This window comes from Pseudomonas sp. TE12508 (genome assembly GCF_056279485.1).
In genome coordinates this window covers 53036-109130 of the sequence record NZ_JBWCCN010000008.1, presented here as the reverse complement: position 1 = coordinate 109130, position 56095 = coordinate 53036, and the positions used below count along the sequence as shown (strand labels likewise).

Below are 56095 nucleotides of genomic sequence, written 5' to 3'. Positions count from 1 at the left end.
GTGCGATGGTGTTCGAACCGGACGAAACCAAGCACTTCCAGTACATCGTCTCGCAACAGCAGGACGCGTGTGTGGCCGTCGCCGGGTACAGCCGGACGGAAGGTGATAAAGGCCCATGGCAGCAGAACTTCGCCTGCACCCTGAACCCGCAGACGAACCAGCAACCCGTCGGCGAGCAAACGATAGACCCGCAACACCTGAGCCAGGCACTGCACCAGCAGTTGGACGGCCCGACGTTCTATCGCGAAATGTCCCAGGCCGGTTATGAGCTCAATGGCGGCTTCCGTTGGGTAGAGCACGTGTGGCGGCGCCCGGGAGAAGCGCTTTCGCGCTTGCGTAAGCCCGAGACCGGTGAAAGCGATTACATCGTCGCACCCGGTTTGATGGACGCGTTCTTCCAGACCACTGCGGCGGCTTCCTACGAAGCGCAATTCAGCCTGTCCGGACGCGACACGATTTACATCCCGTTTGCCGTCGACGCAATGCGCGTACTCAAACAGGTCAAGGGCCCACTGTGGTGTCATGTCGAATGCTTGTCTCCGGCACCGATCGACGCCAGCGCTGCCGAACTTGAAGCGTACAGCCATCGGATCTCGGTCTACGACGAACACGGCGAGCGCGTGGTGACGGTCGAAGCGTTGCGCAGCAAGCGTGCGCCCAAATCCGTGCTGATCGACTCGCTCAAGCGCAAACAGGCGCTGACCTATCAGATCGACTGGATACCCTGCTCTACACCCACCGACCATCGGCGCTTGACGGCCCTTGACGCCGACCAACTCTGGGTCATCCTGGCTGACAGAAGTGGCCATGCCGCACGCCTGCAACAACGTTTGCACAGCATTGGCATTCGTTGCCTGTGCCTGGGCACTGATCTCGACAGCGACCTCGCTTCGTATGCTCGCTACGACATCGCGCATTTGCCGGACGGCCTCGCTGCGCTGATCGATCCATTGACCGAGGAACACTCGATTCAGCAGGTGATCGACCTCCAGGGCCTCGATACGCCGGCGGCTGACGATCACGATCTGGAGACGCAGCAACGCGATCTTTTACTGCCGGTGCTCGCCCTTCAACAGTACTGCCTCGTCAAAGGCGTCGAACCGGACTGGACCTTTGCCATGCCGGACGATTACGCATCAAGGAATGAGGCTCCTGTCTGGGCAATGCTGCGCGGACTGGCCAAAGTCATGGGTGAAGAACATCCCCAGTCGCGCATCAAGCAAGTCGCCGTTGCCGCGAATGATCCGTCAGCCTGCGTCGACACCCTGTTTGCCGAGCTCGAATTGGATGACGATGAAGGCGACATCCGCTACGTCAACGGTTCACGCCAGATCGCCCGGTTGGCGCCGATGGACTGCGATCCGGTCGACAAGACGCCCCCAGTGTTTCGTCAGGACCGGAGCTACCTGATCACCGGCGGGTTGGGCGCGATCGGGCTGAGTCTGGCGGATTTGCTTATAGAACGAGGCGCTCGACACCTGGTACTCGTAGCCCGAACCGTCAATACGGAAAAGCTCGACCCCTACCTTGCACGCTGGAACGCCGTGGGCGCATCAGTACTGATCAAGCCCTGCGATATCACGGTACGTGCGCAGCTGACTGACCTGCTCAATGAAATCGACCTCACGCAGCCAACGCTCGATGGCGTTTTTCATTGCGCGGGGATCTTGCGGGACGGCTTGCTCGGTTCCCAGTCCTGGCAAGACTTCCAGGCCCCGCTCGCGGCGAAAGCCAATGGCGCCTGGTGGCTGCACCAAGCCACCCGGGAGCGCCAACTGAGCTGGTTTGTGCTGTTCTCCTCGGCGGCGACCGTGTTCGGTTCACCGGGTCAGGGCAACTATGCCGCCGCCAACGCTTTCCTTGATGAACTGGCCGTTTCCCGGCGCGCCATGGGCTTATCCGGGCTGAGCGTCAACTGGGGCCCTTGGGACGGACAAGGCATGGCCAACACCACCGGACGCGCGGCGAACTTCCAACGCGCACCGGGAGTGGATTTGCTGCCGCCTCAAACGGCCCTTGAGCTGTTATTGAGCCTGGCCCGCACCGAGCAACCTAACCCTACCGTGATCAATATCGACTGGACCCGGATTCACGGTTCGGTCAGCGAGCGTGCGCAACGCTCGTTACTGTCCAATCTCATCAGAAAAACCGCCGCGAGCGCCGAATACCTGACGGACCTGGGCACGTTGCGCAGTGACTGCGATCAACTCGCCCCGATGGAGCGCCAGACCTACATCGAGCAGTTCGTGCTCAGGGTGGCCAGAGACATCATGGCACTCAACGAACGCCAGTTGCTGGACGTCAGCGAGCCGCTGCAATCTGAAGGCCTGGACTCGCTGATGGCGCTGGAGTTGCGCAACAAACTGGCCAGCATCGTCGGCCGCAAGTTACCCGCCACGCTGCTGTTCGACTACCCGACCGTTCGCGCTATGAGCACCTTCATTATCGATCAACTGTATCCGTCGACTGCGGCAAACGCAGAAGACTTCGCACACCTGTCGCCCCCCTCGGCACCCGCCGAAGCACCCGACAACTTCAGCAATTTGAGCGACGACGAACTCTCTGCCCTCCTGGCGGATGAAGCACTTTGAGCCGACACAACCGCACGCGAAAGGGAATGCAAGCATGACGCAACAAAACGATAGCCGCGCGCTCATGGAAAACGCGCTAAGAAAAATCCAGCGGCTCAACAGTGACATCAAAGAACTTGAGAACCGCCAGCACGAGCCCATTGCCATTGTTGGGATCGGGTGCCGATACCCTGGCGCCGACGACGGTGTCGAGCAGTTCTGGAGCAACCTGTGCGCGGGCGTGAACAGTGTCTCGCCACTGACAGACCAGCGCTGGAACCAGGCGCGCTATTTCGACCCGCAAAGCCCGGTGCCCGGGAAAACCTATTCGCCCAATGCCGGCCTGCTCGATGACGTCCTGCGCTTCGACGCCGAGCTGTTCGGCATTACACCCCGCGAAGCCGAATGCATGGACCCGCAGCAACGACTGCTGTTGGAGGTGACATGGCAGGCGCTGGAAAACGCCAGCATGGCCCCGGATAAAGTGCGCGGTTCAAATGCCGGCGTTTTTACAGGAATAATGAACAAGGACCATTCCGACCTGCTGGTCCGCCACCTGAACCTGGATGAAATCGCGGCGCACATGAACGCCGGTAATCATGAAAGCGTCCATTCGGGAAGAGTGTCGTATACCTTCGATTTCAAGGGCCCTTGCGTCACGCTCAATACGGCCTGTTCGTCGTCGCTGGTCACCGTGCACCTGGCCTGCCAGAGCCTGCGCCAGAACGAGTGCGACTTTGCCCTGGCCGGCGGTTGCAACGTCATGCTCGCACCGACCACCTCGATCGCCCAATCCCAGGCCATGATGCATTCGCCCGAGGGGCTGTGTAAGGCCTTCGATGCATCGGCCAATGGCTACGTCCGCGCCGAAGGCTGTGGTGTGCTGGTGCTTAAACGCCTGTCCCGGGCGGTGGCCGACGGTGACCATATTTATGCGCTGATCCGCGGCTCGGCGGTCAACCAGGATGGTCTGAGCCAAGGCATCATGGCGCCGAACGGCCCTTCGCAGGTCAGGGTCATTCGCAGCGCCCTGGACAATGCCCGCGTCAACGCCAAAGACGTCAGTTATGTCGAAGCCCACGGTACCGGGACCAAGCTCGGTGACCCGATTGAGCTGCAAACGCTGGGCGCGGTCTACGGACGGGCAACAGGCCGTGCCGCGCCGTTGCTGGTGGGCTCCGTCAAAACCAACATCGGCCATTGTGAATCCGCGGCGGGTGTTGCCGGCATCATCAAGGTCGCCAAAGCGCTGCAGCACGGCAAGATCCCTGCTCAGTTGCACTTCGACACCCCCAATCCGTTTGTCGATCTCAACGTCGAGAACATCGAAATATGCACGGACCCAAGAGCCTGGCCGGCCTTCAGCACGCCGGCGCCAGCAGCCGGCGTACCAGCGTCGCGTCTGGCGGCGGTCAGCTCGTTCGGTTTCAGTGGCACCAACGCCCACATCATCCTGGAGTCCTACACCCCTGCGACTCACCGTGAGCCCGGCGTTGAACACCCGCAGCAACTGTTGTTCATCAGTGCCCGCGAACAGTCGGCGCTTAAAGCGTACATCCCCAGGCTGATTGATTTTCTCGAAAGCAGCGACGAGCAGGCATTGGCCGATATTTGCTTCTCGCAAAACACTGGCCGCCGTCAGTTCGAGCAACGAATCGCCGTCAGTGGCAAAAGCCGCCGTGACCTGATTCAAGCGCTGCATCAATCGCTGACCGCTGAACGTCTCGTGACCCGGCATGACCCTCGAGGCCCGCAAATCGGTTTCGTCATGGGCAAGCTCGATCCCCAGAGCAGAGCCCGGTTGCGCCCGCTACTGGAAGCCAGCCTGCTGTTTCAAAAAGCATCGACCGAGTACCTGGACACTGCCACACAAACCCTTGGCCGCGACGTTTCCGCAGCCTTGTGGAACGCGGCAGCGAATGAACAGGACCAGGACCTGATCGACGGCGCGCTGCTCTATGGGTTCGCCATGATGTGGCGCGCACTGGGCGTCTTGCCCCGCTGGATTATCGCGTACGGTCCTGCGCACCCGGTGGCCGCCGCCCTAGTCGGCGCGCTCTCGCTGGAGCAGACGATCCTGGCGATTGCCGGCCTGGGCGCTCAGGACAAAGCCCTCGCCTACCTCTACCGGAACAAGTCCGATCGCCATCAACCGCTGCAGCTGAATATGGATCCGGAGGGGCTAGACCAGGCGCTACAGGCGGATGCCGTCAACGTCATCATTGCCATGGGGGACGCCAGCTTCATCGACGGATACCTGACACGTCACGTCAATATCACATCGGTGCAGATACCCGCGAAGTCCGGGGCCGATGTCTGGGCCGATATCGGCGCGACCCTTGTCACCTTGTATGAAGCTGGAACGCCGCTCATTGCCGCGGCGTGGGACAACCGCCCGCAACGCAAAAAAATGCCACTGCCCACCTATGCCTTCCAGGGCCGTCGTTATTGGCTCGAACGGCTGAACGCGTTGAATGACGAGCAGTCCAACGCCAACGTCCAACCTGTAGCGAACCTGGTGCTTGCCGACCCTTCCAGCATGAGCGCTCGGGAGTACGTGAAGTACCTGATTCGACAACTGGCCAAGCTGGAAGACTACAGCCTCTCTGACGAAAGCTTGTTGATCGACGACGTGGGTTTCGACTCATTGATGCTGGCGGAACTGCGTACCCGCGTCGAGAAGGCCTACCCCACCCTCGGCAAGATCCCGCTCGACCTGCTTCATACCGGCCAGCTTGGCGAACTGCTGGACTTCGTCCACACCGCCGTCGGCAAAACCCAGCCGAGCCTGGCAACGCCAGACGCCCTGAGCGGCCGGGATTTCGCCATGGCCTGGCTGACGCAGTGGAACGCCTCCGGGAACGTGGACAACGTTGGTCGAATGAACAAAAGGCATGTCCACAAGTCCAGCGAACGCAATGTGTTGCTGGGCGCTATCGCCGCCATTGAAGACACGGGCTGGTACGCCGCAGAACTGTTTCACGACCAGACCCACCCGTTCTTCTATGAGCACGCACAGGACCATATTCCCGGCTTGTACCTGATTGAAGCCGTGCGTCAATTCGGGATTGCCTGCACACACTTGTTCCAGGGCGTGCCTCACGACTTCCCGTTCGTCCTGGACGACATGCACATTCAGTTCGACTCCTTTGCCGAGCACGACAGCCCAGTGTTTCTGATCGCCGAATACATCGACCTGATGTTCAAGGATGGCCACCTGCATCGCAGCCACAGCCGCTGCCACATCGTGCAGAACGGCAGGGCCCTGGGCACCGTTGAAGGTCGCGGGCTCATTCTCCAGCCCGCGGACTATCAAACGGCCCGTTCCCTGGAAGCCACCATTTAACGCGTCAATCCATGACAGCAAGGATCACCTGTGCCTACTCAACCTAACGATAAACCGGTCATCGCCGTCTTTGACTTTGACCGCACGCTCACCGACCGCCATACCTTCTGGCGCTTTTTGCGACGGCTGATCGGCCGTCCGCGTTTCACCCTCGTCGCCATCAGCCTGATTCCCACGGCGATCCTGTTGGCGCTAAAGGTCATTCCATTGATGGCTGCTCGTGAAGTCATGATCCGTCGCTGCATGACCGGTATCAGTGTCGAAAAATACCGCACCCTGGGCGTGCTGTTCGCCCAGCAGGACATTCCCGACTGGCTGAAGCCCGAAGCTCTTGCACGGCTCAAGTGGCACCAAGCTCAAGGGCACCGTTGCCTGCTGATCAGCAACTCGGCCGATGTCTACCTGGAACCCTGGGGCAAAGCCGCGGGTTTCGACGCCGTCAGCGGTTCGCGCTTCAAGGAACGCAATGGTCGGCTGACCGGCGAACTGGATGGGCCGCACTGTCAGGCGGAAGAGAAAGTCATCCGGGTCCAGCAAATCATCGGAAACCCGCGCGACTACGTGATTCACGCCTATGGCGATAGCGAGGGCGACCGCAATCTGCTGGATATCGCCGAGTACCCCTACTACCGGTCTTTTGAACACTGCACTCAGTGACCAGGGAGGTCTGAAATGAGCCACCAAGCGAAAGGCACTACCCCCGTTCTTATTGTCGGTGCCGGCCCGGTCGGATTGCTGCTGGGTCTACAACTGCAACGCTTCGGCATCCCCCACAGGCTGATCGACAAGCGCCCGCAACGCCAGACCTTTTCCAAGGCATTCGCCATTCATTCTCGCTCAATGGAAGTGCTTGAGGACTTGGGTTTGCTGGAGCAACTGCTCGCCCGAGCTGTTCGGGTCGAGCAAATGAACATCTACAGCAATCGCAAGCGGCTGATCACCTACAACCTCGGGCAACTGGATGTGCCCTACCCGTTCACGGCCAGCATTCCACAAAACTGCGTCGAAGAAATACTGGAAACCCGCTATCTGGAGTCAGGCGGCCGCATCGAACGCGGGATCGAATTGCACAGCCTCATCCAGAACGAACACGCGGCCCACGCGACCCTTAATGACGAGCGCGGCAACCGGCAATCTCTGGAATGCACCTTGGTGGCTGGCTGCGATGGCGGGTTTAGTCACGTGCGCAAAGCATCGGGGATTGCCTTCGACGGCGCACCCTACAAGCGGCCCTACATCATTGCCGACGGCACGTTGTCGTGGAAAGGCGAGAACAGCAGCGGTCATGTGTTCACTTCAGGTGATGGTTACATGATGTTGTTCCCGCTCCCTGGCGGCAAACACAGAGTCGTCATCGATTGCGAAGACAGCACGTTGACGACCGCGGACCTGAACATCGAGCGGGTCAACGCCCGGCTGCATGAGCGAGGCTTCGAAGACATCACTCTCAGTGATCCGGTGTGGCTGTCGGTCACGACTTTTCAACATCGCCTGGCGGAGCAGTATCGGGTTGGCCGGTTTTTTCTGGCCGGGGACGCCTGTCATGTCCACAGCCCCATTGGTGGCCAGGGGCTCAACACCGGATTGCAGGACGCCTATAACCTGTCCTGGAAAATCGCCCATGTGCTCAATCACGACGCCAGCCAGACGCTGCTTGACAGCTATCAGGCAGAAAGAAGGCCCGTGGCGCAAACCGTGCTGAAAAACACCCAACAACAAATGCACATGCTGAACATGAAACATCCGTTGCTGCGTTTGTTGCGCGATGCCCTGGTGCCGACGCTCGCGACGACCCGTCGCTTCCAGAACAGGATCATGAAACAGGTCACGGGTTTTCAAATCGATTACGCGACAACGTTACTCGCGCCCCAGGCCCGGCAAACAGTCGAACAGGGGCCGCTCACCGGCCAGCGGATGCCCGACGGCACGGTGCTCGAACAAAACGGTGATGCCCGGCGTCTCTTCGAACTGCTCAAAGGCATCCACTATTCGTTGTTTGTCTTCGAGGACAACACACCGGACAGCGAAGCTCACTGTCAACAAATCGCCCACGCCCTGAGCGCTGCTCGTTGGCCGGCCAACTTCTTGCGGGCCTACCTGATACGCATCCCTGCCTCGACAGACTCAACGATCAGCGCTGGTTTCGAGGCTCGATATGACATGACGGATGTATTGCGCGAGCAACTGGGTGTCAAGAACGGAGGTCTGTTCCTGGTCAGGCCGGACGGGTATCTGGCGCTACGGTGTGACCTTGAGCAAGGTGCACAACTGAACAGTTACTTCGAGCGTTTCTACCCGGCGTTCACCGCAGCGAAACGCTTATACAGCGTGCCGACGGCATTGCCGGTCACCGGCTGATCCGCGCCCTATTCACCTGAAAAATTTTTATCAAAAACAAGGAACAGTTCAGTGACGTCCTTTTCTCAGCGCTACGCCAGTTTCATATTGAGGCACAAGAAGGCCACCCTTGGGGTCCTGGCCCTGACAACGATATTTTTCTGCTTGCAGTTGTTATCGCTGCAAGTCAACCCGTCACTGTTTCTGCTCGGCAAGGACTTCAAGGGTCGTGTGCTGATGGCCGAAGCGCGCCAGCATTTCAGCGGCTCCGGCGAGCAAATTCTGGTCGGCGTCGTTACCCAGGAAGATTCCATCTTCAATCCCGCGTCGCTGGCATCGATCAAAACGCTGACACAACAGTTCGCCAAACTGACGCTGATTGACGAAGACGATAACGAGCGACTCCAGTCGGCGGCGCTCGATGCCCAAAGCAAGGGCATGGTTGAGCAAATACTGGCCGGAGGTATCGACGCACTCGACAAAAACACGCTGAAGGCCTTGTCGTCTTACCTGGCAACGCTCGCTGATTGCCCGCAGAACGTTAAAGACTACGTCGCGGACCTCACCGTACGTGCAGCGCCTGTCGTTAAAGTCAGAAGCCTGGCCGATGTGGAAAACATCGAACTCGATGGCGACGCACTCGACGTTCACGACCTGATGACCGACGTACCGTCAGACACCCAGGCGCTGAACAACCTGTCGGAGGAAGTCTTTGGCAACGAGATGTTCAGCAACTCCTTGATCTCCCCCCAAGGCAAGGCCTCGATGATTCAGATCGAGCTAGCCGTGGATGAGGAAGACTCCCGGAACCTGCAGCGCGCTTACACCGAGGTGTTAAGACAGGTCAATGAAATCCCTTCCGAAGACTCATTCCACATTGGCGGCACGGCCACCTACTACGCGGCCATCACCGACATCGTCGAGAAGGACAACAACAAGTTCCTGCCCTTCGTCGTGCTGGTTATTTCATTGTTGCTGTACATCAGTTTCCGCCGCTGGCAGGGCGTATGGATTCCGTTGCTGATCGCCATCCTGTCGTTGATCTGGACCATGGGCCTGGTGAGCCTGACTGGGTTCAAACTGAACATCATCACCAACATGATTCCGGTTTTCATCATCTCAATCGCGGTCGCCGATTCCATCCACTTCATCAGCGCCTATTACGAACGCGTGGTCGAAAGCGATGCCGAGACGGCCATAAGAAACACGGCGCATTACCTGCTTGGCCCAATGCTCATCTGGTCGTTCACCACATTTGTCGGCTTTATTGCGATGGCGTTCACCAACCTGACGTTCATCCGCGAGTTCGGCATTTTCGTCGCCATCGGTGTTGCATTCGCCTTTGTGATTACCATTACCTTGCTGCCCGCCCTTCTCCCTTACCTGAAGTTGCCAAAACAGCAAATCCAGCAAAGCAACGACAATGGATTCATGCTGTTCGTCGACCGCTTCAGTCACGCGGCGAATCGTCTGTCACGCAACAATCCCTGGCGGTTGCTGAGCGTGAGCCTGCTTATTTTGGTGGGGGCCACGTACCTGAGTCTTCAGGTCAGGGTCGACAACGAAAACATATCGTCATTTTCAAAGTCCACCGCTGTGCGACAAGACAACGACGTGCTTAACAAATACTTCGGCGGAACCGTACCGGTCTCCATCTGGCTCAAGTCAGACACCCAGGACCGGGTCAAACAACCCGACTTTATCAATGCGCTGCGCCTGATCGAGCAACGGCTCAAGCGTCATGAGCAAATTGGCTACACCATTTCGCCTGTTGACTACTTGAATCGCATCAATGAGCTGATGTCCGACGATTCAAACTTCCGTCTACCGGCCGATGCCTCGCAAGAGCTGATCTCTCAATACTTCCTGCTTTATGAGTTTGGCAACGGCAGCGAGATAAAAGATGTGGTCGACTACACCTACAGCAGTGCCCGCATTATCGGCATGGCTTACACCGACCGAGGGACAACGTGGGAAGCCATCATTGATGACATACGCAGTTATGCCGCCACGGTGGTGCCTGAAGGCGTGACCGTCGAGGTATTCGGTACGGGGGAGCTGCAAGCAAGCAACATTCCGGAGATCGTTAAAAGCCAGGTTTATAGCTTCGTTTTCTCTTTCATCCTGATTGCCTCGATGATGATCGCGATATTCCGCTCGCTGAAATTCGGCATGGTCAGCATGGTGCCGCTCATCTTTACGCTGGCCTTTATCGGCGCACTCATGCAGGTCCTGGATATCTCGTTGGATATCGGCACCGCCATGATCTGTGGCATCTGCTTTGGCGTGGGGGTCGATTACACCATCCACTTCCTGAGCGTTTACAAGACCTACTCGAAAGTACCGGGCACGAACCATAACGAAGTGTTGGGCAAAACGGTCAACTCGGTTGCCCGGCCGATCATCATCAACTCGCTTTCATTGGCGTGCGGCTTTGCCATTCTCTGCCTTTCGAACTACGCGGCCATTGTGAATCTGGGTTTGCTGACCGCCGCATCGATGGTCGCCTGCGCGATTTTTACACTCATTCTGATACCGGCAACGCTGCGAGTCGCCGTCACTTTCGTCCCCGTAGAACAAGCGACCGGGACGCTGGAACCGATCGCCCATTAGTCACTGCGCGATGCCTGCAGCGTCACTTATTTCAAGGACTGTTTCAATGAGCCGGACATTCGTACCTTTCACCGAGCATCGCCAGGGCGCCCCCGTGCTCTTGTGTTTTGGACCCGCCGGGTGCGGCCCTAGCTTCTATCGTCGTTGGGCGAAGCTGCTCGACTCACCCACTCAATTGTTGGCAGTCCAGTTGCCTGGTCGCGAAGGGCGTCATCGGGAAGCGCGTGTTACTGACTTTTCGACGTTGACGGCTCAACTGGCAGACGAGATCAACAACCACATAAAAGGTGAGTTTTCGATCTTCGGTCATAGCCTGGGCGGTGCATTGGGGTTCGCGGTGGCTCAGGCGCTGGAGCAACGCCATGACCGTTGCGCAAAAACGGTCGTGATCTCCGCGCGCACGGTGCCGGACGAAACCCGTCTCACCGACATTGATCCGGAATCGTCGAACCGGGAACTGATCGACTTCCTGATCTCCCTGGGTTGCTTGCCTCCCCAACTGGCGGCCGACAGTGAAGCGATGGAGATGTATTTACCGATTATCCGGGACGACCTGCGCCTGAACGTTGATGCACAAAGGCACGCCTTCACCCGCGTCAACTCCCGGCTGGTGGCGCTTGCGGGCGACAAGGATGCCCTCGCGACACCTGCGCAGATGCAGCGGTGGTCGGAACACACGAATCAGGATTTTGCGCTGCACACCTGCCAGGGCGGGCATTTCTTCATCCTGGAACAGGAACCAAACATCATCGAACTATTGGCTCGTGTTGTGGAAGGGACCGACAGGCTGTCGCCCATTCTTTCACCCGGACAGGACGCTTAAGACAATGAAACGAACCGCATGGGTCGTGGGTGCGAGCGGACAAGTGGGCAGCGAATGTGTTGCCCTGATATGTCAGGACGCTCGTTATTCCAGCGTATTGGGGATTGTCCGTACCGCCACATCATTGCGCCATGAACAGTATCGTGAAGCGGTCATTGATTTTGACGATATTCAACGGTCTGGCGATTGGGGTAAATGCGACGACATTTATTTCGCACTTGGACAATCGAGCCGTGACAAGGCGCTTTTTCTCAAGGTGGATTGCCAGTACCCGGTATTACTTGCCCGGCATGCCCAACTGCACGGCGCGAGCCGCATCGGCTATGTCTCCAGCCTGGGGGCGAACCTGAACTCGTCCAATGACTACTTTCAGGTAAAGGCTCAAGCGGAAACCGAACTGTCCGGGTTGGGCTTTGAAACCGTTTGTTTCATCCGCCCTTCCATGATTTACGGAAGCAAGGATGACCGCCGCCCTTTTCAACGCCTCAGTCGCCACGCCTCCCGCTTCCTGGGCTGGGCGTTCGTTGGCGCGTTAAAAAAATACCGCCCCGTATCGGCAACCTGCGTCGCCGCCGCCTTGATTAATGCCGTTAACGGCCAGGTACGTGGCAACCATCCGATCGAGTCAAATGAAATCCCTCAGAAAGCGCCTCGCCAGGCGCTTTTCCAAACCCTTTAACTTCGCCAAATGGAATTGTATTTCAATGAAAAAGCTTAACCTCATAGCGCTCATTTTCAGTGCGGTAATCCCTTCTGCCTTCGCCCAGAGCTACACCGGCGAGCAGATTATGCTGCTCAACGAAGACTCCCGTAAAAGCCTCTCGGAGACCAGCGATGTCTTTATTACGATGACGGATGCGCAGGGCAATGTGCGCGAGCGAACATTAAAACTGCGAATTGACGATGGTGATAAAGCGGCGCGCAAATCCTATCTGGAGTTCGTGGAACCGAAAGATGTGAAAGGCACGCGCGTACTGGCACTGGAAAAATCCAACGCTGAAGAAGACCCGGATCGCTGGATCTATCTGCCGGCGCTGCGCAAAGTTCGGCGGATCGCCGGGGCGGATCAGACCCAAAGCTTTGTCGGCACGGACTTCACTTACGAGGACATGTCGATTACCGATGGCGTGGTCGGTGTCAAACACCACAGCTACAAAATCCTGCGTGAAGAAACGATCAAGGACAACAGTGGCGTCGAGCGTAAATGCTGGGTCGTTGAAGCGACGCCGACGACTAAAAAACAAATGGAGCAGGGTTTATACGGCAAAAGGATTATCTGGGTCGAACAGCAGTACTACACCGCAATCCAGGAGCAATATTTCAATAAAAGCGGGCAGCTATTCAAAATACGAACCAGCTCTGACATCCGTGAGTTTCCTGCGACGGCGGGCACCACCGAATGGCGCCCTAACCTGTTTTCGATGAAAAACCTGGAGACAGGGCACAGCACACAAGTTCGCTTCGAGCAGGTACTGGACCAACCCATAGACGCCAAGATATTTACTCGCCGCTTTATGGAAATCGGGCTGTAACAGCCCTTTCCAAAACCGAAAAGTATCCGCCGGGTCGATCCGGCGGGTATCGTGCAGTGCTTTCAAAATATGCCGCATGACTGTGAAAGGCTCCGTCGGCCTAACAAGTAAAACTGATAAACAATCTGTCGAAGCCCCGTAAGCGAAGAGCGGCGTGGGTACTCAAAGTGCCAAGAATAGTCGGCAACGTGCTACTAAAGACCGTGCCATAAAGCGCTAAAGCTGGCGTTGGATTACAAAAAAGCCACGAGAATTCCACCCAGAGCCAGTGGTTTTGTAGGGGTAAAAACGACCAAAAATAAAAAAGGGTCGCGAGATAAAATCTCGCAACCCTTTGAATTATATGGTCGGGACGGAGTGATTCGAACACTCGACCCCTAGCACCCCATGCTAGTGCGCTACCGGACTGCGCTACGCCCCGACTAGGCGTTGAATCTGTCCCTCATCTCGAGGAACGCTCAAGAATATATCGCAAGCTTTTGAAAACTGGAAGTATTTAAAAGCAGGAATTTATTTCTTGAGCACCACCAGAACATCTTCCAGCTCGGCGATCATCTGGCGGATCATTTGTTTGTATTGGGTGGTGTCGTCTTTGGCTTCATCGCCGGACAAACGCAAGCGTGCGCCGCCGATGGTAAACCCCTGATCGTAAAGAAGCGCGCGGATCTGCCGGATCATCAGCACGTCCTGGCGCTGATAATACCGGCGGTTTCCGCGGCGTTTGACGGGGTTGAGTTGAGGAAACTCCTGCTCCCAGTAGCGCAGCACGTGCGGTTTTACGGCACATAGCTCGCTGACTTCACCAATGGTGAAGTAGCGTTTGCCCGGGATGACGGGTAGCTCGTCGTTATGACTTGGTTCCAGCATAAGCCTCAACTCGGGCCTTCAACTTCTGCCCTGGACGAAAGGTGACCACACGGCGAGCCGTGATCGGGATTTCTTCTCCCGTTTTCGGATTGCGGCCAGGCCGCTGGCGTTTGTCCCGAAGGTCAAAATTGCCGAAACCGGACAATTTGACTTGTTCGTTGTCTTCAAGAGCGTGCCTGATTTCTTCAAAAAACAGTTCGACCAATTCCTTGGCCTCCCGCTTGTTCAGGCCCAGCTCTTCATACAGACGTTCCGCCATCTCAGCTTTCGTCAAAGCCCCCATACGTCACTTCCTTAACGTGGCGTTCAACCTTTGTTCGAGCGAGGTGAGGATGTTTTGCGTCGTGGTATTCACCTCATCGTCATTAAGAGTGCGCGATGGATGCTGCCAGGTCAAGCCAACTGCAAGGCTTTTTCTATGCGGATCAATGCCTTTACCCTGATACACGTCAAATAGCCTGAGGTCTGTCAGCCATTCACCTGCATTTTCACGGATTACGTCCAGTACGGCAGTGGCCGCAACGTCTTTATCCGCCAGCAGTGCAAGGTCACGACGCACTTCAGGAAAGCGCGATAACTCCTGGAATTTAGGCATTTTGCCCAACGCCACTTCGGCCAGAACCAGCTCGAATACGAAGACCGGACGGTCGAGACCGAGGGTTTTCGACAATTCAGGGTGGATCGCGCCAACGAAACCTACCAAACGGCCTTCACGTTCGATGCGCGCGGTTTGACCCGGGTGCAATGCTGGGTGTTTGCCCGGCACGAAAGTGAACGAGTCCAGTGCGCCGGCGAAGCCCAGTACCGCTTCCACATCGGCTTTGACGTCGAAGAAGTCCACGACATCGCGACCTTGTGCCCAGCCTTCCGGCAGACGGCTACCGCACACCACACCCGCCAGCATCGGCTCTTGCTTCAGGCCTTCCAGCTGACCAACGAAACGCAGGCCGCTTTCGAACAGACGCACGCGATCCTGTTGACGGTTCAGGTTGTGCTGAAGCGCCTTGACCAGACCAGGCCACAGGGACGAACGCATGGCAGCCATGTCGTTGGAAATCGGGTTGGCCAACAGCAGCGGCTCAACACCCGGATTAAACAACTCGAATTGTTTCGGATCGATGAAGCTGTAAGTGATCGCTTCCTGATAACCACGAGCCACCAGCAGGCGACGCAGTTCAGGCAGATCGCTGCGCGCTTCGGCCTTGGCTTGCGGCGCCAGACGGGCTTGCGGGTAGCGAACCGGCAGACGGTTGTAACCGTACAGACGGGCCAGCTCTTCGATCAGGTCGATTTCCAGGCTGATATCGAAGCGGAAGCTTGGCACTTCTACGCGCCACTGCCCTGCCCCATCGGCGGTAATGGTCAGGCCCAAGGCGCTGAGCAGACGCTCGACTTCGGCCGAATCCATCTCCATGCCCAGCATCTGGGTGATGCGCTGGGCACGCAGGGTGATCGGCGCGATCGACGGCAGGTGCTGCTCGCTGACGGTTTCGATGATCGGACCGGCTTCGCCACCGGTGATTTCCAGCAGCAGGCCAGTGGCACGCTCCATGGCTTCACGGGCCAGTTTCCAGTCCACGCCACGCTCGTAGCGGTGCGAGGCATCGGTGTGCAGGCCGTAGGAACGAGCCTTGCCAGCGACAGCAATCTGGTCGAAGAACGCGCTTTCCAAGAAAATATCGCGAGTGGTCGCGGTGTTGACGCCGCTGTGCTCGCCACCCATGACGCCGGCGATAGCCAAGGCACGGGTATGGTCTGCAATCACCAGCGTATCGCTACGCAGGCTGACTTCCTGACCGTCGAGCAGCACCAGCTTCTCGCCTTCTTCGGCCATGCGTACGCGGATGCCGCCATTGATTTCGGCGAGGTCGAACGCGTGCAGCGGTTGGCCCAGTTCCAGCATCACGTAGTTGGTGATGTCGACGGCTGCGTCGATGCTGCGCACGTCGGCACGACGCAGACGCTCGACCATCCACAGCGGCGTAGGCTTGGACAGGTCGACGTTACGGATCACACGACCCAGGTAACGCGGGCACGCGGCCGGTGCCAGTACTTCAATCGAACGCACTTCATCATGCACGGCCGGAACGTTGGCAATCACCGGGCGCACGACTTGGGCAGCATAAAGCGCGCCTACTTCGCGTGCCAGACCGGCCAGCGACAGGCAGTCACCGCGGTTCGGGGTCAGATCGACCTCGATGCTGGCGTCATCAAGGCTCAGGTACTCACGAATGTCCTGACCGACCGGCGCATCGGCCGGCAATTCCATCAGACCATCGTTGCCTTCGCCGATTTGCAGCTCAGCCTGGGAGCACAGCATGCCGTTGGATTCAACGCCACGCAGCTTGGCTTTCTTGATTTTGAAGTCGCCTGGCAGTTCGGCACCGATCATGGCGAACGGGATCTTCAGGCCCGGGCGCACGTTTGGCGCACCGCATACGACCTGGAAAGTCTCCGAGCCATTGCTGACCTGGCAAACGCGCAACTTGTCGGCGTCCGGGTGTTGCTCGGTGCTCAGCACCTCGCCCACCACCACGCCACTGAATTCACCGGCGGCCGGCGTAACGCTATCGACCTCAAGACCGGCCATCGACAGACGAGCAACCAGCTCGTCGCGACTTACCTGCGGGCTTACCCAGCCACGCAGCCATTGTTCACTGAATTTCATCCTGCTCTCCTAAGAATTCGTTACGACTAGCGAAATTGCGCGAGGAACCGCAAGTCGTTGTCGAAGAACAGACGCAAGTCGTTCACGCCGTAACGCAGCATGGCCAGACGCTCAACGCCCATGCCGAAGGCAAAGCCCGAAAACTCTTCCGGGTCGATCCCGGACATGCGCAGCACGTTCGGGTGAACCATGCCGCAGCCCATGACTTCCAGCCAGCCAGTCTGCTTGCAGACACGGCAACCTTTACCGCTGCACATCACGCATTCCATGTCGACTTCAGCGGATGGCTCGGTGAACGGGAAGTACGAAGGACGGAAACGCACGGCCAGTTCTTTTTCGAAGAACACGCGCAGGAACTCTTCGATGGTGCCTTTCAGGTCGGCGAAATTGATATCGCGATCGACCAGCAGGCCTTCGACCTGGTGGAACATCGGGGAGTGAGTGATATCGGAGTCGCTACGGTACACACGGCCTGGGCAGACGATGCGGATCGGCGGCTGTTTCGATTCCATGGTGCGGACCTGTACCGGAGAGGTATGGGTGCGCAGCAACATGTTGGCATTGAAATAGAAGGTGTCATGCATCGACCGGGCCGGGTGATGGCCTGGGATGTTGAGCGCTTCGAAGTTGTGATAGTCGTCTTCGACCTCAGGGCCTTCGGCAATGCCGTAGCCTATGTGGGTGAAGAACTGTTCGATACGTTCCAGAGTGCGCGTAACCGGATGCAGACCACCGGAGGTCTGGCCACGGCCAGGCAGGGTCACGTCAATGGACTCGGCGGACAGTTTGGCGGCCAGGTCGGCCTCTTCAAACAGTGCCTTGCGGGCATTGAGAACCTCTGTGACACGCTCCTTGGCAACGTTGATCAGCGCGCCGACTTGTGGGCGCTCTTCTGCCGGCAAATTCCCCAGGGTCTTCATCACCTGAGTCAATTCGCCCTTTTTGCCAAGGTAGTGAACCCGGATTTGCTCCAGGGCATTGATATCTTCAGCGCTTTGCACAGCCTCTAGTGCTTGAGAGACGAGCGCATCCAGGTTTTCCATGTACAGACTCCAGATACAAAATAGGGGAAGAGCTTGAAGGCTCTTCCCCTATTTATGACGTTTAACACCTGGCCCCACAGAGGTGAGGCCGGGTGACTGTCGGGGGTACTTAAGCCAAGGTGGCTTTAGCTTTCTCGACAATCGCAGCAAACGCCGCTTTTTCGTTCACTGCCAGATCAGCCAGAACCTTACGGTCGATCTCGATGGACGCTTTTTTCAGGCCGGCGATGAAACGGCTGTAGGACAGACCGTTGATACGTGCACCAGCGTTGATACGAGCGATCCACAGAGCGCGGAACTGACGTTTTTTCTGACGACGGTCACGGTAGGCGTATTGGCCTGCCTTGATTACCGCTTGCTTGGCAACACGGAATACGCGCGAGCGAGCGCCGTAGTAGCCTTTAGCAAGTTTCAGAATTTTTTTGTGACGTTTACGGGCAATGACGCCACGCTTTACACGAGCCATGAGTTACTTCCTCTATTCTTGACTAAAATTAACGAAGGCGCAGCATGCGCTCGACTTTTGCCACGTCAGACGGATGCAGCAAGCTGCTACCGCGCAGTTGACGCTTACGCTTGGTCGACATTTTAGTCAGGATGTGGCTCTTGAAAGCGTGCTTGTGCTTGATACCGTTAGCAGTTTTCAAAAACCGCTTAGCAGCACCACTTTTAGTTTTCATTTTTGGCATGTTCGGATACTCCGCATTCAGTTGATAAACATAATCAGAAGGCCTGCCGTGCCCTATTGATTACTTCTTCTTTTTCGGGGCGATGACCATGATCAGCTGGCGTCCTTCCATCTTAGGATGCTGTTCGACCGAACCGTACTCGAGCAAGTCACCTTCAACTCGCTTGAGGAGTTCCATCCCCAGCTCCTGGTGGGCCATCTCACGGCCGCGGAATCGCAAGGATACCTTGGCCCTGTCCCCATCACTCAGGAAACGTACCAGGTTGCGCAGTTTTACCTGGTAATCCCCTTCCTCCGTCCCTGGACGAAACTTGATTTCTTTAACCTGAATCTGCTTCTGGTTTTTCTTGGCCGCGGCAATCTGCTTCTTCTTCTCGAAGATCGATTTGCCGTAGTCCATCAGTTTGCAAACAGGGGGTACTGCATCGGCGGAAATTTCCACCAAATCCAGTTTGGCCTCTTCAGCCTTAAGAAGCGCGTCTTCAATTGACACAATCCCAAGCTGTTCACCTTCAGCTCCAATTAACCGAACCTCGCGTGCCGAGATATTCTCGTTGATCGGGGCTTTCGGTGCAGCTCGTTTATCTTGTCTCATTTCACGCTTAATAATAATTACTCCGAATCTGGGCGACCACGCCGGGAAACCGCTTGCGCGAGAAACTCAGCGAACTGGGCGACGGGCATCGAGCCCAGGTCAGCACCTTCACGAGTACGCACAGCGACAGTCTGCATCTCGACTTCCCGATCTCCGATAACCAAGAGATAGGGAACCTTGAGCAAAGTATGCTCGCGGATTTTAAAGCCGATCTTTTCATTTCTCAAGTCAGACTTGGCACGAAATCCGCTTTCATTGAGGGTTTTTTCAACCTCAGCGGCAAAATCAGCCTGTTTATCAGTGATATTCATGATCACTGCCTGGGTCGGAGCCAGCCACGCGGGGAATGCACCCTCGTAGTGCTCGATCAGGATTCCGACGAAACGCTCGAAGGAGCCCAGGATCGCCCGGTGCAACATAACCGGGTGCTTGCGACTGTTGTCTTCAGAGACGTATTCGGCTCCCAGACGGACAGGCAGGTTAAAATCGAGCTGAAGGGTACCACATTGCCAGACGCGGCCGAGGCAATCTTTCAGCGAGAACTCGATCTTCGGACCGTAGAACGCACCCTCGCCCGGTTGCAGATCGTATGGCAAGCCAGCGCTATCAAGGGCTGCAGCCAGTGCAGCTTCGGCGCGATCCCACAGTTCGTCGGAACCGACGCGTTTTTCCGGACGAGTGGACAGCTTCATCTCGACGTCTTTGAAACCGAAGTCGGCATAGACGTCCATGGTCAGCTTGATGAACGCAGCGGATTCGGCCTGCATCTGCTCTTCAGTACAGAAGATGTGAGCATCGTCCTGAGTGAAGGCGCGAACGCGCATGATGCCGTGCAGTGCACCCGACGGCTCGTTACGGTGGCAGGCACCGAACTCGGCCAGACGCATCGGCAGCTCGCGGTAGCTTTTCAGGCCCTGATTGAACACCTGCACGTGGCACGGGCAGTTCATCGGCTTGATGGCGTAGTCGCGGTTTTCCGACTGAGTGGTAAACATGTTGTCGGCGTAGTTGGCCCAGTGCCCGGATTTCTCCCACAGGCTGCGGTCAACGACTTGTGGAGTTTTGATCTCCAGATAGCCGTTGTCGCGCTGAACCTTGCGCATGTACTGCTCGAGCACCTGGTACAGAGTCCAGCCGTTCGGGTGCCAGAACACCATGCCCGGCGACTCTTCCTGGGTGTGGAACAGGCCCAGGCGCTTGCCGATCTTGCGGTGATCGCGCTTTTCAGCTTCTTCGATGCGCTGGATGTAAGCCGCCAGCTGCTTTTTGTCTGCCCATGCGGTGCCGTAAACGCGCTGCAATTGCTCGTTCTTGGCATCGCCACGCCAGTAGGCGCCGGACAGCTTGGTCAGCTTGAAGGATTTCAGGAAGCGGGTATTCGGCACGTGCGGACCGCGGCACATGTCGACGTATTCTTCGTGATAGTACAGGCCCATGGCCTGCTCGTTCGGCATGTCTTCGACCAGACGCAGCTTGTAGTCTTCGCCGCGGGCCTTGAACACTTCGATCACTTCGGCGCGCGGAGTGACTTTCTTGATCACATCGTAATCTTTCTCGATCAGCTGCTGCATGCGCTGTTCGATCGCAGCCAGGTCGTCCGGCGTGAAAGGACGCTCGAAGGCGATGTCGTAATAGAAGCCTTCGTCGATGACCGGACCGATGACCATCTTCGCAGTCGGGTACAGCTGCTTGACCGCATGCCCCACCAGGTGGGCACAAGAGTGGCGAATGATCTCCAGCCCCTCTTCATCCTTTGGCGTAATGATTTGCAGCGAGGAATCGCTATCGATGATGTCGCTGGCGTCGACCAGCTTGCCATTGACTTTGCCGGCCACGGTGGCCTTGGCCAGACCGGCACCGATGGATGCGGCGACCTCGGCTACGGAAACCGGGTGATCGAATGAGCGTTGACTGCCGTCGGGAAGAGTAATAGTTGGCATGGCGCCTCCTCTCCTAGTGGTGACCCCTACCAAAGGTCACGTGGGTTGGGATGAGCCAGTACAAGATCCGATCCAGGCCATTCAATGACGAACGCCTGCCTTACAGCGGCAGGAGCCTTGCGGCCAACCGGAAAACCGAACCAGAGTGACTGGGATTCAAATCAGGGTTATTCGAGCCGCTGCCGCTGCCGGGACTGAAGGTCATCCGGAGCTTGCAAACGCCCGAGCGAGGCATGCTAGCACAGATGAACGGTCGTCGCGGTGGCAAGGTTTTCTGCCGGGGCAAATCACGCATTTTTATGCCAGAGTGATGAACTTGAACCCTGCTTTACCCCTCAGATAACAAGACATTGACCCAAAAGGAGCATCCCAGCATGCGTCTGAATCGTTTATTCGCCATCGTCGCACCCGTCGTCCTGTTGCTGCCGCTGGCTGCCCATGCCGATTGGCCAAAGGGCGAGCGCGAGAAATACATGGCTCAGTGCACTCAGGCGGCCACTCCGCAGATCGGCGCTGCGGCAGCCAAGTCACACTGCGCATGTGGTGCCGACGCTATCAAATCGTACCCGGCCAGCGACATTCAGTCGTTGATGGACAACAAGGCCAGCCCGGAACTGCAACAGAAGGCACTGGGCCAGATCGCCAAATGCAAGGCCAATGCACCGGCGAAAAAGTGAGAAAAAAGTCCTTGTGACTCGGCCCATCGCTGATAAAAAGGGCCGGATTTAAGCTTTTTCGTACGATTTATGCAGGTTTTACAGCTTTTTTTATTGTCTTTACTTTCGGCTGAAAGCCTTTTAAACCGGGGCTTTCAGCCATACGAAGCAACAAAGCAAACGCTACTGAAGGGCAAACAGCACACCCGGGGGGCTCCCAAAGCGAACATTTCGACTATGATACTCCGGTGTGCCCAGTTGGCCTGAGCAGCACAGTACTACTGAAAATATATGTTTCTTGGAGATACACCATGTCTAATCGCCAAACCGGCACCGTTAAATGGTTCAACGATGAAAAAGGCTTCGGCTTCATCACTCCTCAAGGTGGCGGTGACGACCTGTTCGTACACTTCAAAGCTATCGAAAGCGACGGTTTCAAAAGCCTGAAAGAAGGCCAGACCGTTTCCTTCGTGGCTGAGAAAGGCCAAAAGGGTATGCAAGCTGCACAAGTCCGCGCTGAGTAATTTTCAGCCGCACTAAAAAAACCCCGTCCATGTGACGGGGTTTTTTATGGGCGAAACAAAAGCCTGAAGTAATCAGCCGCAGTTGACGCGGGTGACCACCAGATTGTTATCGGTGTTCAGGTTCAAGCGATCGGAGCGGTACTCCAGGGTCACCATGTCATCAGGCTTGAGGAACCGGGCATTCTGCGCGCCTGAGCGGGTGCGTGCCTGCTCCAGCAATTGGGGCGACGCCTTTTTGCCAATGGTGAATTCGGCAGCTTTGGCTTCACAACGGCTGTGGCCGGTATCGGTCGTCACGGGGTCCTTTGCCGACTCGGTGGACGTACTGCTGCAACCGGTCAGCAGAGTGGCGGCCAACAAAGTACCCAATGACGCGAGCTTCCAAGGCATGAAGCCTCCTTTTTTCAATAGTTAAGCTGAGATCGTGCGACCGCCATCTCGGCGTTTGGTTTCAAGATGAGTACCATCGCCCCGCCCTCGATCCGGACAGTGGCGAGTTTGCCTGAGCATCACCCTGCCGTTCATCATTCAATCGTGACTGAATATGAACAGCGATCAATAGACGTCGATGTAGTCGAAAGGCGGTTTCGGCCAGTTCTCCTTGAGCGCATTGAAGATCTGCATGACCCAGACCTCGTCGCTGGCCGCGACCAATCCGACATAACCGGAGCCCTTGGCCCAGGTTTCCAGGCGAAACAGCAACCCGTCGATGTCCGTACCGCCCACAATACCCGACGAAATGTAGGCGATGCCGCCCTTGGTGACCCGCAACTGAGTGTGTTCATCGTCGCTGGCAGAGGCCAGCAACTGACGCACCGCTTCGAGGGTCAAGCCGTCAGGAGTGTTCAAATCGATCTGCACAGCACGGTCCTTGAAAATTCGTCAAAGACCAAGTGTCGCATAGCCCTCCCCTCATGCCTAAGTCGGAGTGCCAAACGCCGCGCAAAATGGTTAACTCGATACTCAGCCTTTCCGACTTCACGAGCGCCATCATGACCACCGTAAGCATCGACGCCGACATCAAAGCCAAGTGGCCACAAGGCCACAGCTCTTACAGCCCGGGTAGCCCGGAAGAGCTGGCAATCATTGGTATCGATTTGCTGGTCAAGGAACTGGGAACACAAGCCGCACAGACATTCATCAAACAGGTTCTGGAGAAGTACCCCGCCGACTATAAGGGCGCAACAGAGACCGAGTAGCGCAAAAACCCGCAGGCTGACACCTGCGGGCCTATGACTTACTTCAAACGAGACAGACGCTGGGTCAACAGGTCGAAGAAGCCCTGAGCGTCGCCGCTTTCAACCCAGAAGGCATTTTTCGGCGCCTTCAGCCCGTCATACCAGTCGACAATGGTCTGGCCGAAGGTCGGCCCTTCGCGACTATCAACCACTACGTTGACCGAACGCCCGGTGAACAGCTCCGGCTTGAGCAGGTAAGCGATGACTGTAGCGTCATGCACCGGGCCACCCGGAATGCCGTAGTGCTCCATGTCGCCTTTGACGTACTCGTTGAGAATATCGCCCACCAGCTTGCTGGCATTGTTGTTCAGTGCGGCGATCTGCTTCAGGCGCGCTTCACTGGTCAGAATCTTGTGGGTCACGTCCAGCGGCAGGTAGGTCAGCTTGACGCCACTTTTCAGCACCACTTCTGCAGCCTGAGGGTCGGCGAACAGGTTGAATTCGGCCACCGGGGTAATGTTGCCGCCATTGAAATGCGCACCGCCCATGATCACCACTTCCTTGATGCCCTGAACGATTTCAGGCTCCTGGATCAGCGCCAGCGCCAGGTTGGTCTGTGGACCGAGCATGGCGATGGTGATGCTGTGGGGTTTGGCGGTCTTCAGGGTATCGATCAGATAATTCACCGCATTGCCTTCGGCCAGGCCTTTCTTCGGTTCGTGCACCGTGACACCCGACAGGCCTTCCTTGCCGTGGATGTTCTCGGCATAAATCGGCGTGCGCATCATTGGTTTCGGCGCGCCCGCGTAAACAGGCACCTCCTCGCGCCCTGCCCACTCGCGGGCGAGACGCGCATTACGCGAAGTCTTGTCCAGACGCACGTTGCCCGCAACGGTGGTCAGCGCACGAATATTCAACTCCTCCGGCGATGCCAGGGCAAACAGCAAGGCGACCACGTCATCAGCACCCGGATCGGTGTCGATGATCAAGTCGATCTTTTCCGCCGCGTGGGCGCTTGTTGCGGTAATCAGGGACAAAAGCAGCAGACTCCGAAGCAGATGGTGCAGTTTCTGAGCATAGCGGTGCATAGCGCACTCCTTGTGCGTGGGAAGAACGGAACGTTAAAACGTTACTCCAGCCACCAGTACGATGTTGCAGTACGGCTGACATTCGCCTGTACGAATAATCGCCCGTGCTTGTCGGCTGAGTGCTTTGAATTGGTCGTGACTGAGCAGTTCGCGCCGGCCCAGCGCACCTTCGGCATTCAGTTCATCCAGCGTGCCCAAGGCCGACGGTTTCTTGTCCAGAATCTCATGGGCCAGCACATGGCTTTCGACCTGCATTTCGCTCAGTACGACCTTCAAGGTACTGATGAAATCCGGAATGCCGTGAGTCAAGGCCAGGTCGATCAATTCGACGCCGGGTGGAACCGGCAGGCCGGCATCGCCGATCACCACCGTGTCGCCATGGCCCAGGGAGGCGATCAGCCGCGACAGCGCGACGTTGAGCAAAGGAGTCTTTTTCATGGTGCTTTAAAGGCCTGTACGTCGGACAAGGTGGGAATCGAAGGTTGCGCGCCAGCCCGGGTGACCGACAGCGCTGCGGCGACCTGGCCGAAACGGATCGCATCGGCCTCGCGCTTGCCGGCCGCCAACGCCGCGGCGAAACCACCGACGAACGTGTCGCCGGCTGCGGTGGTATCGACCGCCTTCACTTTCGCTGCCGGGAAATGCTCGAAGCGTTGGCCATCGGCGAACAGTGATCCTTGAGAACCCAGGGTGATGATCACTTTGCCGGCGCCCATGGCGATCAAGCGGGTGGCGGCAGTTTCGGCGGTGCTCAGGGAGTCCACCGGCAAACCGCTCAGGGCCGAGGCTTCGCTTTCGTTGGGGATCAGGTAATCGATGGCCGCATACCAATCCGCCGGCAGCGGGCGGCTGGCCGGCGCCGGATTGAGAATCACGGTTTTACCCAGCTCACGACCGCGCTTCAGAGCATGGCCGACCGTGGCATCCGGTACTTCCAGCTGACAGATGATGACATCCGCCGCTTGTAACACCGCGTCAAAACGGTCGATCACTTCGGGCGTGAGCGCACCGTTGGCACCGGCAACAATCACGATCGAGTTCTGACTGTTGTCATCGACCACGATCAACGCTACGCCACTGGAATCTTCGACCGTGCTGACCGCCTGGCAATCGATCTGCTCGGCCAACAACGCCCCGCGCAGCGCTTCGCCATAGGCGTCGTTGCCGACACAACCGACCATCGACACTTGCGCCCCCAGCCGAGCCGCAGCCACGGCCTGGTTCGCGCCCTTGCCGCCGGAAACCGTGGCAAACGATTCGCCGATCAGCGTTTCACCACCACGGGGCAGCCGTGGCGCCCGGGTTACCAGGTCCATGTTCAGGCTGCCTATTACCACTACTTTTGCTGGCATACATCACTACTCGTCAATTCTGTTTCTGCGGTACTTTCGGTTTCAGCGGTACTTTTTGTTTAGCGGAAGTGGGCAAACACACTGGCCAGCGGCGCAGTCGATTCGCGCAGGACAATATTGGGCGTCACGATGCGCTGATCGGTTGCCAGATCCGGCGTGGCAATCCTGCGCAACAGCACTTCGGCCGCCATCTCGCCAAGCTGCAGGATCGATTGACCAACGGTGGTCAGCGCCGGATAGACGTAACGGCTCATCTGGATGTCGTCGAAGCCGATCACCGACAACTCGGTGGGCACACGAATATTGCGCTCGGCAGCGGCGCGCAACACACCGATGCCAATCATGTCGTTACCGGCGAAGATCGCGCTGGGCGGGTTGTTTTCCAGCAGTATCGCGGCGGCGTTGTAACCACCAGTGCTGGTGAAGTCGCTTTCCAGCATGCGCTCGCGCGGCACTTCGACGCCTGCCTCTTTCAAGGCGCGGCAATAACCGGCCAGACGCATCTGCGCCACGCTGGTACTCGCCGGCCCGCCAATCGTGGCGATGTCCCGATGCCCCAGATCCAGCAGGTGCCGGGTCGCCAGGTAGGCACCGTATTCATGATCGATGCGCACCAGATCGGCATCGAGACCTTCGAGCCCACGGTCGACGATTACCATCGGCGTACGCACACCCGCCAGACCTTCGGCCAGACCGCTATCACCCCCGGCTGAGGCAACGATCAGGCCGTCAATGCGTTTTTCCAGCAACACGCGAAGGTAACTGCGTTGCTTGTCCGGGTTGTCGTCGGAGTTGCAGAGGATGACGCAATAGCCGTTGCGCTCGCAGTAATCCTCGATGCCACGGGCCAATTCAGCGAAGTACGGGTTGAGGCTGTTGGGCACCAGCAGGCCGATGGTCGCGGTGGTTTTCGCTTTCAACGACCGGGCCACGGCACTGGGCACGTAGTCGAGGCTTTTGATCGCCGCCTCGACCTTGACCCGTACTTCCTCACTGACCGGCCGCGTCTTGTTCACCACATGGGAAACCGTGGTGTAGGAGATGCCCGCGAGTGCCGCTACATCCTTGATTGTTGCCATGACTCAGGTCCGCCGGCTTGCGCGCTGACTGCGATAAGTATCAAGCACCACCGCCACCACGATCACCGCACCGGTGATGATGCGTTTGGTGGGTTCGGTCGCGCCGATCTGCGCCAGACCGGCCGCCAGTACCGAGATAATAAGGACGCCAAAGAATGTACTGATGACCGAGCCGCGCCCGCCCATCAGGCTGGTGCCGCCGATCACGACCGCGGCGATCACCTGCAGCTCCAGACCGGAGCCGGCGTTCGGGTCCGCCGCTTCCAGGCGAGAAATCTGAAACAACGCGGCGATACCGGCCAGCAGCCCCATCAGACTGAAGACCAGGATCTTGTAAGGTTTCGGATTGATCCCCGCCAGACGCACCGCCTCTTCGTTGGTGCCGATGCCGATCAGGTAACGACCGAACACCGTACGCGTCAGCACAGCCTGGGCGATGAAGATAATCAGCAAGGCAATGATGAACGACGGCGAGATGCCGAAGGCGATCGGGTTGGACAGCCAGGCGAAGGCATCACCGATGTAGGCGGTGCGCGAACCGGTCATTTGGTACGCCAGGCCCCGCGCCATTTCCAGCACACCGAGGGACACGATGAACGACGGAATCCGCCAGGCCACGGTGATCGAGCCGGTGATGGTCCCGGCCAATGCCGCCACCGCCATGCCGAGCAAGGCCGCAGGCAAGACGCTCCAGCCCCAACCGAGAATCGCCACGCTGACCGCCGAGGCCGCGAGCGCCAGTACCGACCCCACCGACAAGTCGATACCGCCGATGATCAATACGAAGGTCATGCCGACCGCCAGTACCATCAAATCGGGAATCTGGTTGGCCAGAGTGCTGAAGGTGTCGTAAGACAGGAAATGGCTGCTCAGGACCGAGAACAGCGCGACCATCGCCAGCAAGGCACCGGCCAGGCCCAGATATGTGCCGAGTCCGTAAAAATTGCCACTACGTTTGCCGGCCAAAGATGCAGTATTCATGGAAGATCCCTAGGCGCTGCTTCGTTGAGCAACGCATCACGTTTTTGGTAGCCGGCGAAAGCGGCGGCAAGCAAATCATCCTGGGTCCAGCTGTCACGCTCGAAGGTGTCAATCAGACGCCCTGCGGACAGCACACCGATGCGATCGCAGATCAGCATCAGTTCGCGCAGGTCGCTGGACACCACTACCAGCGCTTTGCCCTGACGGGTCAACTCACCGAGTAATGCGTAGATATCGAACTTGGCGCCGACGTCGATGCCACGGGTCGGCTCGTCGAACAGCATCACCGTGCAGTCGCGCTCGAGCCAGCGGCCGATCACGACTTTCTGCTGATTACCGCCGGACAGTTCCGATACCAGTTGCGTCGGGCTGGAACTGCGAATGCGCATGGCGTTGATCTGACGCTGGGCCAGAGACATCTCGTCACCGTTGTTGACGAAGCCGCCGCTGGAAATCACCGGCATATTGCCCAAGGCAATGTTGGCGCTGATCGATTGTGTCAGCAGCAGGCCTTCGCCTTTGCGGTCTTCGGTGATCAGGGCGATGCCGTGACCAACCGCGTCGGCCGGCGAACGAATATTCACCACCTGGGCCGACGCGCCCAGCGCGACGGTGCCGCTGTCGGCTGTATCGGCGCCGAAGATCAAGCGCAGCAACTCGGTGCGCCCTGCCCCGATCAAACCGGAAATCCCGAAAATCTCGCCGGCGCGCACTTCGAAAGACACGTCGCGGACCTTGTCAGAACGGGTCAGCCCTTTGACCGTCAAAGCCGGCGCGCCGATCTTGCGCGGCCCCATGTCGATGTGCTCGCCCAATTCACGGCCGACCATCAAGGTGACCAGTTGCTCGCTGTTGTAATTGGCCATCGGCTCGACGCAGACCAGGTTGCCGTCGCGCAATACCGCGATGCGCTGGGCCACCCTTGCCAGTTCTTCGAGGCGGTGGGAAATGTAGATGATCGACACACCACGAGCCTGCAGGCGAGTGATCTGCTCGAACAGCATTTCGACTTCACGGGCCGTGAGCATTGCTGTCGGCTCGTCGAGAATCAGTACGTGGCAATCGCCGATCAGGTTGCGAGCGATCTCGACCATTTGCTGATGACCAATACCTAGCTCACCAACCAAAGTATCTGGATCGATGGCGTCCAAGCCGACCTGGGCCATGGCCTCGATCGCCGCCTTGCGCAATTGCTTGCGGCTGATCCAGCCACCGTGACTGGGCAGGTTGTCGAGAAACAGGTTTTCCGCCACCGACAACGTCGGCAACAGATTGAGTTCTTGCATGACCATACGGATGCCCAGCTCTTCGGCCTGGCTCCGGCTGCCTGGACGGTAATCCTGCCCCTGGAATTGCATCTGGCCGGTGGTCGGCGTGACCAGTCCGCCAATGATTTTCGACAGCGTGCTTTTGCCGGCACCATTCTCACCGGTCAGCGCCAGCACTTCACCGCGCATCAGCGTCAGGTCGATACCGGTGAGGACAGGTTGGGCATAGGTTTTACCGATACCGCTGACCGAGAGGACAGCGTTCGGGGCGCAAACGGACATAAAAACTCTCCATGTGCTCGCCCCAAGAGGCGAGCACCGTTGTGTCGCCAGAAAGACTACTTGGTAACCAGCTCTACCGGAGTTTCGATGACGCCATTGACGCCGCTATCGACTGTCTCGCCCTTGATGATCTTCAGCGCAGTCTCAATGCCGAACACCGCTTGCCGGGCAGCAAACTGGTCGGCGGTGGCCAGGACGCGGCCATCCTTGAGCATTGGCTTGATGGCGTTGATGTTGTCATAACCAACCACCTGCACCTTGCCGGCCTTGCCCGCCGCGCGCACGGCAGAGACTGCGCCGACGGCCATGCTGTCGTTGCCGGCCAACAGGGCCTTGATGTTCGGGTATTCGCTGAGCATCGACGAGGCAACCTTGCCGCCCTTGTCGATTTCCCAATCGCCGGACTGCAGGGACACGACTTTGATCTGCGCCGCCTCCATCGCATCCTTGAAGCCAGCCGTACGCTGCTGGGCGTTGGTGGTGGTGGAAACGCCTTCGATGATGCCGACTTCGTCACCAGCCTTCAGCTGTTTGGCCAGGTACTCACCCACCAGACGCGCGCCTTTGCGGTTGTCCGGGCCTACGAACGGAACGGTGATGTTTTTGCTTTTGACCACGGCCGGGTCCAGCTGATTATCGATGTTGATCACGGTGATGCCGGCATCGACTGCCTTCTTGATGACCGGGACCATGGCCTTGGAGTCTGCCGGAGCGATGACCAATGCGTTGACTTTGGACAAAATCATTTGCTCGACGATGCGCGTCTGGCCGGCCGTGTCCGTCTCGTCCTTGATGCCGTTGGAGATCAGCTCGAAGTCGCCGGAGTGGTCTTTCTGGTAAGCCTTGGCGCCGTCTTCCATGGTCAGGAAGAATTCGTTGGCCAGGGATTTCATGACCAATGCGACTTTAGGTTTTTCAGGGGTTTCGGCGAAAGCCGAAGAGACTGGCAACGCGGCGGATGCGGCAGCCAGCATTGCGACAGCGAGAAGACGTCCAGCGAATGGCAGCTTCATGGGTTCACTCCGATCTTATGATTATTCTGAGCAATGCTTGCGCTGGACTCTGCCCTTACGGGATCAAGCCATCAAGGGCGACCGCGCAAACGTTTGCGTAGACCGAACTATGCGAACCCTATCGAGATTTGTCAACGACCCGTTCTGTGTCTCGGTTGGCAAAAGCCAACCCTTTTACATCACGCTGTGGTGCTGACCAGACTGCCACTGCTGGAACCCTTGGCCAGCTCTTTGACCAGATTGCCTGTCACTTGCGCGAGCGCACCGCTGGTATCGGCGATTTGCCCCTGAATCGACATGACCGCGGTGGCTTTGGCTTCCGGGGTCGGATAATTCGCTGCCTGAGCGGCCGCCAGTTGTTGCTGCTGTTCGCGCAGTTGCTGCTGAAGTTCCTGCATGCGTTTGAGCAGTACCTGCACCGCAATACTTTGATTGCTGCTTTTTTCGGATTTGCTTTCGCTCTGAGTCTGCGCACCGCCACCGGTTCTGACTTGGTTGTCACTACCCGCCTCTTCACCCAGCGCTTGGGCTGAGGCGTCGGACGTCGCTTCACTCAAGGCGTTGATGGTCGCCGGGGACTTGCCCGCGATAGTGATGGCACCTGCATTTGGAAAACCGACAGTAAACGACATATGAACTCCTGGAAAAGATCCCTTTAAAGGAGCATCGACCTGCACGGGGGTTTCTTTAGCACTGATTTCCGATTTTGCAAGTCGACTGTCTCAATGAGGGTCGGAGAGCCGAACGTAAAAGCTACACATGTTCGGAAACCCGGACACCCAAGTGTGAATACTTTTCCAGACGTTTCAATAATTCATATAAAAATCATATGGTTAAAAGATCTTATTGTTGAATATCAGGCTGGTACAGATCCTGCTCTTCTCCTACACCCCCGGCGTTCAGATCTGCTTGGGGGCGTGTCTAGATGAACCTGCATCCGCAACGTTTCACTACGAGAGAAAACAATAATGAAATCTGCCTTCAACACTTTTATTCCGGGCGCTTTGGCCCTGCTATTGCTTCTGCCCACCGCCCTTCAGGCAAAAGAAGTCGAAACCCAACAGAAATTGGCAAACGTGGTGATCCTGGCCACTGGCGGCACCATTGCCGGCGCGGGAGCCAGTGCCGCGAATAGCGCCACCTATCAAGCGGCGAAAGTCGGTATCGAACAGCTGATCGCAGGGGTTCCGGAACTAAGCCAATTGGCCAACGTTCGCGGCGAACAGGTCATGCAGATCGCATCCGAAAGCATCACCAACGACAACCTGCTGCAACTGGGCCGTCGCGTGGCTGAACTGGCCGACAGCAAAGACGTCGATGGCATTGTCATCACCCACGGCACCGACACGCTGGAAGAAACCGCTTACTTCCTCAATCTGGTGGAAAAAACCGACAAGCCGATCATCGTCGTAGGCTCCATGCGCCCTGGCACCGCCATGTCGGCCGACGGCATGCTGAACCTGTACAACGCCGTCGCCGTGGCCAGCAGCAAAGACGCGCGCGGCAAAGGCGTACTGGTGACCATGAACGATGAAATCCAGTCGGGTCGCGATGTCAGCAAAATGATCAACATCAAGACCGAGGCGTTCAAAAGTGCCTGGGGCCCACTGGGCATGGTGGTCGAAGGCAAATCCTACTGGTTCCGCTTGCCAGCCAAGCGCCACACCATGGATTCGGAATTCGACATCAAAACCATCAAGAGCCTGGCTGACGTCGAAATCGCCTATTCCTATGGCAACGTCAGCGACACCGCCTACAAAGCCCTGGCTCAATCGGGCGCCAAAGCCATCATCCACGCCGGTACCGGCAATGGCTCGGTCTCGTCCCGCGTGGTTCCCGCCCTGCAAGCCCTGCGCAAGGACGGCGTACAAATCATTCGTTCTTCCCACGTCAACGCCGGTGGTTTCGTGCTGCGTAACGCCGAACAGCCTGACGACAAGTACGACTGGGTTGTGGCTAACGACCTGAACCCGCAAAAAGCCCGCATCCTGGCCATGGTCGCGCTGACCAAGACCAACGACAGCAAAGAGCTGCAACGGATGTTCTGGGAATACTGATCCACCCTCGCCCGACCTGTTCTGGTCGGGCATCGCTGCCACCACTCGCCAGCCTTGGTGAGTGGTTCACGACCTATTCCGATAAAAAATTTCCCATCGTCCTACACCAAACGGAAAAAACTACTGTCAGAGGATTTTCTTGAATTTTAAGCAGTTGCGAAAATGCTTACAGTTAAATACTGTATGCCCGTACAGCTTAATAAGGATAATTCCGTGGCCACTACCTCTGTCTCTCCTGATACCTATGAACGCCTGGGTATGCGCATTCAGAAAATCATCAATTCCCCCACAGCCCAAAAAGCCAAAGCGGCACTGATCTTCCGTCTTCCAGATGAACCGGTGGATGAGTGGGAACGCTTGCTCGAAGAAATCGACGAGAACGATAACGTCACCCTCGCCCATCGCGACGATGGCGGTGTGCAGATTTTCTGGGTTGTGCCAAAGGAAGACTGAGTCAATGAGTGTCCGCTGGTTTGCTTTACTGCTGCTGCTCATCACCCTCGGCGCCCAGGCTGGCGCCCCACGCACCTTCAACGAAGCAAAGAAAGTCGCGTGGAAGTTGTACGCCCCGCAATCCACCGAGTTTTATTGCGGCTGCAAATACACCGGCAACCGCGTGGACTTGGCCGCCTGCGGCTATGTGCCGCGCAAAAACGCCAAACGCGCCTCGCGCATCGAGTGGGAGCACATTGTCCCGGCCTGGCAGATCGGCCATCTGCGCGAATGCTGGCAACAAGGCGGTCGCAAGAACTGCACACGGTACGACCCGACCTATCAGAAAGCCGAGGCCGATCTGCACAATCTGGTGCCGAGCATCGGCGAAGTGAATGGCGATCGCAGCAACTTCAGCTTCGGCTGGTTGCCCGTGCAAACCGGTCAATACGGTTCGTGCCTGACACAGGTCGACTTCAAGGCGAAGAAGGTCATGCCCCGCCCTTCCATTCGCGGCATGATCGCCCGGACTTATTTCTACATGAGTAAGCAATACGGCTTGCGCCTGTCAAAACAGGATCGGCAACTGTATGAAGCCTGGAATAAAACCTATCCGGTACAAACCTGGGAACGTCAACGCAATCAGAGCGTTGCGTGCGTGATGGGGCGCGGCAACGAGTTTGTCGGCCCGGTGGACATGAAAACCTGCGGCTGACCGGCCGCTGAAAACACAAAGGCCTGGGGCGTTACACCCCAGGCCTTTGTTCGTTTCTAAACGCCGTTTTTTGTTTATTGAGCCGTCGGATGTTCGACCACCAGCGACTCGATATTCCTTTTCTTTGCCCGGGTGAGCGCTGCCGTCACCTCAGCTTGCTTGGCTTCTGCCTCGGTTTTCGAATTAAACGGCCCTATCAGGATCCGAACCTTTCCATTCTCCCTGATGACGCTGGAAACGAAGCTATGCTCAATCAGCCAGCCGCTCAGGTCGCTGACCGCCTGGGGGGTTTCGCCGCGCACCTCGACGTCCCATTGCGGACCGGTTGTCGCCGCGGGTGCGGAAGCGACTGTCGGTTGCGGCTTTTGCGCGTTAACCCCCTTACCCTCATCGCACCCGGCCAACGTCAATACTGCGATTACCAAGGCCACTTTGCGCACAACGCTTCCCTCTGAATGCTGAAAGCAGCGATTTTAACACTCATGGATCCTGCTCGAGCGCCGCAAAATGGGCGCAAAACAACGAGAATGATGGTTGCGGCCTCTGTATAGTTACGCCTTGGGAATTAATGCAGCATCTGCGCGTCAGAAAGAGGCACCCAAACTGCGAGACTTCGCACTAATCTATACCTATACCGACCTCTGCACTGTCCGAATCAGGTGCCCTACAAAGCAATCAAGGAGAAAACCATGCTGATACTCACCCGCAAAGTCGGTGAAAGCATAAACATCGGTGACAACATTACGATCACCATTCTGGGCGTTAGCGGCCAGCAAGTCCGGATTGGCATCAACGCCCCGAAAGACGTTGCGGTGCATCGCGAAGAAATCTATCAACGCATTCAGGCCGGCCTGACCGCCCCAGACAAACCGCAAACACCCTGAATCCTGCTGTGGTCAGTAGCCAGCCCATTCTGCCTCGAATAACGGCTGGCTAAAGATTCAAGCACCGCATCGCTCTCCGCCCAGCCTCTCTTTGCTATGCCTTCGCAACGTGGAGCCGATACTAGCGCCCTCGCCTCATGCCTGACTGTCAGACGTTTCGGATTTGCTGCGAGAAAGGGCTTCCTCCTTCCCGGCTAGCCAAACGCGACCCCACGCGCCATGCCCGTGGCGGCCACAACCATCAGCACCAGCAGCAGCGCCTCGATATGACTGATACGAGCAAATAGCGTTGCGCGCCCGGTATCGATCGCCGCCCCACGACCCAACGCAATCCGCCATTTGATCAGCGCCACCATCGGTGCAATTTCAAGCAGCAGGATAAGGACGAAGAGCGTCATTTTGAGGTGAAACAGCGGCTGGTGAAGGTAGTAATCAGTGCCTTTTTCATACCCACCAAAAGCTCGCATCCCTCCCGTGACCAAGAGAATGACTGCAGAGATCCCCCACAGATTATCCGCCACCAGAACGCTGCGCGCCTCCCCCGTCCCGGCAATCAGACGACGTAAAGCCGTACCGCGGGTCAGTACCGCCCAGAAGCCCAGTGCAAAGGCCAAAAGGTGAATCGCCGCCAGAAACCAGTGAGCCAGCATCGACATACTCCTTATAGACGAAGTTGAAACAGCCCTACAGTAGTAGTCCATCGGAGGATATTTGCCCAAAGCTCGTGGCTCCGCTGATACACCGCCATCGACATGAGGTCACTATGCGTAAGGATTACCTGGCTTTCTTTATCTCGCTGTTCCTGTCCCGGCTGGCTGACCAGATCCTGCTGTTCATCGTCCCGCTGATTGTCTTTCAGACCACCAACAGTGTCTCTTTGGCCGGCCTGGCTTTTTTTGCCGAGTCGTTGCCGCGCTTTCTGGCATTTCCCGTATGCGGTGCACTGTGCGACAAGTTTTCGCCCATTCGCATCCTGCACATCAGCCAGGTCTACCGTGCAGCGGCCTGCGTCGCAGCCGTGGCACTGTATGGCGTGTTTGATGGCATCTACTGGATCGTGATTCTGTCCGTGCTGTGCGGCGTGCTGACCACCCAGGGCATCATGGCCCGCGAAGTGGTCATGCCCTACATTTTCAAGCAATACACCTACACCAAGACCCTCTCCTATTCGCAGATCGCCGATCAGACCGGGCTGGTGCTCGGCCCACTGGTCGCGGCACTGATGCTGGAAATCTGGGCGTGGCACTGGGTGGTGCTGGGGATTGCCGGGCTGTTTCTGCTGGCTGATCTGGCGATGCTGATCTGGCAACGCACCAGCTCGATCACTCTGGAGTCGTTCGAGCAACATCAGGACATCTGGCTGCAACCGCTGCGCATTGCATTCGGGCATATTCGCGACCTGGCGGAACTGCAGAAGGTGATCAGCCTGGCGGTGGGCGTGAACCTGATCATCGGTATCACCCTGGCCACATCAGCAGCCATGGTGATCGGCCAATACAGCGCCAGCAAAGACTTTTATGCAGGGCTGCAAGCCGCCGGGGCGGTGACCACCATCGTCATTCTGTTCTTCCTGGCGCGGGTGACCTTACCGATGAGAGTACTGGGAGTCGTTTCTTATACGATGATTGCCACCGGCGCTCTGACCACTGCCTTCAGTCCGAACGCTTGGGGGTATGCCATCGGCTTCCTGCTGATTGTCGGTTTCGACAAGATGTTCAACGTATACATCCGCAGCATCCGCCAGCGGGTAATTCCGCCCAAGGACTTCGGCAAGACCGTGGGCGTCATTACCTTGCTGAACAATCTTTCTCAACCATTGGCCGGATTACTGATCGCCTTGTTGGCCGCCCCTCTGGGAGCACAGAAAGTCATTCTGCTGCTGGCGGTGATCACTGGCTTGATCGGGGTGGGCGTGGCGCTTTTTGCCAGGGCGAGCAATGCAACTGCCGTCCCTGTGCCCGATTCAATTGGCAAATAGCGGGCGCAAAAAAGCCGGGCTCCTGACGGATACCCGGCTTTTGAGAATTTTGGACTTAATCTGTTCTTTTTGAAGTCGAAGTGCGAGCGTTGCTTAATCCTTTCGCATTATGATCACCGGGCGTGGAGGTCGAAATGGCAGAAGCCTTCGTTACTCCTCGCGTATCCCGGGAATTCGCAATACCCGAAGTCACAGAACCATGGCCGCTATCACCATTACGATCGTTACCGTAGTGGTTGCCACTGAGACCACGGTCGCGAACAGCTTTGCCTGCGTGATCACTGCTCAAACCATTGCCGTGGCCATTGCTGACGCCGCCGGAATGGCCGGAACTACCGTGGCCACCGCCGTTACCGCCGCCATTGCCACCACCGTTACCACCACCATTGCCGCCGCCGTTACCACCACCACCACCACCACCCTTCGCATAGGCGGAACTCATGATGGACAGGTCAGCAGGCAATAATGGGGCGGCTGCGAGCATCATCACGCATGACATGACGGCTGCAAAACTCTTGTTTTTTAATAACATGGGGAGATTCCGTATGGTTGATTGCACGGAGTAATTGACTGTTTCGGCGGCACACAGTTCAAAAGCCGACGACCAGCGGGCAGGCAATGTGCAGTTATCGAACAATGCACATTGCTTCCCGTGATTTACAGGTCGTTATGCTGCGAGGACGCGATTGAATTGGTCGGTTTCATATCAATCGAATGCGCCATTGAGAACCTCGTAGATGATCCCGGTAGCGATCGCCACCAATATCAAGTCAGTGCCAGCCTGGCGCCACTCGTAGCCATCGTAATGCGGAAGCCTGCCGAGCAATCGGCCATCGAGTTTTTTGGCGATCCCCGGCGGTAGCGGTTTTCCACGGGCGAGGTTTTTTTGAATGCCGGGTGGCAAGGCGGGCCCGGGGCTCCAGTAGTCGCGATAACCACCCAGGATACCGAGGACACTTCCGTGGTTGATGCTCGGGCCGTGACTCCAATCGTCCCCCCCTGAACCTTTGCCTTTGTTTCCATGGCTGGCGTTGCCATGGTCCTGGATGTTTTGTGGATTTCCCTTGCCGCTTCCCTGGCCCTTCCCGTTTCCCGGGTCGGCCAATGCAGTCATTGAACCGGACGCCAAGGCAAGACACGTCATAGCGGCAATCAACGAGCGAGATCTAAACATATCCGTTCTCTCAGAAAGGGGATGCCCCCTGCAATGTAGACGGTTATGGCTGTGTTAGTTCAGAAACTCTGTTCGCTGAAGGTGGCGACAGGCCAGACGGGAAAAACCGAACGATTGGAGAGCAAAGCTGGCCCAGTCAGTTGATAACCGGGAAAAGAAAATCGAGCACCTGGAGGTGGGCGCCGAGTTGGCGTTTTAAGTGGGGTTTTGCAAAAGTTTTGCAAATCGCAGACAACAAAAAAGGGCCCACCTTTCGGTGAGCCCTTCTAGACCGCCCAGCAGAGCGGATTTTGTTTGGTAGGCGCGATTGGACTCGAACCAACGACCCCCACCATGTCAAGGTGACCTTGAAGCCGTTGTAACCTATTGAAATCAAAGGAAAACATGGCATCTTAAAAGACTTCAAAAACCGACAGATCATCCTATAAGAATCAATAACTTAGCGTTGTATATTCCTACAGTAGTCACCCCTTTCTCCCGGCGTCCTGCCGCCCGAAACACAATCAAACCTCCCGGCAATACCAAGACTGCGCATACAGAACACCGTCGACTTCCTCCAGGCCGCTTAACGTAAAACCGAGCGTTGCCATACTGGTCAGGCGAGCATCAAGAAGCGGTCGAAGCGGTGGCACATCACCCGGCCAGGCACCATGCCGCAGAGATGCAGTGCTGGACGTTCTTTTGAGGATGTCAGATGGTGAGCTGGCGAAAATGATATCGCCCCTCACTGGCTCAGCACTGGCGATATCCCTTTTCGCTCTGGCGACACCGCGCTCTCTCATGGTCACAATCAGGAATTGCATTGCTCGCTCAATACTGGATAAAAAAACAGTATCGACAATCCGCCGAGCGATTTTCAACGTTGCGCTGATCGGCGGTCAGCGGTTCAGCTCTCTGACATAAGCCTGACACGCAGTCAACGCAATCAATCCTTGATCGCCGTCGTCGGTGATGGCGACAATTCGTTGAGCATGCGCTGGGTCAAGTCGGGCACGCGCTCTTCCATGAACCACGCTGCCGGCTTCGGTACCGGCTGGCATTGAGCAGCCACCGGCTGAATCCTCGGCGTCAAGAATGACTGACAACCGCAGATTAGAAGTGGCAAGGCGATCGCGCAGGCGATCCTGATTCTTTTGAGCATCGCTCAGTTCCTTGTAGTGTGATTGTTCGCTGATCGATAAGCGCTGCTCGAGCGCGAGTCGCTTGTTCTGATCGGCGCTGACCTGGGCTGCGGCCGCGTTGCTGATGGCGGTCAGGTCGTCCTGATGCAGGCCGGCCTGTTCGGCGAGCTGCTTGCCATAGCGCCAGTCCTGCACCTTCCACGCCCCCCCGACAGTGACGAGCATCAGCACCAGCACACCGCCAAATTTCCACGCCGCAGGACTCATGGCACATCCTTGAAGAAGATGTGGTGGCCGAGCTTCAGTGTCTGTTTCGCACCCATAGTCCAGATCGGAGCCTTCGGCATGGTGGTCGCGTAGTAGTGCGTGGCGCCGTCGGTAGGATCTGGTTCCGCGCCAGACATCACCAGGTCGGCAGCCTTCTGCGCTTGAGCGAACTGTCCGGACGGGATCGGCTTCGCGCCGCTGAGGTAGGCGAAGTTCGGGTCATTCTTGTTCCAGCAGCTGAACTGGTAAGGCTTCAAGCACACTCCGGTGTAGCCCTCCCCCCACCACGACTGGGCCTTGCCGTCGTTCACACGGTTGCGGATGGTCCAGGCCACGGCGATCTGGCCGGCCAGGCTTTCACCACGCGCCTCACCCCACAGCGTCCGCGCCAAAATATCGCGGTCTTTCTCGATTGCAGTCATTACTTTTCTCCAGACGAAAAAAAGCCCGCTTAGCGGCGGGCTGTGGGTCTACAACAGTTGCTGCCAGTTGATGGGCAGAGATTCTGACAAAATGTCGAAAAACAACCCAAAATATGGTACATATCCGCCCTTTATATTCGGTCAATAAATGTGCGCAGGGAAGAACGAATGGGAACTAAGACTATTGGCCAGTTAATTTTTGAAAAAGGCCACTCGAACAACATCCTGTTACTTAGGTTGCTAGCGGCAACCCTCGTGATCTTTGGTCATTCCTATAGACTTTCAGAAGTATGCAACTCTTGCGTGGAGCCGTTCCTATCAGCTACTGGCTACCGACAGGCTGCAAAAGTTGGACTAGATATATTCTTCGTACTGAGTGGTCTACTTGTTTTCGCCAGCTTCAAAAACAGAACCAATCTTTTGGATTTTCTCCGTTCAAGGGCTCTGCGAATATTTCCAGGCATCATCGTTTGCTGCCTTATCATGGCATTCATTGTTGGCCCGCTACTGACAACACTGCCTATCTCTACTTACCTGACAAGCAGCGAAACGGCTAAATTCTTCCTTACCAACGCATCGCTTCTTGGGTACGTTCCGAGCCTGCCGGGCGTTACGTTCACTGGCACAGAATTCGCAAGCGTCGCCAATGGTAGCCTTTGGACGATATCGGTTGAGGGCAGGCTTTATTTGCTGGTAGCGCTAATTGGTGCGGCAGGCCTGATCACATCAAGGGCGGCATCGAACGTTTCCATAATTGCGTTGGTAGCAGCCTCCTTTTTCCCAAATTATTTCCCGATGATTGGCCAAGACCCGAACGCACTCTGGGTTTCCGGGATGTTTGCCGCAGGTGCATTGGCCTACAACAACAAAGAATTCATCCCTCACAGCATTGGATTTTTAGCTCTACTGATCTTGATATCGTTCCTTTCACATGGAACTCCTGCATACATATTTGTCTGCGCAGCCACAGCATTCTACGCGTGCATTTATTTCGCATATGCCAAAACAATCAAGCTTCCAGCCTATATAGAGGATTTTTCTTACGGGATATACCTGTACGGATTCCTTATCCAGCAGTTGATTGTTAAAGCCATGCCAGGAACAACACCGCATCAACTAATTATGATCTCCATACCGCTGGCATGGATTGCAGGAGCGGCATCGTGGCACCTGGTAGAGAAGCGCTTCCTTGCGTTTAAAAAGAACCCTGCGAAGCAAGAAGCATCTACTGAAGCTAGGCGCGTCGCTGTTTAAATAGCGATCGGAGCGACCGGCCACACTGGCGAGGCTTGCGTGAGGTCAACCGCTTGAAGTGCGCGGTAATAGGCCTGCCAAGCCTTGGCGGTTGTCGTCTCAGCATCGGTAGCGTCTCCGAGCTGCAGCGAAACAAGGACTGGCGCCATGGCTTGGGACGCTTGGGACAGCAGAGATGCCTGCTGATATTGATTGCTGGCCAGGATATCAGTAGGCGAAGGGGCCACTTCTGGTGGCGGAGAAAACACCCCGTCGGCATAGCTCCACCCAATTGCGGCAATGTTCGACTGGACTGCCGCGCAACCATCCGGCGGCGCCCATGGCGGCTCGCCATCCCAGACAATGGTATTGACCACAATCCCCGAGGCGGTGTCGATCACTGCATAGTTCTGCACTTCACCCATCATGCGTACTCCTCAATGATGATGCCGCCAGGCAGCCCGGCTAGGCCGTTCTTAGCCGCAGAGGAGACATCGTTGCTGGATCCGGATGTGCCGGCGCCAAATCCCGTACCTTGAACGCCTGCCCCGCCAATACCTACGGCGGGGCCGCCAATACCAATAGGATTGCTACCGCCGACACCAGTTATGAGGCCGCCGCCAGCGAGGCTATTTCCGCCAGGCTGCCCCTTCAAATTCACCACTGACCCGCCAGTTGCTATTGCCCCCGGGCTGGCTCCGGCGATCTGCATAATTGTCGTGGTTGCTGTGGCAGCGCCGACGCTAGATCCAAGGCCACCAGGTGCGCTCATCAACGAACCAAGCGACGTAGCTCCGCCAGCACCAGCTGCTGCCCCTCCCGCTACGCCGGCTGTACCAGCCCCTCCAATGGTGACAACTTGGCTTGCTCCAATTTGAGCGGCAGTAAACCAGCCCTCTGCATAACTGCCAGATGCACTTCCTGGTCCACTAGCCTGCTGGGAAGCAGTTGTGGTCTGTACTGCACCGGTACCGCCTGATCCACCTGCCATTCGGACACGACATTTAGTCATACCTGACGTCGGGGTATAGGCCCCTGTCGAAGTGATGATTTGTGTGTTAATCAGTCGGCCAGGAGCGACTTTCTTTATGGAGTCCAGCAGATCCGCGGCACGCCCCTTTGTTGGCGCTACTCCAGCAGCAACTAATACAGCCATGATGTTCTCCTGAACATCATTCAGCCAGTCATCGGTAACTAGAGTGGCCTCAACCCCGCCGACTGGATCCCCATCAGTGAACTTGTTATCAACTGTGGCCCCCGGGCCGTCAATTCTATGCATCGATTATTCTCCGTACGCGAAGATCGCGATCGTGTGAGCCGGTTTAAGCTGATTCAATTTGCATTCAAGGGTGTCATTGCCCCATGTGCGTAAGCGCTCTCCTGCGGCCGAAAGACCAGCCCTAAAGTCGGTGACGCTTACCTCGGGCGCTCGAACAAGCCAAGTAAACACCCATGCACCATTTGTCAGAGCGTCGCCCGCAGATGACCATCCAGCACGAAAGGGCCGGTATTCTGAGATGGTCACGGTATAGCCGAGTGATGCGGCGAGTTCGATGAAGTAGGCCGGGGATTGCCCGCCCGTGCTGGTTAGTTTCGTGAGCAACGACTTTTTCCGTCCCTGCAGCGTTTGCTCGAGCATCCCTGAACACTTGTCAGGAAGCCCCGCAACTCGCTCCCAATCGGTCAACAGCTCATTGGTCGTTGATGGATTGGCCTCTGATGGAAGCGTTTCACTTCTCAAATCCAGGCGCGCAAATTCGATGGACATACCATCCAGTAAATCGTGAAGCGTCGTACCTGGATCGCGCGGGAATGCCTGCCCAGGTGGGAGCAGCGCTTTCAGCTGCTCCCTGTATTCAGCAGCTGTTCGCATCAAACCTCCTACAGGTTGGAGAATGTCAGGGTGCCAAGTACTGCCATGTGGCCGGTGGCATGAGGGACATCCGCTGCTGGGGTGACGATCTCGTTGTTGTCCTCGCCGGCCGCAAGCGACACCGCTTCGCGCAGACGACTGATCAGTGTTGCGACACCTGGCCGAGAATCGCGGTCAATCAGATCTTGAAGCTCGGCGCGGACGGCGGCCTGAACGGCGGCGGTATTCGGCGCCAACTTGATAGTCATATCCAGAGGATCAGGAACCGGTGCGGCAACAAACACCTCAGCCGTCACTGGCCGTCTCGCCTCGATGTAAGCCTGAACCTCGGCCACCTTTGGGGTTGTCGGTATGATGTCTGGCAGTCCGTCGCAGACGAACAACACGGTCACAGTCCCGGCTCCCATTTGCATGGGGTAGACCCAAACACGTGTTACGCCAGCGACCTCCAGAGCCCAGAGTTCATAGTCAGATTCTGAGCCGCCATGGGGTGGCTTCTGAATGCGGGCAAGAAGTCGCGCCAACAGCTGCGGGTCGGTTTCGACGTCAACGCCACCAGAAAGCTCGGATGTGGTGGTCCCGGTGGACTGGACGCCAGCGATTGGAGAAAGCAGGAGCACAGGTAGACCTGTGCCAAAGTTACCGTTCGCCCCCGCCTCCAGCGCCAGCACTGGGATGATCAGAGGTCCGGCGGCGAATACGCCGTCGCCCATCGTCTTGTACTGCACACCATCCTGCCGCTGAACGATAGTCCCGCCAGGAATGACACTACCTGTCGCACCCGATAGGGCGATCTGCCCACTGGCGAAACCGGCGGTTTTGCGGATCACTTTCCAGATTGCCGCCCAGCGCTCCAGATATTCCTTCTCGGCGGTGTCAATGATTGTTTGTTTGGCGATCCAGTCGAGGTATCCGTACAGCATATGCACGGCGCCAGCTTCAGACTGGCCGACAATGCCCAGCAACGACCGGCGAAGCACTGCGCTTTCAACACCAGTCACCCGGCTGCTGATGTCTGTGATCACACGATCTATAAGCTCGGTCAGAGAAGGTCGAGCAAATGGCATCAGGTATACCCCTTCGCGGCTTGAGCCGCCCATTCGTAGTTGAACCGGTAACGAACTGGCGAGCCAGTCGGCCGGTAAATATCGACGAGAATCAGCATCCAGCCACGAGCGGCGAACTCAGCAGTCACCTCAACGCGGGTTGCGATCAGGTCTTCGACCATCCAAGCCAAAGCCTCGCGGCAATACTGCTGCGCCCTGCTCAGGACTTGCGGGAGTTGTTTTTCCCGGGCCAGCAACCAGAGCAGCGAACCGGTTTGGTCAGACGGAGTGGCGTTGCTGATATCTCCCCAGTAGCCGCGCAGGTCGTCCTGCGGCAGTTCCACGGGGATCTGTTCGGGGCTGGCCCGGCGATCCGTGAACAAGCTAATGATCACAGCAGTTTGAAGACCATCGTCGCGGGCCAGGTCAAACCCAGCCAGCATCAGATCACCGCCGTTTTCGGTCATTATCATTGCGGCATCGGCCATCAGACAGGCACTCCTGAAGAACCAGACCCAGCTGTAACGCCGCCATGTTTGTGGGTGCTGCCGATTTCCTTGCCATTGTGTTTGAACGTGGCACCATTGATCGCGAGATCGTTGATGTTGAGCTCCCCCATTGGCGCGTCGATCTGCAATTTGGTAATGGCCGTGACCTTAACCATGTCGCGCAGCAACTCGATCTTGTTTCCAAGGTCGTCATAGATAGCGACCTCGCCAGGCTGAAGAGCAAGCCGGAACCGGCGGTCATCGACCACCAGCACAATGCCTTGCTCGCGATTGCCGCCCAGAAAGGCCACGGCGCAGTCACCACCAGTCGCATGACTGGTGAATCCGTAGTTCTGCATGTGTTCCACGTCGTCGCGAACCTCTCCTTTGAGGAGTTCGACCTGGACCTGTTGTCTAGGCCCGTCGTCCTTGGTGCCGCGCAGCACACCGCGGCCGAACATCATCATGACTCGGCTCAATAGTTCGCTCATTTAGGTGGATCCTCTTCGCCGATGGCTTCTCGCCAGATGTTGCGGCCTGATGCTTTGCCCTTCTTGGCGTCCTTGCTTTTGCTGTCCGGTGGCTCTGGTGCGAAGGCCTGCGGGCTGACAATGTCGAGCTTGCTGGTGGTGCCGCCCTCTCCGCGCTCATACGTGACTTGTCGGATGATCATTTCCCCATCACACCGCAACCACGGCGACCGCACATAGACCAGCATCCCTGGCTCCCATAGCGGACCACCCGGGCGCTGACGCCAACCCTGAACTTTCACACTTGCGGAGGCGGACTTGCCGATTCGGCTGTTGGCCTCCCAGGTGGCGCGCTCTTGTAAGCCCGCAGCGGTACCGCCGGTTTCCGCCACAATCAGCATCGGCCGATAGCGCGCGATGCCGCTGTCGGTGACAGAGCCCTCTATATGAGCCTCGGTTTCGCCTGTGCTGTCAGGGCTGTAGCTGGCCTGACCTTTGATCAGATAGCTGCTGAAGCGCTGGCTATGATCGATGGTTCCCTCGGCGCTGAGGATGTTCTCCCCCTGCACCAGACCCACAATCGCTCGGCGACCGCCAGCCCGAGTGATGAGCAGGCCGCCGGCGCCATCAGGCATCAACAAGACCCGACGCTGCCGGGCGTAACGCTCGATCGCCTTGAACGCGGTTTCACCCTGCTGCAGTTTGCATACTGGGAATGGGGCCCCTACATCGACATCGGCAACAACCTTTACGCCGAATGGTCTGGCCAGCGCTTGCGCGAACCGCAACAGGTCGACGTTCTTCCACTCGTCCGGCGAGTGGACAGCGCTGCAGTCGACCAGATCCTCGTTTTTGTCCCGGCCTTGGATGTTGATCGTGTGATCAGTTGAACTGAAGGACGGTTTGAAGATATCGACGTAGCCGTTCACCATCGACACCCCAGCCAGGCGCACTTCGCAAACATCCCCTGGCACGATTGGCCAAGGCTCGATCTGTGCCGGTGTGGACTCTCCACCCTCCCACCGCTCCGTCAATGTGACAGTGAAAGCCGTGGTTGCCGCATCGATTGCCCGAGTTACACCGATAGACGTCCAGCCTGAATAGTTCATGCCGTTGACCAACAGCTCCAGGTCATCCATCTGCCAGTACCTCGAGCGGAGTGCCGCCGATCAAGAACCCAGGGTGACGCGGGCTGTTGCGCGCTGCGATCTCATCGGAACGACCCGCATCTCCATAAAGTCGATAGGCCACCAGCAGCGCCGGGAGTGTCTCGCGCGGTGAGTACTGAACGATCCGGGCCAAGTCCTGATCGGGGCTCGGCACAGCTTGAACCACGCTGGTGCGCAGGTCGGACAATGCAACGTAAAGCTCATCGTTTGGAGTCGTTTCGCTTTCAGTGTCGATGCGCTCCACTAGGTCATCGCGAACCTTAATCGCGGACTGGTAGCTGTCATACACCGTTGGCTTCGTGCTGATCTGCGTCAGGCCGCCCGCAGTTACGACCGGTACCTGCGTCACGACAGCGGCTTTCGCCGCCTCGGCGATCGCCGCTTGACGCACATAAGCATTCATCGCCGTAAAGTTGGTCGCCTGCTGTCGGCGGCTGGGGGTTGCTGTACTGCCGGTGTAGCTTGTGGTGGATCGGTCGAACAGCCCGGTCAGCATATTCAGGGAGTTGTTGCCGAACGCCGAGCGAACCGAGCCGATCAGGCTCTGAATTCTGCTGACCATCTGCAATGGCTGCTGAACCAACGAGAATGCATCTGAAGCAAGGTCTTTGGCTTGCTGATAAAAATCGGATGCCGCTTGCAGCTCACCCCCAAGGCTGATGCCCGGTGCGGACATGAACTCTCCGATGTCGGCAAGACCGCTTGCGGCAGCCTCAGCAACATAGGCTGGGAAACCCGTCGTCAGGAAGTCTGACACCAACCCTTTCCCCGCGGCGTCGGTGACGGCGTTGCCCTTGGCGCTGATGGCATTGACCGTATCGACCTTCGCTGTCGGGTACGACGCCTCCCCCGCCTCAAGGAACGTGAGGGTCACCATGCACATGCCGCCGTCAGCAGCGCTTTCCCCAACACCCAGACCACGACATTCGACGGTCATTTCGCCGCGATACGGATGGACAAGCACGCCTGGACCGGCGGTTTCGCAAGCCTTGATCAGTTCATCGCGCTGGGTCTGATACTCCAGACCGATCAGGTAACCAGATACGGAGAACTCCCGTGCCTTGCGACCTAGATCTTCGGTGTAAGGAACATCGCGCTGCGCGTGCTCATGCACAGCCTGACGGCGACCGTGGGTGCTATCTGCTTTTTCAACAAAAAAAACTGCGCCGCGAAAACTTGCGGGGCGGTAGTTATCTCGCCAGGTCATGTCCTCGCTCCGGCAAAGCCCGGGCGTCTGCCGGGCTGGTGAAGTTCAAATGCACGTCCGCACAAACAACGAGAAGCCATTTATGATGAGGCGAATTCACAGAAGGGATTGCGTTATGAAAAAGCTTGGAGCTGTTGTTGTTTTGCTGTTGGCAGGCGTCGCCCACGCCGAGGAACGCCTTCAGACCGTTCAGGTTGCCGGTTTGTCTGTGCCCGGTACTCCCGCCGCCGGCAAAGAGCTTGGGTTCACACAATGCGAGGACAAGTACAGCTATTACGAGTGCAAGCGAAACAAGCCCACGGTGATTTACGGCGCGAAGGCCGACAGCGCTTCGGTGTTTTTCAATGGCAAAGACAACTTTTCCAGTAAAACCGATTCCCGCACCGAGCCGAAGATATCGACAGTGCCTCCTGAGAAATTGTCTTACAGGTCTATTCGCCTGGACTTCCATCTCACCGAGCGTGAAGTGTTGGAGCAGGCATTACTTGCTGACGGCTGGCTGAAAAGCGGGGCTGGCAATTCCCGGGCTTACTACAAGGAAGGGGTTGCCGCTACGTTCAGCATTCACCGGTCACTGACAGTTCTCGAACCTGTCGGGTTGATTGAGGTTAATACACAGATCGATGCGCTGAAGGCCAAGGCTGCCGAAACAGCCAAGGCAGAGGCCAGCTCGAGCTCGTTTATCGAGGCCATGAAAAAATAACTCAAGCGGGCGAAGCCATTGAATAGCCAAGGTTGGTATCGAACTTCGCACCTTGGCTGCCTTCCGTTTTCACCTGCACGCCCCTCGGCATGTTGGCAAAGTCGACCTTCACCCTGACCTCTGCAGGTTGCGGCGATGCTGCTGCCTGCTTTGCCGTCTCATTCCCAACCTGGGCGGCGCGGCGACCGACGTCTGCAAGGTCTTTCTCCCTACCCGGTGTCGCGGCGCCAGCGGCCGGTGGTTGGTCAGTGGTCGTGCCCGATGGCGTACCGGACTCACTTACGTTTTCCTGGGCTGCTGACGACGAATCGCCAGCCGTTATCTCAATGCCCAGCATTTCGGCTGCCCAGTCCGGGATTGCGCGCTTCATTGCACCGATTGCCGCGCTGACTTTCTCGCCAAGAATCGCACCGAGATCCCAACCCGTCAGATATTTCACAAGGCCGTTGAAAGCCTCCATCATCAGTGTGACCGGGTTGTACTCCGTCCAGACTTTGACGATCCCGTTGATGATTCCGTCGCTGAACGCTGCCTTAACCCCAGCCCACTTCTCTTCGAAAAACGCGACGATATTGTCCCAGTTTTTGTAGATGACGAAAGCCGCGCCCCCCACCGCCGCAATTGCCGCAAGGAACCAGCCGACCGGTGTTGTTAGGATGGCAACGCCAAGCCCCTTGAAAGCCATCGCCAGATTGAAAATGCTGACGATGAGCCCGCCACCGATGTACGCGCCCAGCGCGGCAAACACCACATTGGCGCCGCCGAACGTGTCGGATAGCCAGCCGATAGCGGTGATGACTGGCTGGATTCCGTCATACAGATCACCGAGGAAACCGACGATCCTTTCGATGTTGCCCGGCAAGTCCCGAGCGAAGGCCATGGCAAACGCTTCAATTTGTGGCCGATATTTGACGATCGACTCAGTCAACCAAGTGGACATCTTGCTGAGCTCAGGAACCAGCGCGGTGCCGATGATGTTACCGACGCCGCCGACAGCTGCCTTGAGTGTGTCCAAGATGTCGCCGAAAGCCTCACCATCCCGAACAGCATCGTCGGACAGAACGATCCCGAGACGCCGAGCCTCGCCGGCCATTTCCTTGATACCGGCACCGCCACTCCTTATCAGTGGCAAAAGCTCAGTCGCGCTTTTACCGAAAATCTTCACTGCGGCCTGAGCCTGCAGCGCTGGATTTTTGATCTTGGAAATACGGTCAACAAACATGTCGAACTGCTGGTCGGTACTTTTTAAGCTGCCGTCGGTGTTCTTCAGCTTGATGCCAAGACCGGTAAACATGTCCTGGAGCTCTTTCGAACCTTTGGTCGCTGCGCCGACGTTGATGTTCATCTTCTGTAGTGCGCCGGCCAATGCTTCCGAAGAAGATCCGGTGAGCTTGGCGGCGAAGCCAAGTTCCTGGAATCGTTCGCGGCTGATACCGGTTCGTTCGGCGGTGTCACCAATCAAACCCGTGGCATCTGCATAGCCATTCACGAATAAACCAATTGCCGCAGAGGTGATGCCCAGCGTTGCCCCTAGCCCAAGTAGCCTGTCCCGGCTTTGCCCAACGGCGGTACCAACACCGCCGATCGCGCTCCCCACGTTCTTCAGGCTGTTGGTGAATACTGGAAGCCCAGCGCGGTCCAGTGACTTACTGATTCCCGCGCTGATCGCTTGCACCTTGCCCAACATCCCGCGCAGTGGAGCGGTCAACCGGTCAACAGCACCGATGATTACGCTTAATCTGTAGCCTTTGTCTGCCACCCCGTCCACTCCTCTGCCCGCTCAAGCCACCAGTTCAACTCGTCGAAATCCATCTCCATGACCTCGGACGGTTGAACTCCCATTATTTTGACGATCGCGGTTACACCGGATTCCCAGCCCCCAGGCGCTCGAACAAAAAATCTCGGGCCTCCTGCATAAGCGCACCCTGATCCTCTTCCCCCATCTCTTCAACGAACGCCGCCGAACGACCGGCCATTTTTGCACCAAGATCAATCAGCGTTGCGAAGTCGAGATCGACGGCGCCATTGCCTTTACTATCCGATGTCACGCGCATCGAGTAACCGCGCAGGTACTTCAACTTGCGCGAAATCGTCAGTTCAGCAACGGTTTCGCTACCGAACTCGACAGGCTCAATGAGAACCAGCGTTTTTTCCTTCGCCATTACTTGACCTCCTCGGCCGACATGCCTTCAAAACGCACTGGAATGGCGCCTTCCTCGGTGTTTCCTGTGCCTTCATTTGCGTACCAGGCTTCACGCAGGACGATGACTTTGCCGTTCGCCAACTCCAGGGTGATCGTGGCGTCGGCGATATCGAGCAGCGACTCCAGACTCATTTCGGCGCGATCTGTGATCTCTCCCTCGACGAAGGGAATCTGAGGGGTTTCCTTGTAACCGTGGACACGGTCACTTCCGACAACACCCTCTTTTTTCGGTCGACCGAGGTTGTAAGTGAAGGCACCCTTGGCGAAATACATATCGCCATCGATCTTCAAGCTGATGATGCCGCCAACGCGTTTATTGCCAGCCATGTGATGGTTCTCCTGAAGCCCGCCTTACAGACGGAACTGAATTTTGTTGGCGACGATGCGCAGTTGGTTGACCAGATCTGGCGGCAGCAGCATATCGAGCCGGTTCGGATCACTGACATTACGTTCGGCGATGAGGTTGGCCTTGAAGTCGTCGATGTTCTCGACCAACCCCAGATCCTCCCACTCGCGAAACTTGGCGATGGCTTCAGCCTTCATCACGTTCGGCGTGACGACGGCCTGCCCAATACCGTACCGAGTGCCGTTGTCGGCCAGCTTGTGGCGCGGGTACTTGCGCAGGATGTAGTCGCGCCAGTCGTGGCGGATAAACATCAAGGTGAACAGTGTTTCGCTGTCCAGGTAACTGATGTCGGACGCGCCGGCGGCGTTGGTTTTGTAAGTGGTGATCAAGCGCTCAACGAGCATGGTGCCGTCGGTGGACACCTTGCTGGTGGCAATGCCGTCGAACAGCAGCAGGTTGCGCTCTTCGTTGGTGAAGCGATCAGCCGCGGCCGGCGGCAAGCACCAGGCATAAGCCAGGTTCTGAATCGGACGAGCCGGATCGATGGCAGCGTAGTACGCGGCGAGTGCCATCGTTTCAGCAGCCTTTTCGTAAGCTGGCATTGGCTCGTCGTTGGCCATGATGATGGTGAGGTGCTGGTTGTTGTGGCTGTCACCGATCGCGCCCAGACTTCCCTGCGTACCGCGAGCGGCCGCGAAGGCGTGAGCCTCGATCTCACGATTCCAGGCGAAGCGGCTGTTCAGTTCGGTCTTGATGCTGGCCAGACTTGCCGCGTCGCTGTACGGGACAGCCCAGGTATGCAGCCATTCATCACCAAGAGCAGCCAGAGCAGTGTCCAGGACAGGGTTGCCTGCGCCATTTGTGAACGCGGTGACGGTCACGCCGACGCCCGCGGGCAATGCTTGGCCTGCGTAGTAGTTCACCCGGGCATTGAGGCTATTGCCCGCCTCGCCTTTGTGGCGGCTGGTCAGGGTGACAGTGCCAGTTACGGCAGCCGCAGTGACCGGCATGTCGGAAGCAGCAGTAATCGCAGCGGCAGCAGCGGCGCCAATCGCAGTGGCGGAGTCACCACTGATAACCCCGACCGGCACGCGTCGCCCGGCGATCATCAGCTCAACAGTGCCAGAAGCGGTGGCTGGGCCGGTGAATACCAGCGTACCCGAAGCGGCCACGCCAGCGGCATTGTCGATCAGCGGCATTACCAGCAGTTCGGTGTAGGTGTCGATGGCCAGGGCCGCCCGCACCATACCGGCCAGCATGGAGCCCGCACCGAACTGCGCATCAGCCTGGGGAGCGCTGGTCACACGGATTAAGGTGTTTGCTACGGCGAGGCCGCCAGCCAACTTCTGGCCGACCAGCAGGCGACGATAGGTGACCGACTGCGGACCGCTGACAGCTTGGCTGTTATCAATCTCACTGTAGACGCCCGGCTTGCGTAGCGATCCAGGCCCAGGAATGGTGTCGTATCCGATAGCCATTATTTCTCACCTTTTGGGGTTGGGGCCTGTCCTGCAGGCTGTTCAGTTTCAAACACGACATCACCAGCCGCAGCCTTGCGGATCCAGTAGCTGTTGATTTCCAGCGCCTTGCCGTCGGCCGACAGCGCTTCATAGGTGCCAGGGATCCGCACCAGGCGACCCTCGACGGGTTTAACCAGCACTCGGGTGGTCATGGGTTCAGGTCCTCAATGATCGTTTGGGCACGATCCGCTGGATTGGGTTGGGCGTTGTCCAGGCTGTACTCGGTCGAAACCGTGTTCAGATCCGGTAGGCTTTCGTTAAAGAGATCGTCCGGGTGGCGATCGAAGTACTCAGCCTCGAAGATGAGGCGGCAGGCGCCGGTCAGCTGCTCCGACTGATCAAGCAAAACCATGCGCGAGCGCACGTATTGCAAGTCGTTCACGGTATCGCCGAGAGTGTCGTCCATGAGAAGCAGGCGTTCGACTTGCCGCGCCAGTGTGTCAAGGGTGTCATCCAGCGCTACGTTGCCTTCAGCGTGGATCTCCACCACCAACTCCACCCGGCGCCGGTACTCGCGAGGCGCCTGGTTAAAGATCTCGCCTGACTCGTCCATCGTGTAAACGATGATTGCGGGGAGCTCGCTCTGCCAACCGTTGGAAATCAACGGCGCTACGCGGCTGGCATACACACTCGCCCCTGCATTAGTGGCACCCAGCAGCACCGCAACGGCCTGCTTGCGGATCAGTTCGCGCGGATGGGCCATGGCTCAAGCCTTTCGGAGAATGATCGTGACGCCAGCCACACCATCGGGCTGGACGTCGCTAATCGTGAACAGCTCGCCCCGGGCCATGACGCGGTCACGGTTCGTTGGTTTGTTCGGCAAATCGATCAATCGAACGCCGAGGACGGGGTTTTGGCTCGATACTGGCGCACCAGTTTCTGGATCTACGGAAACATGAGCGGTATCGAACACGGCCTGGGCCAGTGGCACGCCGGGCGCTACTCCATCAGTCAGCCAGTACACGGCGCCATCGGGATCGATGGACGCCGATGGCTCACTGAAGGTGCGAATCGAAACGCCAAGCATGCGCTGGGCCATTGAGGCCCAGCCCACTTATGGCACCCCTACGGGAGCAGAGACGCCGTTGAGGCGGCACGCGCCGGTTGCACTTGGGTTCGCCGCCACTTCGGTGGCCAAGCCGACCAACACCAGGCCAGTAGCAGAGACGTTCGTCAGAACACGGGTTGTGGTGTTCATGAACAGAACGTCGCCGACGGCCCAGGCTTGAGCGCTGGTTTTCGCCAGGTCGAAGACACCGCCGGTTTTAAGAACGACCAGATCGCCGGCCACTTCGGTAGTCGCGGCAACACCAATGATCGCGCCGACTTTGTACAGGCCGCCCGAAACGGTACCGCCACTTGGTGCGACAACGGTCAGGTTGTCACCCGCTTGGATGTAATTTTTCATGCTTCACCTATTGAGGCTGGAGAAAGAAAGGGGCACTGGGCGCCGCTTGACGCCCAGAGGGATCAGGCGCCAGGGTTCTTGTAGCCCGCGCGGTAATCGATCCAGCCAGCGCCAAACACCAAGCGAGCCTTGATCTCCATGCCATCCACTTCGAAGCCCTCGCGGGTTTCGGTGAACACGCCCTGTTCGCCTTCTAGGTACGCGTACTCGAAGGTGTCGACGACACCCGGCGAGGCGTACAGATACCACTGGTTACCGGTGATGCGAGCATCAACAATCACAGTCAGCGCGGCGTTGCGGCTGTCGTTGATGTCAGCGTTCTTGGCTGGCACGTAGTTGGAACTGGTGAACTGATACGCCTCCAGCTCTTTGTCTGGGCCGACCACCAAGAACTCTGGGGCCAGGTTCAGGAAAGCGCCGCCCTTGGTTTTCTGTTTCCGCATCGAAGCCCGTGCGGCCGCCAGCGTGGTGGTATTGATCGCACCGCCAGATGCCGCAAGGTTTCCGTGGTTGGCATGGAAGATCGCAACGCCATCGGTGTAGTTCGGGTTACCCAGCAGCAGCGACCACACCACATCCGATTCGGTTTGCGCGGCGGCATTACCCAGGGCTTGAGGGACACGGGTGAACGCGCCCAGGTCATCGTTAACGATCGCTTCCCAGGTGATGGCGATGATCTTGCCGAACTTGGCGACCTTGATTGGCGCACCGTCTTCTTCGAGGGTGCCGTATTGGTACTCGCCGTGTTCCTTGATTTGTTCCAGTGCCGCGATGTCGCCGAGCGCTGCCCGGGTTACAGCGCGGAAGTCCGGCACAGTGGTCTGGCGACCGAGTGGGCGCCAGGTCTGTGGGGCAACTTCGTACGCCGCACGGAGGGTGCGGTTGACGGTATTACCCAGCAGCAGTGGGAAGTCGCTGGTGGAGTGCATGCCCGCCGAGCGCATTGCCTGACGATCGCAACCCAGTGCAGCCTTGGCGATTTCCGCCGGCATCAAGCCGCGGGTGCTACCACCGACCATCTCGACGCATTCACGCGCCATGTCCACCAGGCGCATGCCTCGGAACTCGCGGCCCGCTTCTTCAAGCTTGATGGTGTTGGGTGCACAACGGTGATCCAGGGCGTTCATCATCGCGAAACGCTTGGCCACCAACACGGTGGTATCAACGCCACCTGTTACGGTCGGCTGGCTGTTACGCGTTTGTGGTTGATTACCGGCTTGCCGCTCGGCCACTTTGTCGATCAGCGCGGAACTGGCATCGGCGATCGAGACGCCGCGAGCAATCAGGTCATCAGCGACATCGTCGCCAAGCTCAACCTTCTTCGCCATCTGGCGAATGGTCAAGCTACGTTTGCGCTCAGCCTCTTCCGCTTGTTTGCGGATCAGCTCCTCGGCCGCGCGCTTTTCTTCTTCAGTCATCGGGGTTTCCTCGGTGGTGTTGGCCACGGCGGCCGGTTGGTCGTGAGGCTGTTGCGCCTCGCGAACTTCGAAAATGGTGTTGAAGCGTTGGCCCTGATAGTCAGCGGCGGTTTTGGCGCTGCGGATCTTCGCGCCGTCATCAAAGCCGATCGGAACCAATGACAATTCCAGAGGCTCCCAATCGACAGCGCGGTAGGTCGGCAACTTGTCGTCTTCCTCCTCGATCACCTCGTAGCGGTGAACCGCGTAGCCAACGCTGATGTTCCGCAAGATCCCGTCTTGCACATCACGGAAGATGCCTTCGACATCCTCGCGCTGGCTGAATCGAACAAGGGCTCGCCCTTCTTCGCCTTCAATCCACGCCTTCTCTACAACGCCAATGACGTCGGAGAGTTCGTATGAACTGTGGGCATTTAGGAACGGAGCTCCGTTATTCAGGCGATCAAGGCGCAGCGCCTTGGCACTGACCTCAAGTTCTTCCATGTAGCTACCGATATCCCACGACCAGCGGCGGCCTTTCGATCCAGTGGTCCAGGTCAGTTCTACCGTGCGTTGCTCGACATCAACCGAACCTTCGCGCACGGCCGCGCGCAGGCTGAGCATCGGCGTCTCATGCGTCTTGTTGATCGTCGGTTGGTTCGGGGTTGGCATCGTCTGAATTCTCTTCGTTGGTTTTCGCCGGGGCATCGCTGACTTCGGTTGAAGGAATAACGGTGCCTTCTGGTCGAGCCTGGGTCAGCCCAGCGCCGGACACCTTTCGAGCGTCGTAATCGAACACCAACCCCAGCGCATCAATCTTGCTGAAGTGCTCGGCATAACGGCGCATCACATCGTCCGGGTTGGTGTAGCCCATCTCGCGCAACGCATCGTCAGGGGGCAGCAAGCCGTTGCGCATTCTGTCTTTGATGACGTTCAACTCAGCCGCCGGGTCCACCATGTCGCGGCGTGGGGGGACCCACTCGGCCAGAACTGCTTCGGCAACACCGCCAGGCAGAAGCACCTGGGCTTCCATGAACCAGCGCCAGACCTGATCGCAAAGTTGGGGAATCAACATTCGCCATTGCCAGACATCCACGCGGCGAGCGAAGTGCAGCCAACCCATGCGACCGCTGGAGAAGTTGACCCCTTTCAGATCGGCAGCGAGTAGCTCGTACGGAATGCCAAGTCCCACGGCGATTGCATGCAACACCTGCCATGCGTACGTGGTGTATCCATTGAAGGTTGGCGGCGTAGCGAAACTTACCGCCTCACCCATTGAAAGCTCCTGAATGATCCCAGGCTCTATCCGTTCAATCAGTGGAGGTCGGGCGGTAGAGGAGTTTCCCTTGGCTTCATCCTTGGTTACGAACGCTGCGAAGCAGGCCGCAATCTTGGCCTGCTCCATGATCGCGTCTTCCATTTCATCGAAGCTGCGAAGCCGTTGCATAACCGGAGACAGCCAGCTGTAGCCGCGAGCTTGGCCAGGGCGCTTACCCAGAAACACATGGATCACGTCTTCAGCAGGAACTCGATGGGAAG

60 protein-coding genes and 1 tRNA gene (2 of these 61 cut by a window edge) are annotated in these 56095 nt (G+C 57.6%); 18 read left to right on the top strand and 43 right to left on the bottom strand.

The window, feature by feature from the left end; all coding sequences use genetic code 11:
* The 8 genes in view from ACZ9IM_RS12995 to ACZ9IM_RS12960 are tightly spaced (at most 51 nt apart) and all read left to right on the top strand, a layout consistent with a single transcriptional unit that may run on beyond the window.
* Positions 1–2591 carry the 3' portion of an SDR family NAD(P)-dependent oxidoreductase gene (locus tag ACZ9IM_RS12995; protein ID WP_427623634.1) on the top strand. Its footprint begins 7426 nt before the window's first position, so 2591 of the gene's 10017 nt are visible here — the last part of the coding sequence; its start codon lies beyond the left edge, outside the window; its stop codon occupies positions 2589–2591.
* 34 nt (positions 2592–2625) lie between these two features.
* A complete protein-coding gene (locus ACZ9IM_RS12990) occupies positions 2626–5916 on the top strand; it encodes a beta-ketoacyl synthase N-terminal-like domain-containing protein (RefSeq protein ID WP_008072397.1) in 3291 nt (1096 codons plus the stop codon).
* 30 nt (positions 5917–5946) lie between these two features.
* Positions 5947–6573: an HAD family hydrolase gene (locus tag ACZ9IM_RS12985; RefSeq protein ID WP_008072398.1), complete on the top strand. Its 627-nt coding sequence runs from the start codon at positions 5947–5949 to the stop codon at positions 6571–6573.
* Between the two features lie 15 nt (positions 6574–6588).
* A complete protein-coding gene (locus ACZ9IM_RS12980) occupies positions 6589–8274 on the top strand; it encodes an FAD-dependent monooxygenase (RefSeq protein WP_008072399.1) in 1686 nt (561 codons plus the stop codon).
* Between the two features lie 51 nt (positions 8275–8325).
* Positions 8326–10866 carry an efflux RND transporter permease subunit gene (locus ACZ9IM_RS12975; RefSeq protein WP_008072400.1) on the top strand — a complete coding sequence of 847 codons (2541 nt, stop codon included), beginning with the start codon at positions 8326–8328 and terminating at the stop codon, positions 10864–10866.
* Positions 10867–10912: 46 nt separating this feature from the next.
* On the top strand, positions 10913–11689 hold the full coding sequence (locus tag ACZ9IM_RS12970) for a thioesterase II family protein (RefSeq protein WP_008072401.1): 777 nt from the start codon (positions 10913–10915) through the stop codon (positions 11687–11689).
* Positions 11690–11693: 4 nt separating this feature from the next.
* Positions 11694–12368: a Rossmann-fold NAD(P)-binding domain-containing protein gene (locus ACZ9IM_RS12965; RefSeq protein WP_008072402.1), complete on the top strand. Its 675-nt coding sequence runs from the start codon at positions 11694–11696 to the stop codon at positions 12366–12368.
* Between the two features lie 25 nt (positions 12369–12393).
* Positions 12394–13221, top strand: a complete 828-nt coding sequence (locus ACZ9IM_RS12960; protein WP_427623631.1) for an outer membrane lipoprotein-sorting protein — start codon at positions 12394–12396, stop codon at positions 13219–13221.
* Positions 13222–13565: 344 nt separating this feature from the next.
* Here the strand turns inward: ACZ9IM_RS12960 and ACZ9IM_RS12955 are convergent.
* From ACZ9IM_RS12955 to thrS, 9 genes are all read right to left on the bottom strand, one after another.
* Positions 13566–13642 (bottom strand) — tRNA-Pro (locus ACZ9IM_RS12955).
* A gap of 89 nt (positions 13643–13731) precedes the next feature.
* A complete protein-coding gene (locus ACZ9IM_RS12950; protein ID WP_003179985.1) occupies positions 13732–14088 on the bottom strand; it encodes a MerR family transcriptional regulator in 357 nt (118 codons plus the stop codon).
* Positions 14069–14371, bottom strand: coding sequence for an integration host factor subunit alpha (gene ihfA, locus ACZ9IM_RS12945; protein WP_002553164.1), 303 nt, complete (start codon positions 14369–14371; stop codon positions 14069–14071). The genes ACZ9IM_RS12950 and ihfA overlap by 20 nt, the downstream gene beginning before the upstream one ends.
* A 3-nt stretch (positions 14372–14374) precedes the next feature.
* Entirely contained in the window at positions 14375–16756 is a 2382-nt protein-coding gene (gene pheT / locus ACZ9IM_RS12940; protein ID WP_476224138.1) for a phenylalanine--tRNA ligase subunit beta, read from the bottom strand.
* A gap of 26 nt (positions 16757–16782) precedes the next feature.
* On the bottom strand, positions 16783–17799 hold the full coding sequence (pheS, locus tag ACZ9IM_RS12935) for a phenylalanine--tRNA ligase subunit alpha (protein ID WP_007905876.1): 1017 nt from the start codon (positions 17797–17799) through the stop codon (positions 16783–16785).
* Between the two features lie 109 nt (positions 17800–17908).
* Entirely contained in the window at positions 17909–18265 is a 357-nt protein-coding gene (rplT, locus tag ACZ9IM_RS12930; protein ID WP_007905879.1) for a 50S ribosomal protein L20, read from the bottom strand.
* 28 nt (positions 18266–18293) lie between these two features.
* Positions 18294–18488 (bottom strand): 50S ribosomal protein L35, encoded by a 195-nt coding sequence (gene rpmI, locus ACZ9IM_RS12925; RefSeq protein WP_002553160.1) that lies wholly within the window; start codon positions 18486–18488, stop codon positions 18294–18296.
* Between the two features lie 60 nt (positions 18489–18548).
* On the bottom strand, positions 18549–19100 hold the full coding sequence (gene infC / locus ACZ9IM_RS12920) for a translation initiation factor IF-3 (RefSeq protein ID WP_172435341.1): 552 nt from the start codon (positions 19098–19100) through the stop codon (positions 18549–18551).
* Positions 19100–21022, bottom strand: coding sequence for a threonine--tRNA ligase (gene thrS / locus ACZ9IM_RS12915; protein WP_008007259.1), 1923 nt, complete (start codon positions 21020–21022; stop codon positions 19100–19102). Before thrS ends, infC begins: the two co-directional genes overlap by 1 nt.
* Positions 21023–21396: 374 nt before the next feature.
* Here thrS and ACZ9IM_RS12910 point away from each other — a divergent pair, with 374 nt between their 5' ends.
* Both ACZ9IM_RS12910 and ACZ9IM_RS12905 read left to right on the top strand, forming a co-directional pair.
* Complete coding sequence (locus ACZ9IM_RS12910; protein ID WP_007905881.1) at positions 21397–21699, top strand: hypothetical protein; 303 nt, start codon at positions 21397–21399, stop codon at positions 21697–21699.
* Positions 21700–21989: 290 nt separating this feature from the next.
* Positions 21990–22202 (top strand): cold-shock protein, encoded by a 213-nt coding sequence (locus ACZ9IM_RS12905; protein WP_007905882.1) that lies wholly within the window; start codon positions 21990–21992, stop codon positions 22200–22202.
* Between the two features lie 72 nt (positions 22203–22274).
* Here ACZ9IM_RS12905 and ACZ9IM_RS12900 read toward each other — a convergent pair whose 3' ends face one another.
* A complete protein-coding gene (locus ACZ9IM_RS12900) occupies positions 22275–22592 on the bottom strand; it encodes an I78 family peptidase inhibitor (protein WP_427627980.1) in 318 nt (105 codons plus the stop codon).
* Positions 22593–22757: 165 nt separating this feature from the next.
* The gene (locus ACZ9IM_RS12895; RefSeq protein WP_008075867.1) at positions 22758–23063 is read right to left on the bottom strand and encodes a hypothetical protein; all 306 of its coding nucleotides are present in this window, start codon (positions 23061–23063) and stop codon (positions 22758–22760) included.
* A gap of 131 nt (positions 23064–23194) precedes the next feature.
* Between ACZ9IM_RS12895 and ACZ9IM_RS12890 the strand changes: the two genes are divergently transcribed.
* The gene (locus ACZ9IM_RS12890; RefSeq protein WP_063340416.1) at positions 23195–23401 is read left to right on the top strand and encodes a hypothetical protein; all 207 of its coding nucleotides are present in this window, start codon (positions 23195–23197) and stop codon (positions 23399–23401) included.
* A gap of 38 nt (positions 23402–23439) precedes the next feature.
* Here the strand turns inward: ACZ9IM_RS12890 and ACZ9IM_RS12885 are convergent, their stop codons facing one another.
* From ACZ9IM_RS12885 to ACZ9IM_RS12850, 8 genes are all read right to left on the bottom strand, one after another.
* Entirely contained in the window at positions 23440–24468 is a 1029-nt protein-coding gene (locus ACZ9IM_RS12885; protein WP_427627982.1) for a nucleoside hydrolase, read from the bottom strand.
* 33 nt (positions 24469–24501) lie between these two features.
* Entirely contained in the window at positions 24502–24906 is a 405-nt protein-coding gene (gene rbsD, locus ACZ9IM_RS12880) for a D-ribose pyranase (protein ID WP_476224137.1), read from the bottom strand.
* Complete coding sequence (gene rbsK / locus ACZ9IM_RS12875; protein ID WP_427627986.1) at positions 24903–25820, bottom strand: ribokinase; 918 nt, start codon at positions 25818–25820, stop codon at positions 24903–24905. The genes rbsD and rbsK overlap by 4 nt, the downstream gene beginning before the upstream one ends.
* Before the next feature lie 59 nt (positions 25821–25879).
* A complete protein-coding gene (locus tag ACZ9IM_RS12870) occupies positions 25880–26899 on the bottom strand; it encodes a LacI family DNA-binding transcriptional regulator (protein ID WP_476224136.1) in 1020 nt (339 codons plus the stop codon).
* A 3-nt stretch (positions 26900–26902) separates the two neighbouring features.
* Positions 26903–27880 carry an ABC transporter permease gene (locus tag ACZ9IM_RS12865; RefSeq protein WP_007905898.1) on the bottom strand — a complete coding sequence of 326 codons (978 nt, stop codon included), beginning with the start codon at positions 27878–27880 and terminating at the stop codon, positions 26903–26905.
* Positions 27877–29430, bottom strand: a complete 1554-nt coding sequence (locus ACZ9IM_RS12860; RefSeq protein ID WP_427627990.1) for a sugar ABC transporter ATP-binding protein — start codon at positions 29428–29430, stop codon at positions 27877–27879. Before ACZ9IM_RS12860 ends, ACZ9IM_RS12865 begins: the two co-directional genes overlap by 4 nt.
* Before the next feature lie 56 nt (positions 29431–29486).
* On the bottom strand, positions 29487–30443 hold the full coding sequence (locus ACZ9IM_RS12855; RefSeq protein ID WP_123356334.1) for a sugar ABC transporter substrate-binding protein: 957 nt from the start codon (positions 30441–30443) through the stop codon (positions 29487–29489).
* 179 nt (positions 30444–30622) lie between these two features.
* Entirely contained in the window at positions 30623–31075 is a 453-nt protein-coding gene (locus ACZ9IM_RS12850; protein WP_476224135.1) for a hypothetical protein, read from the bottom strand.
* A gap of 336 nt (positions 31076–31411) precedes the next feature.
* On the opposite strand from ACZ9IM_RS12850, the gene ACZ9IM_RS12845 reads away from it, so the two are divergent.
* From ACZ9IM_RS12845 to ACZ9IM_RS12835, 3 genes are all read left to right on the top strand, one after another.
* On the top strand, positions 31412–32500 hold the full coding sequence (locus tag ACZ9IM_RS12845; protein WP_401177078.1) for an asparaginase: 1089 nt from the start codon (positions 31412–31414) through the stop codon (positions 32498–32500).
* Between the two features lie 162 nt (positions 32501–32662).
* Positions 32663–32953 (top strand): DUF1654 domain-containing protein, encoded by a 291-nt coding sequence (locus ACZ9IM_RS12840; RefSeq protein WP_032830731.1) that lies wholly within the window; start codon positions 32663–32665, stop codon positions 32951–32953.
* Between the two features lie 4 nt (positions 32954–32957).
* Positions 32958–33647, top strand: coding sequence for an endonuclease (locus tag ACZ9IM_RS12835; protein WP_427627993.1), 690 nt, complete (start codon positions 32958–32960; stop codon positions 33645–33647).
* Positions 33648–33721: 74 nt separating this feature from the next.
* Here ACZ9IM_RS12835 and ACZ9IM_RS12830 read toward each other — a convergent pair whose 3' ends face one another.
* The gene (locus tag ACZ9IM_RS12830; RefSeq protein ID WP_063340424.1) at positions 33722–34087 is read right to left on the bottom strand and encodes a hypothetical protein; all 366 of its coding nucleotides are present in this window, start codon (positions 34085–34087) and stop codon (positions 33722–33724) included.
* 249 nt (positions 34088–34336) lie between these two features.
* Between ACZ9IM_RS12830 and csrA the strand changes: the two genes are divergently transcribed.
* Positions 34337–34531: a carbon storage regulator CsrA gene (csrA, locus tag ACZ9IM_RS12825; RefSeq protein WP_007905913.1), complete on the top strand. Its 195-nt coding sequence runs from the start codon at positions 34337–34339 to the stop codon at positions 34529–34531.
* Positions 34532–34725: 194 nt separating this feature from the next.
* Here csrA and ACZ9IM_RS12820 read toward each other — a convergent pair whose 3' ends face one another.
* On the bottom strand, positions 34726–35181 hold the full coding sequence (locus ACZ9IM_RS12820; protein WP_427627995.1) for a DUF2214 family protein: 456 nt from the start codon (positions 35179–35181) through the stop codon (positions 34726–34728).
* Positions 35182–35294: 113 nt separating this feature from the next.
* On the opposite strand from ACZ9IM_RS12820, the gene ACZ9IM_RS12815 reads away from it, so the two are divergent.
* A complete protein-coding gene (locus ACZ9IM_RS12815; protein WP_476224134.1) occupies positions 35295–36509 on the top strand; it encodes an MFS transporter in 1215 nt (404 codons plus the stop codon).
* Between the two features lie 55 nt (positions 36510–36564).
* Here the strand turns inward: ACZ9IM_RS12815 and ACZ9IM_RS12810 are convergent, their stop codons facing one another.
* The 5 genes from ACZ9IM_RS12810 to ACZ9IM_RS12790 form a co-directional block, all read right to left on the bottom strand.
* A complete protein-coding gene (locus tag ACZ9IM_RS12810; RefSeq protein WP_476224133.1) occupies positions 36565–37041 on the bottom strand; it encodes a hypothetical protein in 477 nt (158 codons plus the stop codon).
* A 174-nt stretch (positions 37042–37215) separates the two neighbouring features.
* Entirely contained in the window at positions 37216–37683 is a 468-nt protein-coding gene (locus ACZ9IM_RS12805) for an anti-virulence regulator CigR family protein (protein WP_192343331.1), read from the bottom strand.
* 503 nt (positions 37684–38186) lie between these two features.
* Positions 38187–38486, bottom strand: coding sequence for a hypothetical protein (locus ACZ9IM_RS12800; RefSeq protein WP_476224132.1), 300 nt, complete (start codon positions 38484–38486; stop codon positions 38187–38189).
* Positions 38487–38561: 75 nt separating this feature from the next.
* Positions 38562–39071: a lysis system i-spanin subunit Rz gene (locus ACZ9IM_RS12795; RefSeq protein WP_476224131.1), complete on the bottom strand. Its 510-nt coding sequence runs from the start codon at positions 39069–39071 to the stop codon at positions 38562–38564.
* Entirely contained in the window at positions 39068–39493 is a 426-nt protein-coding gene (locus ACZ9IM_RS12790; protein WP_476224130.1) for a cell wall hydrolase, read from the bottom strand. The genes ACZ9IM_RS12795 and ACZ9IM_RS12790 overlap by 4 nt, the downstream gene beginning before the upstream one ends.
* Positions 39494–39661: 168 nt before the next feature.
* On the opposite strand from ACZ9IM_RS12790, the gene ACZ9IM_RS12785 reads away from it, so the two are divergent.
* Complete coding sequence (locus tag ACZ9IM_RS12785; RefSeq protein WP_476224129.1) at positions 39662–40747, top strand: acyltransferase family protein; 1086 nt, start codon at positions 39662–39664, stop codon at positions 40745–40747.
* On the opposite strand, the gene ACZ9IM_RS12780 is transcribed toward ACZ9IM_RS12785, so the two are convergent.
* The 7 genes from ACZ9IM_RS12780 to ACZ9IM_RS12750 form a co-directional block, all read right to left on the bottom strand.
* Entirely contained in the window at positions 40744–41154 is a 411-nt protein-coding gene (locus ACZ9IM_RS12780; protein WP_476224128.1) for a tail fiber assembly protein, read from the bottom strand. The two genes, ACZ9IM_RS12785 and ACZ9IM_RS12780, sit on opposite strands and share 4 nt — an antisense overlap.
* Positions 41155–42008: 854 nt before the next feature.
* Positions 42009–42599: a YmfQ family protein gene (locus ACZ9IM_RS12775; protein ID WP_476224127.1), complete on the bottom strand. Its 591-nt coding sequence runs from the start codon at positions 42597–42599 to the stop codon at positions 42009–42011.
* An 8-nt stretch (positions 42600–42607) separates the two neighbouring features.
* Positions 42608–43666 (bottom strand): baseplate J/gp47 family protein, encoded by a 1059-nt coding sequence (locus ACZ9IM_RS12770; protein WP_476224126.1) that lies wholly within the window; start codon positions 43664–43666, stop codon positions 42608–42610.
* Positions 43666–44133 carry a phage GP46 family protein gene (locus ACZ9IM_RS12765; RefSeq protein WP_476224125.1) on the bottom strand — a complete coding sequence of 156 codons (468 nt, stop codon included), beginning with the start codon at positions 44131–44133 and terminating at the stop codon, positions 43666–43668. The genes ACZ9IM_RS12770 and ACZ9IM_RS12765 overlap by 1 nt, the downstream gene beginning before the upstream one ends.
* Entirely contained in the window at positions 44133–44624 is a 492-nt protein-coding gene (locus ACZ9IM_RS12760) for a phage baseplate assembly protein V (protein ID WP_476224124.1), read from the bottom strand. The genes ACZ9IM_RS12765 and ACZ9IM_RS12760 overlap by 1 nt, the downstream gene beginning before the upstream one ends.
* Positions 44621–45742 carry a phage baseplate assembly protein gene (locus tag ACZ9IM_RS12755; protein ID WP_476224123.1) on the bottom strand — a complete coding sequence of 374 codons (1122 nt, stop codon included), beginning with the start codon at positions 45740–45742 and terminating at the stop codon, positions 44621–44623. Before ACZ9IM_RS12755 ends, ACZ9IM_RS12760 begins: the two co-directional genes overlap by 4 nt.
* The gene (locus tag ACZ9IM_RS12750; RefSeq protein ID WP_476224122.1) at positions 45735–46979 is read right to left on the bottom strand and encodes a DNA circularization protein; all 1245 of its coding nucleotides are present in this window, start codon (positions 46977–46979) and stop codon (positions 45735–45737) included. Before ACZ9IM_RS12750 ends, ACZ9IM_RS12755 begins: the two co-directional genes overlap by 8 nt.
* Before the next feature lie 115 nt (positions 46980–47094).
* Here ACZ9IM_RS12750 and ACZ9IM_RS12745 point away from each other — a divergent pair, with 115 nt between their 5' ends.
* The gene (locus ACZ9IM_RS12745) at positions 47095–47682 is read left to right on the top strand and encodes a hypothetical protein (protein WP_476224121.1); all 588 of its coding nucleotides are present in this window, start codon (positions 47095–47097) and stop codon (positions 47680–47682) included.
* A 1-nt stretch (position 47683) separates the two neighbouring features.
* On the opposite strand, the gene ACZ9IM_RS12740 is transcribed toward ACZ9IM_RS12745, so the two are convergent.
* From ACZ9IM_RS12740 to ACZ9IM_RS12695, 10 genes are all read right to left on the bottom strand, one after another.
* A complete protein-coding gene (locus ACZ9IM_RS12740; protein ID WP_476224120.1) occupies positions 47684–49441 on the bottom strand; it encodes a phage tail tape measure protein in 1758 nt (585 codons plus the stop codon).
* Positions 49442–49541: 100 nt separating this feature from the next.
* A complete protein-coding gene (locus tag ACZ9IM_RS12735) occupies positions 49542–49844 on the bottom strand; it encodes a hypothetical protein (protein WP_476224119.1) in 303 nt (100 codons plus the stop codon).
* Positions 49844–50212, bottom strand: coding sequence for a phage tail tube protein (locus ACZ9IM_RS12730; protein WP_476224118.1), 369 nt, complete (start codon positions 50210–50212; stop codon positions 49844–49846). Before ACZ9IM_RS12730 ends, ACZ9IM_RS12735 begins: the two co-directional genes overlap by 1 nt.
* Positions 50213–50236: 24 nt before the next feature.
* Positions 50237–51709 (bottom strand): phage tail sheath subtilisin-like domain-containing protein, encoded by a 1473-nt coding sequence (locus ACZ9IM_RS12725; protein ID WP_476224117.1) that lies wholly within the window; start codon positions 51707–51709, stop codon positions 50237–50239.
* On the bottom strand, positions 51709–51903 hold the full coding sequence (locus tag ACZ9IM_RS12720; protein ID WP_476224116.1) for a DUF2635 domain-containing protein: 195 nt from the start codon (positions 51901–51903) through the stop codon (positions 51709–51711). Before ACZ9IM_RS12720 ends, ACZ9IM_RS12725 begins: the two co-directional genes overlap by 1 nt.
* Positions 51900–52454 carry a hypothetical protein gene (locus ACZ9IM_RS12715; protein ID WP_476224115.1) on the bottom strand — a complete coding sequence of 185 codons (555 nt, stop codon included), beginning with the start codon at positions 52452–52454 and terminating at the stop codon, positions 51900–51902. Before ACZ9IM_RS12715 ends, ACZ9IM_RS12720 begins: the two co-directional genes overlap by 4 nt.
* 3 nt (positions 52455–52457) lie before the next feature.
* Complete coding sequence (locus ACZ9IM_RS12710; protein ID WP_476224240.1) at positions 52458–52778, bottom strand: head-tail joining protein; 321 nt, start codon at positions 52776–52778, stop codon at positions 52458–52460.
* A 27-nt stretch (positions 52779–52805) separates the two neighbouring features.
* Positions 52806–53159, bottom strand: a complete 354-nt coding sequence (locus ACZ9IM_RS12705) for a DUF2190 family protein (RefSeq protein ID WP_476224114.1) — start codon at positions 53157–53159, stop codon at positions 52806–52808.
* A gap of 62 nt (positions 53160–53221) precedes the next feature.
* A complete protein-coding gene (locus ACZ9IM_RS12700; protein WP_476224113.1) occupies positions 53222–55228 on the bottom strand; it encodes a prohead protease/major capsid protein fusion protein in 2007 nt (668 codons plus the stop codon).
* Positions 55188–56095 carry the 3' portion of a phage portal protein gene (locus tag ACZ9IM_RS12695; protein ID WP_476224112.1) on the bottom strand. The gene runs 661 nt beyond the window's last position, so 908 of the gene's 1569 nt are visible here — the last part of the coding sequence; its start codon lies beyond the right edge, outside the window; its stop codon occupies positions 55188–55190. The genes ACZ9IM_RS12700 and ACZ9IM_RS12695 overlap by 41 nt, the downstream gene beginning before the upstream one ends.

Coding starts and splice junctions, on each gene's coding strand:
- ACZ9IM_RS12785 (WP_476224129.1), top strand. CDS start 39,662: ATGGGAACTAAGACTATTGGCCAGTTAATTTTTGAAAAAGGCCACTCG.
- ACZ9IM_RS12720 (WP_476224116.1), bottom strand. CDS start 51,903: ATGACCACCCGAGTGCTGGTTAAACCCGTCGAGGGTCGCCTGGTGCGG.
- ACZ9IM_RS12760 (WP_476224124.1), bottom strand. CDS start 44,624: ATGAGCGAACTATTGAGCCGAGTCATGATGATGTTCGGCCGCGGTGTG.
- csrA (WP_007905913.1), top strand. CDS start 34,337: ATGCTGATACTCACCCGCAAAGTCGGTGAAAGCATAAACATCGGTGAC.
- ACZ9IM_RS12810 (WP_476224133.1), bottom strand. CDS start 37,041: ATGTTATTAAAAAACAAGAGTTTTGCAGCCGTCATGTCATGCGTGATG.
- ACZ9IM_RS12855 (WP_123356334.1), bottom strand. CDS start 30,443: ATGAAGCTGCCATTCGCTGGACGTCTTCTCGCTGTCGCAATGCTGGCT.
- ACZ9IM_RS12870 (WP_476224136.1), bottom strand. CDS start 26,899: ATGGCAACAATCAAGGATGTAGCGGCACTCGCGGGCATCTCCTACACC.
- ACZ9IM_RS12770 (WP_476224126.1), bottom strand. CDS start 43,666: ATGCCATTTGCTCGACCTTCTCTGACCGAGCTTATAGATCGTGTGATC.
- ACZ9IM_RS12775 (WP_476224127.1), bottom strand. CDS start 42,599: ATGCGAACAGCTGCTGAATACAGGGAGCAGCTGAAAGCGCTGCTCCCA.
- ACZ9IM_RS12980 (WP_008072399.1), top strand. CDS start 6,589: ATGAGCCACCAAGCGAAAGGCACTACCCCCGTTCTTATTGTCGGTGCC.
- rplT (WP_007905879.1), bottom strand. CDS start 18,265: ATGGCTCGTGTAAAGCGTGGCGTCATTGCCCGTAAACGTCACAAAAAA.
- pheT (WP_476224138.1), bottom strand. CDS start 16,756: ATGAAATTCAGTGAACAATGGCTGCGTGGCTGGGTAAGCCCGCAGGTA.
- ACZ9IM_RS12700 (WP_476224113.1), bottom strand. CDS start 55,228: ATGCCAACCCCGAACCAACCGACGATCAACAAGACGCATGAGACGCCG.
- ACZ9IM_RS12750 (WP_476224122.1), bottom strand. CDS start 46,979: ATGACCTGGCGAGATAACTACCGCCCCGCAAGTTTTCGCGGCGCAGTT.
- pheS (WP_007905876.1), bottom strand. CDS start 17,799: ATGGAAAACCTGGATGCGCTCGTCTCTCAAGCACTAGAGGCTGTGCAA.
- ACZ9IM_RS12795 (WP_476224131.1), bottom strand. CDS start 39,071: ATGAGTCCTGCGGCGTGGAAATTTGGCGGTGTGCTGGTGCTGATGCTC.
- ACZ9IM_RS12730 (WP_476224118.1), bottom strand. CDS start 50,212: ATGGCTGGCAATAAACGCGTTGGCGGCATCATCAGCTTGAAGATCGAT.
- ACZ9IM_RS12735 (WP_476224119.1), bottom strand. CDS start 49,844: ATGGCGAAGGAAAAAACGCTGGTTCTCATTGAGCCTGTCGAGTTCGGT.
- ACZ9IM_RS12865 (WP_007905898.1), bottom strand. CDS start 27,880: ATGAATACTGCATCTTTGGCCGGCAAACGTAGTGGCAATTTTTACGGA.
- ihfA (WP_002553164.1), bottom strand. CDS start 14,371: ATGGGGGCTTTGACGAAAGCTGAGATGGCGGAACGTCTGTATGAAGAG.
- ACZ9IM_RS12850 (WP_476224135.1), bottom strand. CDS start 31,075: ATGTCGTTTACTGTCGGTTTTCCAAATGCAGGTGCCATCACTATCGCG.
- ACZ9IM_RS12965 (WP_008072402.1), top strand. CDS start 11,694: ATGAAACGAACCGCATGGGTCGTGGGTGCGAGCGGACAAGTGGGCAGC.
- ACZ9IM_RS12960 (WP_427623631.1), top strand. CDS start 12,394: ATGAAAAAGCTTAACCTCATAGCGCTCATTTTCAGTGCGGTAATCCCT.
- ACZ9IM_RS12705 (WP_476224114.1), bottom strand. CDS start 53,159: ATGAAAAATTACATCCAAGCGGGTGACAACCTGACCGTTGTCGCACCA.
- ACZ9IM_RS12715 (WP_476224115.1), bottom strand. CDS start 52,454: ATGGCCCATCCGCGCGAACTGATCCGCAAGCAGGCCGTTGCGGTGCTG.
- ACZ9IM_RS12990 (WP_008072397.1), top strand. CDS start 2,626: ATGACGCAACAAAACGATAGCCGCGCGCTCATGGAAAACGCGCTAAGA.
- rpmI (WP_002553160.1), bottom strand. CDS start 18,488: ATGCCAAAAATGAAAACTAAAAGTGGTGCTGCTAAGCGGTTTTTGAAA.
- ACZ9IM_RS12820 (WP_427627995.1), bottom strand. CDS start 35,181: ATGCTGGCTCACTGGTTTCTGGCGGCGATTCACCTTTTGGCCTTTGCA.
- ACZ9IM_RS12890 (WP_063340416.1), top strand. CDS start 23,195: ATGACCACCGTAAGCATCGACGCCGACATCAAAGCCAAGTGGCCACAA.
- ACZ9IM_RS12805 (WP_192343331.1), bottom strand. CDS start 37,683: ATGTTTAGATCTCGCTCGTTGATTGCCGCTATGACGTGTCTTGCCTTG.
- rbsK (WP_427627986.1), bottom strand. CDS start 25,820: ATGCCAGCAAAAGTAGTGGTAATAGGCAGCCTGAACATGGACCTGGTA.
- ACZ9IM_RS12910 (WP_007905881.1), top strand. CDS start 21,397: ATGCGTCTGAATCGTTTATTCGCCATCGTCGCACCCGTCGTCCTGTTG.
- ACZ9IM_RS12725 (WP_476224117.1), bottom strand. CDS start 51,709: ATGGCTATCGGATACGACACCATTCCTGGGCCTGGATCGCTACGCAAG.
- ACZ9IM_RS12765 (WP_476224125.1), bottom strand. CDS start 44,133: ATGGCCGATGCCGCAATGATAATGACCGAAAACGGCGGTGATCTGATG.
- ACZ9IM_RS12900 (WP_427627980.1), bottom strand. CDS start 22,592: ATGCCTTGGAAGCTCGCGTCATTGGGTACTTTGTTGGCCGCCACTCTG.
- ACZ9IM_RS12835 (WP_427627993.1), top strand. CDS start 32,958: ATGAGTGTCCGCTGGTTTGCTTTACTGCTGCTGCTCATCACCCTCGGC.
- ACZ9IM_RS12780 (WP_476224128.1), bottom strand. CDS start 41,154: ATGATGGGTGAAGTGCAGAACTATGCAGTGATCGACACCGCCTCGGGG.
- ACZ9IM_RS12970 (WP_008072401.1), top strand. CDS start 10,913: ATGAGCCGGACATTCGTACCTTTCACCGAGCATCGCCAGGGCGCCCCC.
- ACZ9IM_RS12950 (WP_003179985.1), bottom strand. CDS start 14,088: ATGCTGGAACCAAGTCATAACGACGAGCTACCCGTCATCCCGGGCAAA.
- ACZ9IM_RS12840 (WP_032830731.1), top strand. CDS start 32,663: ATGCTTACAGTTAAATACTGTATGCCCGTACAGCTTAATAAGGATAAT.
- ACZ9IM_RS12800 (WP_476224132.1), bottom strand. CDS start 38,486: ATGCAATTCCTGATTGTGACCATGAGAGAGCGCGGTGTCGCCAGAGCG.
- ACZ9IM_RS12745 (WP_476224121.1), top strand. CDS start 47,095: ATGAAAAAGCTTGGAGCTGTTGTTGTTTTGCTGTTGGCAGGCGTCGCC.
- ACZ9IM_RS12790 (WP_476224130.1), bottom strand. CDS start 39,493: ATGACTGCAATCGAGAAAGACCGCGATATTTTGGCGCGGACGCTGTGG.
- ACZ9IM_RS12755 (WP_476224123.1), bottom strand. CDS start 45,742: ATGGATGACCTGGAGCTGTTGGTCAACGGCATGAACTATTCAGGCTGG.
- ACZ9IM_RS12845 (WP_401177078.1), top strand. CDS start 31,412: ATGAAATCTGCCTTCAACACTTTTATTCCGGGCGCTTTGGCCCTGCTA.
- rbsD (WP_476224137.1), bottom strand. CDS start 24,906: ATGAAAAAGACTCCTTTGCTCAACGTCGCGCTGTCGCGGCTGATCGCC.
- ACZ9IM_RS12905 (WP_007905882.1), top strand. CDS start 21,990: ATGTCTAATCGCCAAACCGGCACCGTTAAATGGTTCAACGATGAAAAA.
- ACZ9IM_RS12710 (WP_476224240.1), bottom strand. CDS start 52,778: ATGCTTGGCGTTTCGATTCGCACCTTCAGTGAGCCATCGGCGTCCATC.
- ACZ9IM_RS12815 (WP_476224134.1), top strand. CDS start 35,295: ATGCGTAAGGATTACCTGGCTTTCTTTATCTCGCTGTTCCTGTCCCGG.
- thrS (WP_008007259.1), bottom strand. CDS start 21,022: ATGCCAACTATTACTCTTCCCGACGGCAGTCAACGCTCATTCGATCAC.
- ACZ9IM_RS12860 (WP_427627990.1), bottom strand. CDS start 29,430: ATGTCCGTTTGCGCCCCGAACGCTGTCCTCTCGGTCAGCGGTATCGGT.
- ACZ9IM_RS12885 (WP_427627982.1), bottom strand. CDS start 24,468: ATGCACCGCTATGCTCAGAAACTGCACCATCTGCTTCGGAGTCTGCTG.